Origin of the sequence: Bifidobacterium pluvialisilvae, assembly GCF_019331695.1 — a bacterium.
Lineage (GTDB): Bacteria > Actinomycetota > Actinomycetes > Actinomycetales > Bifidobacteriaceae > Galliscardovia > Galliscardovia pluvialisilvae.
Window position 1 is genome coordinate 115,344 of sequence record NZ_JAHBBI010000004.1, and the last position, 57,671, is coordinate 173,014.

Annotated in this window: 37 protein-coding genes (2 of these 37 cut by a window edge); 21 read left to right on the forward strand and 16 right to left on the reverse strand. The window is 65.6% G+C overall.

Annotation, left to right across the window (positions count from 1 at the left end; all coding sequences use genetic code 11):
* From KIH77_RS04655 to KIH77_RS04710, 12 genes are all read left to right on the forward strand, one after another.
* Positions 1–1,426, forward strand: the 3' portion of a protein-coding gene (locus KIH77_RS04655; protein WP_219099944.1) for an aminopeptidase P family protein. The gene continues 116 nt to the left of window position 1, outside the view; 1,426 of the gene's 1,542 nt are visible here — the last part of the coding sequence; its start codon lies off the left edge, out of view; the stop codon is at positions 1,424–1,426.
* Positions 1,427–1,668: 242 nt separating this feature from the next.
* Positions 1,669–2,313 (forward strand): amino acid ABC transporter permease, encoded by a 645-nt coding sequence (locus KIH77_RS04660; RefSeq protein WP_219099945.1) that lies wholly within the window; start codon positions 1,669–1,671, stop codon positions 2,311–2,313.
* Between the two features lies 1 nt (position 2,314).
* A complete protein-coding gene (locus tag KIH77_RS04665) occupies positions 2,315–2,980 on the forward strand; it encodes an amino acid ABC transporter permease (protein ID WP_219099946.1) in 666 nt (221 codons plus the stop codon).
* 147 nt (positions 2,981–3,127) lie between these two features.
* Positions 3,128–4,027 carry a substrate-binding periplasmic protein gene (locus tag KIH77_RS04670; protein ID WP_219099947.1) on the forward strand — a complete coding sequence of 300 codons (900 nt, stop codon included), beginning with the start codon at positions 3,128–3,130 and terminating at the stop codon, positions 4,025–4,027.
* 136 nt (positions 4,028–4,163) lie between these two features.
* Entirely contained in the window at positions 4,164–4,973 is an 810-nt protein-coding gene (locus KIH77_RS04675) for an amino acid ABC transporter ATP-binding protein (protein ID WP_274607436.1), read from the forward strand.
* A 211-nt stretch (positions 4,974–5,184) separates the two neighbouring features.
* Entirely contained in the window at positions 5,185–6,390 is a 1,206-nt protein-coding gene (locus KIH77_RS04680; RefSeq protein ID WP_219099948.1) for a proline reductase-associated electron transfer protein PrdC, read from the forward strand.
* Positions 6,391–6,441: 51 nt separating this feature from the next.
* Positions 6,442–8,226, forward strand: coding sequence for a D-proline reductase (dithiol) proprotein PrdA (gene prdA, locus KIH77_RS04685; protein ID WP_219099949.1), 1,785 nt, complete (start codon positions 6,442–6,444; stop codon positions 8,224–8,226).
* A gap of 90 nt (positions 8,227–8,316) precedes the next feature.
* Complete coding sequence (locus KIH77_RS04690) at positions 8,317–8,505, forward strand: CBO2463/CBO2479 domain-containing protein (protein ID WP_219099950.1); 189 nt, start codon at positions 8,317–8,319, stop codon at positions 8,503–8,505.
* 55 nt (positions 8,506–8,560) lie between these two features.
* Positions 8,561–9,298 (forward strand): D-proline reductase (dithiol) protein PrdB, encoded by a 738-nt coding sequence (prdB, locus tag KIH77_RS04695; protein WP_219099951.1) that lies wholly within the window; start codon positions 8,561–8,563, stop codon positions 9,296–9,298.
* A gap of 208 nt (positions 9,299–9,506) precedes the next feature.
* Positions 9,507–10,085, forward strand: a complete 579-nt coding sequence (locus tag KIH77_RS04700) for a TetR/AcrR family transcriptional regulator (protein ID WP_219099952.1) — start codon at positions 9,507–9,509, stop codon at positions 10,083–10,085.
* Positions 10,086–10,191: 106 nt separating this feature from the next.
* Positions 10,192–11,325: a proline racemase family protein gene (locus tag KIH77_RS04705; RefSeq protein WP_219099953.1), complete on the forward strand. Its 1,134-nt coding sequence runs from the start codon at positions 10,192–10,194 to the stop codon at positions 11,323–11,325.
* Positions 11,326–11,466: 141 nt separating this feature from the next.
* On the forward strand, positions 11,467–12,300 hold the full coding sequence (locus KIH77_RS04710; protein ID WP_219099954.1) for a DUF559 domain-containing protein: 834 nt from the start codon (positions 11,467–11,469) through the stop codon (positions 12,298–12,300).
* A 310-nt stretch (positions 12,301–12,610) separates the two neighbouring features.
* On the opposite strand, the gene hypD is transcribed toward KIH77_RS04710, so the two are convergent.
* The 8 genes from hypD to KIH77_RS04750 form a co-directional block, all read right to left on the reverse strand.
* Entirely contained in the window at positions 12,611–15,037 is a 2,427-nt protein-coding gene (gene hypD, locus KIH77_RS04715; protein ID WP_219099955.1) for a trans-4-hydroxy-L-proline dehydratase, read from the reverse strand.
* Positions 15,038–15,174: 137 nt separating this feature from the next.
* On the reverse strand, positions 15,175–15,324 hold the full coding sequence (locus tag KIH77_RS04720; RefSeq protein ID WP_219099956.1) for a hypothetical protein: 150 nt from the start codon (positions 15,322–15,324) through the stop codon (positions 15,175–15,177).
* Positions 15,325–15,518: 194 nt separating this feature from the next.
* On the reverse strand, positions 15,519–16,301 hold the full coding sequence (locus tag KIH77_RS04725) for a glycyl-radical enzyme activating protein (RefSeq protein ID WP_219099957.1): 783 nt from the start codon (positions 16,299–16,301) through the stop codon (positions 15,519–15,521).
* Positions 16,302–16,477: 176 nt separating this feature from the next.
* Complete coding sequence (locus KIH77_RS04730; RefSeq protein ID WP_219099958.1) at positions 16,478–19,003, reverse strand: metallopeptidase domain-containing protein; 2,526 nt, start codon at positions 19,001–19,003, stop codon at positions 16,478–16,480.
* Between the two features lie 230 nt (positions 19,004–19,233).
* Positions 19,234–20,172, reverse strand: a complete 939-nt coding sequence (locus KIH77_RS04735; protein WP_219100011.1) for an AEC family transporter — start codon at positions 20,170–20,172, stop codon at positions 19,234–19,236.
* Between the two features lie 197 nt (positions 20,173–20,369).
* Positions 20,370–20,927, reverse strand: coding sequence for a cupin domain-containing protein (locus KIH77_RS04740; protein WP_219100012.1), 558 nt, complete (start codon positions 20,925–20,927; stop codon positions 20,370–20,372).
* 278 nt (positions 20,928–21,205) lie between these two features.
* Positions 21,206–22,570: an MFS transporter gene (locus KIH77_RS04745; RefSeq protein ID WP_219099959.1), complete on the reverse strand. Its 1,365-nt coding sequence runs from the start codon at positions 22,568–22,570 to the stop codon at positions 21,206–21,208.
* A 143-nt stretch (positions 22,571–22,713) separates the two neighbouring features.
* On the reverse strand, positions 22,714–23,739 hold the full coding sequence (locus KIH77_RS04750) for an exonuclease domain-containing protein (protein WP_219099960.1): 1,026 nt from the start codon (positions 23,737–23,739) through the stop codon (positions 22,714–22,716).
* A gap of 47 nt (positions 23,740–23,786) precedes the next feature.
* On the opposite strand from KIH77_RS04750, the gene KIH77_RS04755 reads away from it, so the two are divergent.
* The 3 genes from KIH77_RS04755 to KIH77_RS04765 all read left to right on the forward strand — a co-directional run bounded on the left by KIH77_RS04755 (position 23,787) and on the right by KIH77_RS04765 (position 32,149).
* Complete coding sequence (locus KIH77_RS04755) at positions 23,787–24,008, forward strand: hypothetical protein (protein ID WP_219099961.1); 222 nt, start codon at positions 23,787–23,789, stop codon at positions 24,006–24,008.
* 273 nt (positions 24,009–24,281) lie between these two features.
* Positions 24,282–27,908 carry a DNA-directed RNA polymerase subunit beta gene (rpoB, locus tag KIH77_RS04760; RefSeq protein WP_219099962.1) on the forward strand — a complete coding sequence of 1,209 codons (3,627 nt, stop codon included), beginning with the start codon at positions 24,282–24,284 and terminating at the stop codon, positions 27,906–27,908.
* A gap of 110 nt (positions 27,909–28,018) precedes the next feature.
* A complete protein-coding gene (locus KIH77_RS04765; RefSeq protein ID WP_219099963.1) occupies positions 28,019–32,149 on the forward strand; it encodes a DNA-directed RNA polymerase subunit beta' in 4,131 nt (1,376 codons plus the stop codon).
* A gap of 341 nt (positions 32,150–32,490) precedes the next feature.
* Here KIH77_RS04765 and KIH77_RS04770 read toward each other — a convergent pair whose 3' ends face one another.
* Entirely contained in the window at positions 32,491–33,768 is a 1,278-nt protein-coding gene (locus KIH77_RS04770; RefSeq protein WP_236024472.1) for a putative ABC transporter permease, read from the reverse strand.
* A 117-nt stretch (positions 33,769–33,885) separates the two neighbouring features.
* Between KIH77_RS04770 and KIH77_RS04775 the strand changes: the two genes are divergently transcribed.
* The gene (locus KIH77_RS04775; RefSeq protein WP_219099964.1) at positions 33,886–34,566 is read left to right on the forward strand and encodes an FHA domain-containing protein; all 681 of its coding nucleotides are present in this window, start codon (positions 33,886–33,888) and stop codon (positions 34,564–34,566) included.
* 172 nt (positions 34,567–34,738) lie between these two features.
* Here KIH77_RS04775 and KIH77_RS04780 read toward each other — a convergent pair whose 3' ends face one another.
* The 7 genes from KIH77_RS04780 to KIH77_RS04810 form a co-directional block, all read right to left on the reverse strand.
* Positions 34,739–35,326, reverse strand: coding sequence for a variant leucine-rich repeat-containing protein (locus KIH77_RS04780; protein ID WP_219099965.1), 588 nt, complete (start codon positions 35,324–35,326; stop codon positions 34,739–34,741).
* Positions 35,327–35,328: 2 nt separating this feature from the next.
* The gene (locus tag KIH77_RS04785; RefSeq protein WP_219099966.1) at positions 35,329–36,288 is read right to left on the reverse strand and encodes a PP2C family protein-serine/threonine phosphatase; all 960 of its coding nucleotides are present in this window, start codon (positions 36,286–36,288) and stop codon (positions 35,329–35,331) included.
* 1 nt (position 36,289) lies between these two features.
* Complete coding sequence (locus KIH77_RS04790; RefSeq protein ID WP_219099967.1) at positions 36,290–38,890, reverse strand: transglutaminase-like domain-containing protein; 2,601 nt, start codon at positions 38,888–38,890, stop codon at positions 36,290–36,292.
* The gene (locus KIH77_RS04795) at positions 38,887–40,116 is read right to left on the reverse strand and encodes a DUF58 domain-containing protein (RefSeq protein WP_219100014.1); all 1,230 of its coding nucleotides are present in this window, start codon (positions 40,114–40,116) and stop codon (positions 38,887–38,889) included. Before KIH77_RS04795 ends, KIH77_RS04790 begins: the two co-directional genes overlap by 4 nt.
* Before the next feature lie 85 nt (positions 40,117–40,201).
* Positions 40,202–41,647, reverse strand: coding sequence for an AAA family ATPase (locus tag KIH77_RS04800; RefSeq protein ID WP_219099968.1), 1,446 nt, complete (start codon positions 41,645–41,647; stop codon positions 40,202–40,204).
* Positions 41,648–41,688: 41 nt separating this feature from the next.
* Positions 41,689–47,676 carry an Ig-like domain-containing protein gene (locus KIH77_RS04805; RefSeq protein ID WP_236024482.1) on the reverse strand — a complete coding sequence of 1,996 codons (5,988 nt, stop codon included), beginning with the start codon at positions 47,674–47,676 and terminating at the stop codon, positions 41,689–41,691.
* A gap of 81 nt (positions 47,677–47,757) precedes the next feature.
* Positions 47,758–49,170, reverse strand: a complete 1,413-nt coding sequence (locus KIH77_RS04810) for a serine/threonine-protein kinase (RefSeq protein ID WP_219099969.1) — start codon at positions 49,168–49,170, stop codon at positions 47,758–47,760.
* Positions 49,171–49,410: 240 nt separating this feature from the next.
* Here KIH77_RS04810 and KIH77_RS04815 point away from each other — a divergent pair, with 240 nt between their 5' ends.
* From KIH77_RS04815 to KIH77_RS04835, 5 genes are all read left to right on the forward strand, one after another.
* Positions 49,411–50,352, forward strand: coding sequence for a zinc ribbon domain-containing protein (locus tag KIH77_RS04815; protein ID WP_219099970.1), 942 nt, complete (start codon positions 49,411–49,413; stop codon positions 50,350–50,352).
* A gap of 39 nt (positions 50,353–50,391) precedes the next feature.
* Positions 50,392–51,699: a zinc ribbon domain-containing protein gene (locus tag KIH77_RS04820; protein ID WP_219099971.1), complete on the forward strand. Its 1,308-nt coding sequence runs from the start codon at positions 50,392–50,394 to the stop codon at positions 51,697–51,699.
* A 166-nt stretch (positions 51,700–51,865) separates the two neighbouring features.
* A complete protein-coding gene (locus KIH77_RS04825) occupies positions 51,866–53,086 on the forward strand; it encodes a zinc ribbon domain-containing protein (RefSeq protein ID WP_219099972.1) in 1,221 nt (406 codons plus the stop codon).
* Positions 53,087–53,110: 24 nt separating this feature from the next.
* The gene (locus KIH77_RS04830) at positions 53,111–54,160 is read left to right on the forward strand and encodes a serine hydrolase (protein WP_219099973.1); all 1,050 of its coding nucleotides are present in this window, start codon (positions 53,111–53,113) and stop codon (positions 54,158–54,160) included.
* A 91-nt stretch (positions 54,161–54,251) separates the two neighbouring features.
* Positions 54,252–57,671, forward strand: the 5' portion of a protein-coding gene (locus tag KIH77_RS04835; RefSeq protein ID WP_219099974.1) for a PD-(D/E)XK nuclease family protein. It continues 1,062 nt past the right edge of the window; only the first 3,420 of its 4,482 coding nucleotides appear in the window; it begins with the start codon at positions 54,252–54,254; its stop codon lies off the right edge, out of view.

The following is a 57,671-nucleotide window of genomic DNA, read 5'->3' on the forward strand; positions in this document are numbered from 1 at the left end:
GGACGAGAACGCCATCGACGCCGAGCCGTTGCCGTCCAGCGAATACACGCCGGCCCGATGGGAGGCCATCGGACGGCTGTTCCCCGGCGAGCGCCTCGTCTTCCCCGCGGGCGCGCACAAGCAGCGCAGCAACGACCTCGACTACGCGTTCCGTCCGAACACGTCCTTCGCCTATCTGACCGGCCTCGGACAGGACTACGACCCCGACGCCGTGCTCGTGCTCGAACCGGTGGCGCCCGGTTCGCCCGAAGCCAAGGCAGGGCGCACACACACGCCGGTGCTGTACCTTCACCAGCCGGCCGACCACAGCACCTCAGACTTCTACATGTCGGCCGAATACGGCGAATACTGGATCGGGCCGCGCCCGGGCCTCAAAGACTTCGAGACGATGACCGGCATCGAGACCCGCGACCTCGGCCAGTTCCCCGACGCCGTGGCCAAGGACGTCGGCCAGGGCGCGGTGCGCGTGCGTGTCATCCGCGAGGCCGACCCGCAGGCCACCGCCGCCGTGGACGCCGCCCGCGCGGCCGGCGGCCTCACCGACCCCGGTGACACCGACCTCGCCGACGCCAGGCTGCATGAGGCCAGCGCCGAATGCCGCATCGTCAAGGACGACTACGAGATCGGGCAGATGAACAAGGCCATCCGCGCCACATACAACGGCTTCAACACGGTGCTCTCGGGACTCGGCGACGTCATCGGCAAACCCCGCAGCGAACGCATGGTGGAAAGCCTGTTCAACGGCAACGCCCGCGTGGAGGGCAACACCGTGGGATACGACACCATCGTCGCATCCGGGGACCATGCGCCACGGCTCCACTGGATGCGCAACACCGGAACCATCCACGACGGCGATTTGCTGCTCATGGACGCCGGCGTGGAGGTGGACGACCTCTATACCGCGGACATCACCCGCACCTTCCCCGTCAACGGAAGGTTCACGCCATTGCAGCGGCGCGTCTACGACGCCGTGTTCGCGGCGCAGCAGGCGGCGTTCGACGCCTGCCGCCCCGGCGTGCCGTTCTCGGTGATCCACGACACCGTGATGCGCGTGACCGCCGAACAATTGCACGAACTCGGCATCCTGCCGGTGAGTGTGGAGGAGTCGCTCAGCCCCGAAGGGCAGCAGCACCGCCGCTGGCTCGCCTGCGGCGTCGGCCACCATCTCGGCCTCGACTGCCACGACTGCGCCCAGGCGCGCAACTCCGAATACTTCGACCGTCCGTTCGAGCCCGGCATGATCTTCACCATCGAACCGGGCCTCTACTTCCAGTCCGACGACCTGCTGGTGCCTCCCGAATTCCGCGGCATCGGCGTCCGCATCGAGGACGACGTGCTCATGACCGAGCACGGCCCCGAATGGCTGTCCGGCTACATCCCGCGCACCGCCGACGGTGTGGAGCGGTGGATGGCCGAACAGCGCTAGCCGCCGGCCCGACCGCCCTTTGTATCCGACGGCGGTCGGGCATGTTACGAATGCACTACGAACTAGACCGTGGTTCATAGCCGCTTTACGTAGAGGCAAACAAAGAGGACTTTTCCTTCGCTGTAATAATGAGCAACGCAGGGAGGAAGCAAATACCAACAGGCTGAAATGCCTGACATTCCAACGCTTCCCAACGTTTTCCCTGCAGGGGTTTCATTGTGTTGCAAATGAAGGGAGCTCGTATGGAGCCGCTTCTCGTAGTGCTCTCCGGACTTCCGATGACACTGCTCATCACCGTCGCGGCCTTCGCGATCGGCGCGGTGCTCGGAATTCCCATGGCGCTCGGACTACGGACCAGGGTCGCGCCGGTCCGATGGATAGTCCGCCTCGCCGTCGACCTGTTGCGCGGCATCCCCATGATCGTATGGCTGTTCCTGCTCAAATTCGGCCTGTCCACGCCGGCGTTCCGCATCACCGCGCTTGAGGCGGCCATCGTCGGACTCGGGCTGATCTCCGCCGGATACCTCGCCGACATCTACCGCGGCGGACTGCAGGCCGTGCCCAAAGGCCAGTACGAGGCCGCCGCCGCGCTCGGCATCCCCGGCACCGTATCGTTCTTCGGAGTCATCGTGCCGCAGGCCGCGCGCATCGTCAGCCCGTCCATCGCCACGTATGCGATCGGTCTGCTGAAGAACTCGTCCATCGCATCCACCATCGCCGTGGCCGAAATGGTCTTCATGGCCCAGGGATACGCCAAGCAGAACATCAACTCCGTGGCCGGCGTCATGCCCTACGCCATCGCCGGCGTGCTGTACATCCTGCTCAGCATCCCCATCGCCATGCTTTCGCGCCGACTCGACGCCAACCTCCGCAAGGCGGTGATCTGACATGGTACCCAAGGAACCGCTCCTGCAATTCTGGACCGACGGTCTGCCGAACATGCTCCACGGCCTGCAGATCAGCGCCGCGCTCGCCGGCGTCTCCATGATCATCGGTCTGCCGCTCGGACTGCTCTTCTGCATGATGGTGATGAGCCACAACCGCGTCGTCAGCACCATCGGCCTCGTCATCGTCGAGATCGGACGAGGCATGCCCGCCCTCATCATCCTCTACCTCGTCTACTTCGGACTGCCCAGCTTCGGCATCCTGCTCGAAAGCTTCCCCTCGGCCATCATCGCCCTCGCATGGAACTACTCCTGCTACTGCTCCGAGATCTTCCGAGCCGGCATCCAGGCCGTGCCCGGCGGGCAGAACGAGGCCGGCGACGCGCTCGGACTCGACGACCGCGTCACCTTCTTCTACGTGATCCTGCCCCAGGCGTTCCGCTCCATCATCCCCGCACTGCTCGGCCAGACCATCCTCCTGTTCCAGGATACGTCGCTGGCCTACACCGTGGCCGTGCCGGAACTCATGAAGGAGGCCTACACCTACGGCTCCACCACATTCCAGTACCTGCGCGTCTTCGTGCTCGCCGGACTGTGCTACGCCGTCGTCACCCTGCCCGCCTCCTGGATCACCCGCTGGCTCGAACGCCGGCTCGCGCTCAGCTACTGAACCCCACAACCGGTACCTGACCGCACACCAGACGCGCCTGCGACGGCCCGACCACCCGACACAGGCCACAATCCCACAACACCAGGTCGCAGCCGTCCGGCCGCCAACCCACAACACGACCGGACATCACAGAGAGGAACCACAATCATGCGCATCTCGCGAATCAACCGGGGAACGAAGCTGATCGCGGCGGCCTGCGCCGCGCTGATGAGTGTCACCGCGCTCGCCGCCTGCGGCGGCTCGAGCTCGTCGGGCGCCAAGGCGAACTGTACGCCGCTGGTGTCGAACATCACCACCATCAAGTCCGGCACGCTCACCGTCGGCGTCATCGACCAGCCGCCGTACTCCAGCTACAACAACGGCAACCCCACCGGCATGGACATCGACTTCATCAAGCAGATCGCCGACGCCAACTGCCTGAACGTCGAATACCAGCAGGCGTCGTTCGCGAACGCCATGCAGGCCATCGCCTCCGGCCAGATCGACACCGCCACCGGCGACATCAACGTGACCGAGAAGCGTGAGCAGGTCGTCGACTTCCCGCGCTCCATCTACCTCGAAGGCGTCGGCTACGCCTCCAAGAAGGGCGTGGACATCAAGTCCATCGCCGACATCGAATCCAAGGGCATCAAGTCCATCGGCATCGGCGACGGCTACGGCTGGCTCGCCGACATGCAGAAGGTCTTCGGCGACAAGGTGAAGACCTATCCGAGCTCCGTCGAGATGAAACAGGACCTCGAGGCCGGCCGCGTCGACATGATCATGGAGGCGTACGGCACCGCCGTCGACGAATTCAAGGGCAACGACAACATCGTCGTCGAATACGCCAACAAGAACCCCGACAAGCGCATCAACTCCCTCGTCGAGCCGCCCGAGGTCAGCTATCCGTACACCAAGGGCGACACCTCGCTCGGCCAGGCGTTCGACAAGGGCATCGAGAAGATCATCAAGGAGGACAAGGTCAAGCCCACGCTCAAGAAGTACGGTCTGGACGAAGGCCTCGCCAAGATCCGTGACAAGCAGTACGTCGTGCCCGCCACCAACTGACGGACGATGATATCGGACGATGCCCGTCCACGGTAGCCGCCGACCGAACGTCGCGTGACGCGCGTTCGGCGGCCTCCGCGGGCATGTATCAAACGGACGGATGCGACGCAAGGTCGCAGACAAAGGAGAAACCATCATGACATTGGCAACGCTCGTCTCGCAATCCGTGGCCTCCAACACCACCGACGACGTCGACCACAGCAAATACATGATCGAACTCGGCGGCGTGGTGAAGTCGTACGGCGGCAACACCATCCTGCACGAGGTGTCGCTGCGTGTGGAACGCGGCGAGGTGTGCTCGATCATCGGGCCGTCCGGCGCCGGAAAATCCACGCTGCTGCGCTGCATCAACCTGCTCGAGCAGCCCGACGACGGCAACATGGTGATCGACGGGCAGTTCGTGGACTTCACCGAGAACCTCGGCAAGGCCGACCTCATGGCGCTGCGCCGCAAATGCGGCATGGTGTTCCAGCAGTTCAACCTGTTCCCGCACATGAGCGCGTTGAAGAACGTGGTGTTCCCGCAGATGCACGTGCTCGGCCGCGGCAAGGAGGAGGCCGAGGAGCGGGCCATGGAACTGCTCAAGCGCGTGGGTCTGGAGGACCGTGCCGACCACAAGCCGTCGCAGCTTTCCGGCGGCCAGCAGCAGCGCGTGGCCATCGCCCGCGCCCTGGCGCTCGACCCGGCCGTGATGCTGTTCGACGAGCCGACGTCGGCCCTCGACCCCGAGGTGAGCGTGGACGTGCTCAACGTGATGCGCGAGCTGGCCGAAGGCGGCATGACCATGTGCGTGGTGACGCACGAGATGAGCTTCGCGCGCGAGGTCGGCGACCATCTCGTCGTCATGGCCGACGGGCGGATCATCGACGAGGGCGACCCCAAGGAGATCATGGCGCATCCGGTCAACGAGCGCACGAGGCAGTTCCTCAGCGCCGTGGGGCACTGATGGTATTGCCATGACGGGCTCCCCTCATGATGAGGGGAGCTTTTTTATACTGTGTTCTAGATGTTTCGACGGTAACTTGGCGGTAACACAAGAAAATATGGTGTGTAACACGCTTGCCTATACTTAATAAATAGAACACGTTCTAGAACAACGAATATAGATGACGTTGGGTTCTGGACCGTGGACGGCAGACAAGAAAGGGGTGGATCTCATGACAGCACGTCAGCATCACGTCATTCGATCCGCGGAACTGTTCGCCGAGGTGCCGGTCAGGAAACTCGCCGACACCGACGCGACGCCGCTCGCCAAGATCGAGGAATCCGGACTCGTCGGCATGGGCGGCGCCGGCTTCCCCACGTTCAAGAAGCTCAAGTTCGGCAAGGGCTGCGAGACGGTCATCGCCAACGCGGCCGAATGCGAGCCGCTGCTCGAACACAACACCGCCCGGCTCGAGACCGACGCGGCCAAGGTGCTCTCCGGGCTGACCATCGCCATGAAGGAGGTCGGCGCCAAGCGCGGCATCGTGGCCATCAAGCCCAAGAACATCAAGGCCGTCCGGTCGTTGCAGGCGGCACTGGACGCCGCCGCGGCCGGCGAATACGCCTTCGACGTCGACCCGGACATCGAGATCGCGTTCCTCAAGGACCGCTACCCGGCCGGCGACGAACGCGCCATCGTACGCGACGTGCTCGGCACGCTGCTGCCGCCCGACGCCATCCCCAGCGCCGCAAGCGCCGTCGTCATGAACGTCGAATCGCTGATGCGCGTGCACGACGCCGTCATCGAGAACCTGGCCGTCACCACCAAGGACCTCACCGTCGCCGGACACATCGAAGGCAGCGGATTCGACGACGACGTCAGCATCGTCGTCTACGACGTGCCGATCGGCGTCACCGTGCGCGAGGTGCTTGACGCACTGCACGTGCACGAACCGACCGCCGACGAGCAGATCATGATCGGCGGACCGTACATGGGCCACCTCGGCACGCTCGACACCACCGTGTCGGAGACCTGCGGCGGCATCATCATCGCCGGGCCGGAGATCCCCGACCCCGGCCCCATGGGCATCATCGTATGCGCCTGCGGCGCCAGCGAGGAGAGGCTCCGGGCCATCGTGGCTGCCAAAGGCGCGCCGCTCGTGGACGTCCGCCTGTGCAAGAACGCCTGCCGGTTGCCCAACGGGCGGCTCAAATGCCGCAACCCCGGCATCTGCCCCGGCCAGGCGCAGAACATCATCGCCCTCAAAAAGGAAGGCGCGGCCAGCGTGCTCATCTCGCACTGCACCGACTGCTCCAACACGGTGATGCAGGTGGCCCCCAAGCTCGGCATGCGCGTGCACCACGCCACCGACGCGTTCATGCGGGCCGGCGACGAGCCCATCATCCGCGCCTTCCGCAAGACCGTGAAGGCCGCATAACCAGACTTCCACAACGTAACACATCAACAACCACAGGGAAAGGAACCAGAAATGTCGCTCTCCAAGGAAACGCTCGAAGCGCATCTCAACGATCCGGCGGTGCTGTGCTGCCGCCGCCCCGCAGGCACCGTGCTGAGCGCCGCCGACTTCGAGGACCCCACGATCTTCCCCGATCTCGTCGACTCCAACCTCATGACCCTCAAGGAGGGCGGGCTGACCATCCAGCAGGCCCTCGGCGCCACGCTCATCAACGACGGCGAGGCCCTCACCCAGCTCACCCCCGACCTGCTCGACGGCGTGAAGGAGGCGCCGGCCGAGGAGCCGGAGGAGGCCGACGAGGAAGCCGCTCCGGCCGACGAGGAGCCCTGCTCCTGCTACGCGGCCCCGGCCCCCGCGCCGGCCGCCCCCGCATCCGACGGCTACGTGCACCTGCACCTCGACAAGGCCGAAGGCCTCGACCTGGTCTTCCCGGCCGGGGGAGCGCCCGTCGCCGGCGCCCCGGTGCCGCCGGCCTGCGCCGCCGCGCCGGCCCCGGCCCCCGAGGAGCCCGCGCCCGCCGACAAGGTCATGCGCACCCTCGTCAAGAAGGACTATCCGGTCACCAAGGTCGAGCTCGGCGACGCCACGTCATACGCGGACGGCGTGCTCACCATCGATGAATCCCTCGTCGAGGCCGCCAAGAAGGCCGACCCGCTGGTCAAGGACGTCGAACTGAAGATCATCGAGCCGTCCGAACGCCACGTCTACTCCAACACCATCATGGACGTCATCCCGATCGCCGCCAAGGCCGAAGGCAAGCTCGGCGAAGGCGTGACCAACGTGCTCTCCGGCGCGGTCTTCGTGCTCACCGGCATGGACGAGGCCGGCGTGCAGGTGCACGAGTTCGGCTCCTGCGAAGGCTACATGGACGAGAAGATCCGCTACGGCCGTCCCGGCTGCCCCGACGCGGACGACATCATGATCCGCGTGGACGTGAAGATTCAGGAAGGCACCGGCATGGAGCGCCGCGGACCGTTCGCCGCCCACAGCGCCGCCGACGTGATCGTGCACTCCTGCCGCGAGGCCATCAAGGACCTCGACGGCGTCAAGCCCGTCAAGGAGGAGACGTTCAAGGACGTCCGCCGCGCCGGACGGCCGCGCGTAGTGCTCGTCAAGGAGATTATGGGCCAGGGCGCCATGCACGACAACCTGTTGGTGCCCACCGAGCCCTGCGGCGTCAAGGGCGGCCAGAAGAACGTCGACCTCGGCAACGTGCCGGTGGTGCTCAGCCCCAACGAGGTGCTCGACGGCGGCATCCACGCGCTCGCCTGCATCGGACCCGCCACCAAGGAGATCACGAGGCACTTCTTCCGCGAGCCCATGGTCGAGGCCCTGCAGACCGACGAGGAGCTCGACCTCACCGGCGTGGTGTTCATCGGCTCCCCGCAGGTCAACGACGAGAAGACCTTCGTCTCCGAACGACTCGGCGCACTCATCGAGGCCATGGAGGTCGACGGCGCGATCGTCACCACCGAAGGCTTCGGCAACAACCACATCGACTTCTCCGAGAACATCGCGGCCATCGGCTCGCGCGGCGTGCCGGTCGTGGGCGTCACCTTCGCCGCCTACCAGGGCCAGCTGGTCGTCGGCAACAAGTACATGGACGCCATGATCGAGCTCAACAAGGACCCGGAGGGCTTCGAGAACGAGATCCTCGCCGACAACACCACCACCCCGGAGGACGCGGCCCGCGCCATCCTCATGCTCAAGACCAAGATGGCCGGCATCCCGATCGAGCCGCCGGAGCACAAGTGGGACGAGGCGGTCATCGAGGCCAACAAGAAGCTCGTCAAGTAGTCCATCCACGGTCCCGCGAACCCGCCGGGCATCCCGCGGAAGGGACGCCCGGCCCCATCCACAAGCCGCACACACGATGAAGGAGACGTCATGCAGGTGGAACTCAAGCCGCTCCTGCTCAAGGGAGTCATCAAGGAAGTCACCGAGGTCGGCGTACGCATCGGCGTCAACGGACGCATGGGCGTGCTCTCGCTGCCGCTGCGCCTGATCTACACCGACAAGCCGCTCGCAGTAGGCGAGGAATGCGAGTTCTACCTCAGCTACGTCAACGTCATCTGATCCTCGCCAACCACACAGCCAACACAACGTCATTCACGAATCAAAGGAGCACATCATGCCTACCGCATTCAAGCTGACGACCGCCAAGGGACTCAAGTCCGAAATCTACGTGCCGTGGACCCCGAAGCCGGTCTGGACCCCGCTCACCAAGCCGCTGAGCGAGTGCAAGGTCGCGTTCATCACCTCCGGCGGCATCCACAAGAAGGACCAGACGCCGTTCAACACCGCCGGCGACTGGAGCTACCGCGAGATCCCGAGCGACACCCCGTCCGACCAGCTCATGGTCACCCACGGCGGCTTCGACAACTCCGACATCAACAAGGACGTCAACGCCATGCTGCCCATCGACCGCCTGCGCGAACTCGTCAAGGAAGGCTTCATCGGCTCGCTCGTGCCCACCTTCTTCGGCTTCATGGGCGGCGGCGGCAACGTCGACAAGTTCGAGCACGTCACCGGCCCCGAGATTGCCAAGAAGCTCAAGGCCGAAGGCGCCGACATCGTGCTCGCCACCGGCGGCTGCGGCACCTGCCACCGCTCCTGCACACTGGTGCTGCGCTGCTGCGAGGCCGCGGGCATGAGCACCTGCATCATCGCCGCCCTCCCGCCGATCGCCCGCCAGCAGGGCGCGCCGCGCATCACCGCGCCGCTCGTGCCGATCGGGTCCAACGCCGGCGAGCCGAACAACCCGACCATGCAGATGGGCATCCTCAAGGACACCCTCAACGCCATGGAGGAGTTCGACCACTTCGGCCAGATGAAGGCGCTGCCGTACGAATACCGTCACAACGTCTGATCCGGCGATTCGATGAACGTCGGGGCGTCCGCCGCATGGCAGGCGCCCCGATACCAACGCAACACGACAATCACAATCACACGAACAATCGATCCGGTCGCATCCGTGCAAGGCGGCGGGACACGTCCAAACGATACGGTTCTATGATGGAGTCACATCTACGTAACGGCTTCATGACGGAACATGGGGTGAAAGGCGGGACCTGTCCATGGCACGAGACGCACGAGGCAGCATCATCGACGCTTCCTGGGACCTTTTCAAGGAAAAAGGCTACGAGAAGACCACGATTGATGACATCATCGCCAAGGCGGGCATCGCCAAAGGCACGTTCTACCATCATTTCCAAGGCAAATCGGCGCTTCTGGGAACGCTGAGCGACGTGTTCGACGAAAAATACCGCGAGATGGACGCCGAACTCGACCCCGACGGGTCGGTGGTCGAGCAGATTCCCTATCTCAACGTGCAGATGTTCGGCTGGATCGAACAGCATGTGCCGGTCGAGCTGCTCAGCGCCCAGCTGGCGTCGCAGCTCAACGCGCGTGGAGACCGGTCACTGGTGAATCAGGACCGCTTCTACTTCGCCATCCATCGCAGGCTCTTCGCCCGCGGACAGGACCAGGGCGAAATCACACGGGACTATTCCACGCATGACATTGTCCGCCTGTATGCGATGGCGGAACGATCGATGCTGTACGACTGGTGCCTGCATCAGGGGTCGCAGCCGCTGGTGGGGGAGCCCACCAGAATCGTCGCCGAGGTGCTCAACCGCTTCGTGCGGCACCTGTAGACGGCGAGAACGCGAGGCTGTCCTTCTATTCGGGGGCGAGTCCTCGTCCGGCCGACGGCATCGACCTTCCGCGAGGCGCGTCCAAGGCGCCGAACCGAGGAGATGCATGATGAACGTTGCCGGCATGATACAGGTTCCGTCCAATTTCCACACCAAAACGCTGGCGGCGGCGAAGGCCGTGCTCGACGACGCGATGTTCGCCTCCAGCCCGCGGCTGACCACCGTGGAATCACACACGCAGGGCGAGCCCACGCGCATCCTCGTCGGCGGGCTCTCCGCGCTCGACGCCGAGCCGAGCGCCATCGCCGTGCGCGACAAGCTCATCAACGAATACGACGGCATCCGCAAGATCCTCATGCTGGAGCCGCGCGGCCACCGCGACATGTTCGGCGCCATCCTCTTCAAACCCACCCGTTCCGACGCCGACCTCGGCGCCGTGTTCACCGACTCGGGCGGCTATCTCAACATGTGCGGCCACGGTTCCATCGGCGTCTCCACGTTCGCCGTCGAATCCGGCCTCGTGACCGGGAAGTATCCGTCGTTCGCCGCCATCGCCGACGACGACATCGACGTGCGTCTCGACACCCCGGCAGGACTCATCACCGTCACCGTCCACGTGCGCGGCCACCAGGTCGAGAACGCCACGCTCACCAACGTGCCCGCGTTCGTCGCCATGGACGACGTGACCATCCACGTGGACGAGCCGGGCATCCCCGTACGGGACGTCAAAGCCACCATTTCGTTCGGCGGCAGCTTCTTCGCGCTGGTGGACTTCGATTCGCTCGGCCTCGGCTACGACATCGAATCCTCGCACTCGCAGGAGATCGCCGACATTGGCATGGCCGTCCTGCGTGCCGCACGCGAACAGCTCGACGTACGCCATCCGCTCGTGGACATCAAGGGCGTCGATCTGGTGGAATTCGGCCAGTACGACGAATCCACCGGGCACTACCGCAACGGCGTCGTCTTCGGCGGCAGGCAGGTCGACCGCTCCCCATGCGGCACCGGCACCAGCGCCAAGCTCGCCGCGCTCGTGGCACATGGGAAGATGGACATCGGCGAGACCCGCGTGTTCGAGTCGATCACCGGGTCGAAGTTCCTCGGGTGCCCGGCCTCGCGCACCACGGTCGCCGGCCATGACGCCATCATCCCGCAGATCACCGGCAAGGCGTTCATCACTGGCGTCAGCACCTTCGAACTCGACTCCACCGACATCTATCCCGAGGGATTCCTCGTGTGACCCCGGATTGCCGGGCGAGGGTGGTCCATCCGTCCACATTGTCCGCCGGGCTTGTGCCGCATCGGCTGGACCCCCTAGCGTGAAGGCATGAATGATGGGTCTTTGGCGCTGCGGCATCTGACGGAGGCGAAGCATCGGAGCATGGGCCTTTGCCTGGAGGCGATGGCCCGTACGAGGAACGATCTGGTCTTCGACCTCTGCACCGCCCTGGAACTGCAATCGGTGGAACTGCCTTGGGACGAGAGGCTGAACAAGGACGTCTGCCATGTGGCGGTGAACGACGACCGTGCCAAAACCGATATTCGCGGCGTACGGTTCCACCGCTATGCGGGTGCGTTCGACACGGTGCTGGTGGACGGCCGGATCCGTTGCGTCTCGCTGCCCGACGTGTGGATGCATTATGCCGCAGTGCTGTCGCTGGAGGAACTTGTCGTGCTGACCGACGGCCTTATGCGAAGGGACAGGCGTCTGCGGCGGCTGACGCTTGAACGGCTGTCCAACGATCTCGCGCAGGCCACGGGCTTCAGGGGAATACGACGATGCCGTCAGGCTCTGCGGCTGGCCCGGGAGGGGACGGACTCCTCCTATGAGACCAGGGTCCGTCTTGTGCCCATGCGATACGGGCTGCCATGCCCGGAGGTGAACCATCCGGTGCCCAAAGAGAACGGGAAGGGCTGCTATTACCTCGACATGGCCTACCCGCAGTGGAAGATCGCGCTCGAGTATGACGGCGGGCATCATCGCATGCAGTGGAAGGAAGACAACCGGCGGCGTGAGGAGCTGGAACGTCTCGGATGGATAATCATCAAGGTTTTCTACGAGGATGTGAGGGACGTCGAGTCCCAGGAGAAGCTGGCATGGCGGATAGCCGTCCGAATCGAACAGGTCACGGGGAAGCCCGTGCCCCTGACGCCCCGGAGGACGTTGGAATGGCTGGCGGACGGGCGTCGGTGGCGATATGCGGCGTCACGGTAGCTTGCATGGCGGGTGTCCCACTGGCAAACTGCGACTTCTGGGGCTGTTGAGGCAAAGACCTGAGACCTATCTCCGACTTCTGGGGCCGGCATCCCCGCTTTTCCATGTATGTGCGTTGAAATCATGCGGACCGTACTCGGCATAGCGGCTTGCGCCACCCCAGAAGATTGGGATAGAAGGCCGAGCGCTTCGGAATCGCCCCGGAAGTCGTGTTTTGGTGCCCTACATCGGTGCCGGGATTCCAGCGAAGCGAAAAAGGCCCCGAACCCAGGCACGGGTTCGGGGCCGTTCGGTCGCTATGCGAAGAGCGTCACAGGGTCTGCTCGGTGCGGGCGATGATCTCGTCCTGCAGGGCCTTGTCCAGGTTGTTGAAGTAGTCGGAGTAGCCGGCCACGCGGACGATGAGGTCCTTGTACTGGTCCGGGTGCTTCTGCGCGTCGATCAGCGTGGCGCGGTCGATCACGTTGAACTGGATGTGGTGGCCGTCCATCGCGAAGTAGCTGCGGATCAGGGCGCTCATGCCGAGGATGCCCTTCTTGCCGGCCACGACCTGCGGCGTGAACTTCTGGTTGAGCAGCGCGCCGCCGGTCTTGAGCTGGTCCATCTTCGCGGCGGAACGGATTACGGCGGTCGGGCCGTTGATGTCCGCGCCCTTCTCTGGGGCGATGCCGTCGGGCAGCGCGATGTGCTCGTGGCGGCCGTTCGGGGAGGCGATCATCGTCTGGCCGAAGTACACGTGGCAGGTGGTCGGCAGGAACTCCACGATGGTCTTGGAGCCCTTCGGGGTCGGGCGGCCGGCCACGATCTTCTGCAGGGACTCGGAGACCTCGCGCAGCACGTCGTCGGCGTAGTCGTCGTCGTTGCCGTACTTCGGGGTGTGGTTGAACACCTGGTCGAACATGTCGTCGTAGCCCTTGAAGTCGGCCTCGCAGGCGGCGAGCACGTCGTCCATCGAGAAGCGCTTGTCCTCGAAGACCTGCTTCTTGAACACGGTGAGCGAGTCGGTGACGGTGCCCATGCCCACGCACTGGATGTAGCTCGTGTTGTAGCGGGCGCCGCCGCAGTTGTAGTCCTTGGCACGGGCGATGCAGTCGTCGGTGATCACCGAGAGCAGCGGCACGGGCAGCGTGTCCATGAACAGACGCTCGATGAGATTGTTGCCGGCCACCTTGACGTCGGTGACGTACTTGAGCTCCTTCTCGAACGCGGCGTACAGCTCATCGAAGCTCTTGAAGTCGCGCGGGTCTCCGCAGTCGATGCCGATCTTCTTGTTCGTGTAGTGGTCGTAGCCTCGGTACATCACCAGCTCGAGCACCTTCGGCACGTTGAGGTAGCCGGTGAGCACGTAGGCCTCCTTGCCGGCGGTGCCGGTCTCCACGCATCCGGAGGCGATGCCGGACTCGCGGGCGTCGTCAAGGGACTTGCCCATGTTCAGCAGCTCCTGGATGATGGCGTCGGAGTTGTAGAACGCCGGCTGGCCCCAGCCCTTGCGGCTGATCTTCACGGCCTCGTGCAGGAAGTGCTCCGGGGTCTTGCGGCTGATCTGCACGTTCGAGCTCGGCTGCAGCAGCTTCATCTCGTCCATGACCTCGAGGATCAGGTAGCTCACGTCGCTCACGCCGCAGGTGCCGTCCGGACGCAGCGCACCGGTGTTGAAGTTGCAGAAGTCGGTGTAGGTGGCGGATTCCTTCAGCGTGATGCCCACCTTCGGCGGGGCCGGCTGGTTGTTGAACTTCACCCACAGGCACTCGAGGTATTCGCGGGCCTGCTCGCGGGTGAGTGTGCCGGCGGCCACCTCGCGGTTGTAGAAGGGCTCGAGGTGCTGGTCGAACTTGCCGGGGGAGTAGGCGTCCCAGTTGTTCATTTCCGAGGTGACGCCGATGTGGGTGAACCAGTACATCTGAATCGCCTCGCGGAACGTGCGCGGCGCGTGGGCCGGCACCCGATCGCACACTTCGGCGAGCTGCTCAAGCTCCTCACGGCGCACCGGGTCGTCACACTGCTCGGCCTTTTCACGGGCCAGGGCGGCGTAGCGCTGGCCGAGGATGATCATGCCCTCGCACACCAGATGCATGGCCTGAAGCTCGGCCTCCTTGTGCTCGGCCTCCATGTCGTTGTTGTAGTCGATCGCGGCGAGTTCGTCGTCGATGCGCTTCATGAAGTCCGCGTAGCCGGACTTGTAGATTTTGCCGTCGGCCACGGTGTGGCCCGGGCCGCGCTGGGCCATGAACTCGGTGTACATGCCGCCTTCGAACAGCAGGTGCCACTCCTCGGGTAGCATATTCATCATCTTGGTCATGGAGGCACGCTCCTGCCAGAACGGGATGATGACGTCGCGCTGAATCTCCTTCTGCTTCTCGGTCACGGAGAAGGAGACGTGCGCGCGGTTGTTCATGTTGTCGAAATCCTCAAGGCTGTGGCAGCACAGCTCCGGGAACGTCGGCGCGGACTGCGGGCCCACGCCCTTCTCGCCGACGATCAGCTCGTCGTCGCCCAGGTACAGCGTGCGCTTCTCCATGAGCGTCTTGAAGAAGATGCCGCGCAGCACCGGCGTGGGCACCTTGCCCTCGTACTGTTTGTAGACCTCGGTCTCGATGAGCGCACGCTCGAGCGAGATGCTCGGATGCGTGGTCTCGCTCAGCTCGCGCAGACGCTTGGTGCGCATGGTGGAGCCGCGCTTCTCGTCCCAGTTGATGCCGGTGTCGACGCCGGTCGGCGTGATGGTTGCGGTGGTCATGATGAATGATCCTTTGAATGTAGGTATGACGAAACGAATGAATGATGGATATAGGTGCAGGTGGGGAAAATACCCCCGTCTGATAGGGTGTGAAGAAGATAAGGGACATGCGCTTCCACGCGCTGTGCGCCCCGATGTTATTTGAGAATGGTTTCCGCGCCGCTTCGTGCGCCGGGATGCCCTTGGCTGCGTTTGCGTGAACGCATGCAGCCGTCCATAAGGCCGAGAACGCGGGCGGACGCGGAGATCGGCGAATCGAATACGATATCGGTTGCGAGATCGTTCATCGCCTTGGCCTCCCTCCGATTGCGTTGTATTGCGGCTTATCGTAGCGCCGTCGTGTGTTATGCGTGTCGCGGCCGACGTAACAGACGTAACAGGCCCGCAACATGACACGAGCGGCTTCGCTGTCGATTATGGCACGGACGCAGGCCAAAAACGCCTCGGCCGTGTTCTCCTGACTGCATTTGGCCGCCCGGCGTCAGCCGCCGATGGTCACGTTGTCGTAGAACTTCTCGATTTCGGTCTTGACCTCGTTCATCTGCTCGTCCGAAGGCACCTCGAAGTAGATGGCCTTGCGGCCGAGCTTGGCGTACTTGTCCATGCCGTACTTGTGGTAGGGGAGGATGTCCACCTGCTCGACGGGGATGTGGTTGGCGCGCAGCCACAGCATGGTGCGTTCGATCATGTCCTTGTCGGTGTTGATGCCGGGCAGCATGATGAGGCGGAGGAAGATGCGGGCGTTGTTCTCGGCGAGGATCTTGAGGTTCTTCAATACGAGATGGTTCGAGCCGCCGGTGTAACGCTTGTGCAGCTCGTCGTCGATGAATTTGAGGTCATAGAGGAAGAAGTCGGCGTAGTCGCACATCTCCTCGACGGTCTTCGACGCGGCGACGCCGCATGTGTCGATGCCGATGCTGATCTCCTGCTCGTCGAGGCGGCGCACGAGCTCCATGATGTAGTCGTGGTCCATGGCCAGCACCTCGCCGCCGGAGAGCGTGACGCCGCCGCCGGACTGGTCGTAGATCATATGGTCCTTGAGCACGTCCTTGACGAGTTCGTCGATGGTGTACTGCTGGCCGACGTGCTGGACCTTGCCGTCCTTGTCGGTCATGATCTCGGGCGTGAACAGCTGGCTTTCGGGGTTGTGACACCATTCGCAGCGCAGCGGGCATCCCTTGAAGAAGATGGTGGTGCGCACGCCAGGCCCGTCGTGTGTGGAGAAGTGCTGGATGTTGAATACGTATGGTGTCCTGCCTGACATATCGTCCTTCCCCTTCCGTCGTCTGGCCTGCCGTGGTCGGCGATTGGACCGCGGTGCATACGACGTTCTTATCTGGCTGCCGTCATCATACGTCCGCCGTATGTTACCGGTTTCTAACGTGGATACATGCGGTCGTAACAATACGAAAACGGCCGATTCAGTCCGCCGTGGATTCGTCAGCCTCGTCCGCGGGCGCGTTTGGCGGCGAGTATGGCGAGCGCACCGCCCGCCATGAGCAGGGAGACGACGGCGATGGAGGCCACCGTGGCGCCGGTCCGTGCCATATGCGAAGGCTGTTCGGATGCGTTGGCGTTGGCGTCAGTGGTCTTGCCGGTGCCGGTGGTCTTGCCGGACTGGTTGCCGGAGGCGGTGTTGCCGCTGCCGGAACCATTGGCGTTCGTCGTTCCGCCGGTGCCGGGCTTCGGGGTGGTCGTGCCCGAGCCGGGCTGCTGCCCGTTGGTGCCTTCATTGCCGTTGTTGGTGTCGACGGTGTAGGAGACGGCCTGCTTGGCGGCCGTCGGAGCGCTTTCGGAAGCGACCGTGACCGTCACCTTGGGTGCGCCCTTCGCCGCGGCGGAGGCGTTCTGACGGTAGGCGTACACGGGCACGTCGATGGTCTGGCCGGCCTTGGCCGTGACGATGGCGCTCGGCGTCTGCGCCTTCCAGCTGCCGTCGGCGGATTCCACCGTGGTGGTCACGCGGTAGATGTCGCTGTCGAACCGCGGGTCGGATGCGCTTGCGCCGGTGTTGGTGATCTTGACCGTCTGGCCGTAGATGCCGTCGGAAACCTTGGAAGGCTCGCCGGCGGCCGTGACCTTCACGCCGCGCCGTTGCGTGCCCGCGCCGTCGGTCGAGCGTACGGCGACGGTGTAGTGCAGCACGCCGCGGCTGTCGCGATGCTGGTTGGCGATGTAGAAGTGCAGGCCGTTGTCCTTGTCCTCGTACTCGTACTGGGATCCGGAGTTGATGCCCGCGTGGAAGAGCGCGTCGTTGAGCTGACGCTGGTCGCCGCGGGTGACCATCACCTTGTTGCCGTTCGGGTCGACGTAGTCCACCATGTTGATGTCCTGCGGGTTCGCGTCGATGGTCCAGATGAACGGGCTGTTGTCCGCTTTCTTCGCCTTGCCGATCATCACGCCGTGGTCGGGCTGCGACGAGTCTGTGCCCATGCGGTCGATGACCTCCATGGTGTAGCTGTCGTAGCCTCCGCCGTCGCACTTCCAGCCGTTGGTCTTGTCCTCGGTGCTGCACGACTGCCGGTCGCCGCCGTCGAGCTGCACGTTGACGCCGAGGTTCTCGTTCTTCTCCTGCATCTCACGGGCCTGCAGGTCGGTCACCAGCACGCCCTTCGACTTGAGGTCGGAGCGGGAGACTTCGACGTAGCTCGAGGAGTCGAGCACTCCGAGCTTGCTGCGGTTGCGGAACGCCATGCCCGCGGGCAGCACGTCGCCCTTGAGCGAGGGGATGTCCCAGCGGGTGTGGGGTCCTCCGGGGCCGTTGAACGAGCCTCGGGAGAGGATGTCGAACGGGCCTGCGGTATCTCGTAGCGGCCCGCCGTCGGAGGCGTCGGTGCCAAACGGGTTGCGGTAGTTGTCGGCCACGTTGAGCACGTGGCTGAACTCATGGGCGAACGTTCCCGCGCCGGAATCCTCGGCGAGCACCACCGTGCCGGCGGAAGCCACGCTGCCGTCCGCATTGAACTTGGCGTATTCGGCGTTCGGCCAGAATCGGGCGGTGGCCTTCCATGACGTCCATCCCACATAGCGGGTCGGCGCCCAGTTCGGAATCGGCTGGCCCTTCGCGTTGTACAGGCGTTTGCCGTTGGCGTCGGTCGCGCCCAGCGAGTCGGGGATGTCCTCCTTGTTCTTGTATTTCATCTCGCCGAACTCCTGCCATGTGCCGGATTCGTCCTCGCCGGCAAGTACGAAGAAGATCTCGTCAAAGGCCTTGTACGGGTCGGTGTCGCCGTATTTCGCCTTGTATTGCTGGCTGTTCTTCAGCAGGGCCATGGCGTCGGTGCGCGGGTCGCGGCCGCAGGTGGAGCCGGCGGGGCAGTAGTCCGCCATGGACTCCTTGCCGTTCATCCAGTATTCCAGACCGTACTCATAGGATTTGCCGGGCATACGCAACGGTCCGTACGCCTCGAGGTTCACGCCGATCTTGCCGCCGGTCTGCTCCTTCCAGTACTGGTCGATGGTCTCGCCCTTGTTGAGCTTGTTGTTCGGGTCGTTGAGCAGGCTCCGGTAGTATTCGGGCACCTCGTCGCGGCTGATCGGACTGCTGCCCGCGGGCAGTTGCGGGTTGCCGAACGCGTCGGGCGTCTTCTGCGTGATGCGGAACGTCTCATCCGGGAAGTCGAGCATGACGATGGCGCCGTGGAAGTCCCGCTCGGCCTTGACCTTCGTGTAGTCGGTCGGCGTGGGCTTGTAGTCGTCCCATGTCATGTCGTCCTGGTTCTCCCAATGCTGCGGGTCGACCGGGGCGAGCACCGAACTGCCGGTGCCGGTGGCGTCGCTCGCCTGCGCCGTGGTCGTGCCGACCATCGTGAACGCCATCGTGGAGATCACGGCGACGCCCATCGCGGCGATGCGGCGGATCATGGGCATGGGCCGGCGTCGGCCTGACGATGCGCTCGGTACGTGGGTGTCCCGGACGCCGGAATGCGGCCGTTCGGGTGGATTGGGCGTGAATGGATTGGTCAAGGTTCCCCTCCTCATATTGATTTCCCCTTGAACAAGCCTTTTCGCAGGACGCCCATGCGCGGCATCGGCCGGTGCCGTTCCAACCTGCACCGGGCAAAGGGCTCTCGAAAAAACTTGCCTCACATCATGTCGCGCGTTCGTTGCGCGCAATCATAAAACCCATTTCGCGCATGTTAACGTGCGCAATATGCAATCGGCAGGAAGGACGGCGGATCTCCGCTGCCGTATCGTCAACCGAGCAGGGCGGCGATGACGAAGATGAAGATTGGGGAGGAGAGCGTGCTCAGCAGGATGCCATCGCGCGCAAGCGTGGTGCCGGCATCGTATCGGGCGGCGTAGTTGTACACGTTCTGCGCGGTGGGAAGCGCGGCAAGTACCACGCACGAGTACAGTTCGTGCTCACGGAAGCCCATCGCATAGGCAAGGGCGAACGCCACCGCCGGCATGACCGCGTTCTTCAGCAATGCCGCCGTGATGGTGGCCGCGCGATGGGAGCCGTCGCCCAACGGTTTCGACCCATGCAACGACATGCCGAACGCCATGAGAATCAGCGGGACGGCGGAATTGCCGACGATGTTGACGGGATCGTAGACATAACTCGGCACGATGAACCAGCCGGCCGCATCGCTGACCGCCGACGTGACGATGCCGATGAGCACGCCGATGAGTATGGGCTGGTGCAGCGGCTGGGAGACGATGGCCTTCACGCTCACCTTGCCTCGGGACGACAGATCCAGCGACGTGAGCGCGGCCGGCGTGAACAGCACCTGCTGGATGAGCACGATCGGCGTGACGGCCGCCGGATTGCCGAGAATATACGTCGCGATGGGCAGGCCGATGTTGTTCGCGTTCATATACATGGAGTCAAGCACGCCGATGGTGGTGTCCGCCGGCTTGAGATGGAAGACGGCGGCGTTGAACGCGAGGAATATCGTGCCGGTGATTGTGGCGCACAGGATGGCCACGCCGATCGACGGCTTGAACACGTCGGAGAGATGCTCCTTCGACAGGATGGCGAACATCAGGCAGGGCGTGGAGACGAAGTAGCTGAACCGGTTCAGCACCATCTGCGCGGTCGGGCCGCCGATGTGGAACCGTGCCGCCACATAGCCGATGAGGATGATGATGCCGATGACGCAGAATCCCTGCATCGCCGAGATGAGCCCCATATTCATATTCGCCTCGATTCCGTGTCCCTGATGCCGTGCCGGACGAACGGCCGTCCCGTCATGATGTGCCATGCGCGCGTTCGACCTTCAAATGCCGACTATCGATTATCGGCTGGATGGCATGGGAAGACCGTGCGGCGTCCGTACTACGGGACGGCGAGATGCCACGGGACGACGGGCGATGACGCGGCGCATGACTATCGCCGCGCGAGAGTGAAGCCCGCGAACGTGAAACCGGGACTGACCACGCAGGAGACCAACGCATCCCCGTCGCCGGGAATGGTGCGTTGCCACACGCCGGCCGGCACGACCACGTGGCCGATTACCGGGGCGTTCACCGGTTCATCTCCCGGCGCGGTCGACGACTCGGCGTCCGCATCCGTTCGCAGGCCGGCGCCGAGCGTGATGCGGTGGGCGGCTTCGGGGTTCGGGGTGTCGCCGTCGCCGGCGAGCTCAAGCGTCACCTGGGCCGGGCCATGCCACAGCCATAGCTCGTCGGCATCCACCTGATGCCAGGCGCTGAAATCGCCCTTGGGCAGCAGGAAATAGATCAATGATGCCAGCGGGCGGTCTCCGGTGGTCGTGGCGGTGGCGGGCTGTGTCGCGCTCGCACAATCGGCGGGCGCCAGCGATGCCGACTGCCAGTCGCGCACGTACCATCCGCCCTCCGGATGCGCCTCCAATCCGAGCCTGTCGATGACTGAGCGGGCGTAATCGCTCAGCGGCGGAATATCGTGCACCGGCTGGTTGGTCATGGTCGTCGGGGTCGTATTCGTATTCGGACTCTTCTTTCTGGTCATATCAAGTATTCATAGTCGCATCGTGCGCCGAAGACGAAGCCGGCCTGTCGGCGAAGGATTCGGACGCGTTTTCGCATTTTGGCGTCGTAATCCTTCGGGAATCGTCATGACGATTTTCATGAACGTTGGAATCATGCGGTTTTTGAAAATCCGGATATGAAAATGCCACGGATTGGATCGCATTGCGACGAATATGCAATCCAATCCATGACGGGGAGGATTGCGGCTGTGTTCTACAGGGATTCGAGCTGCCGGCCCTTGGTCTCCCGGGCGAACAGGTAGACGACCGCGCCGATGACGAGGCAGACGCCGAAGAAGGTGAACGCGGTGGTGATCACGGCGATGTCGATATTCTGGGAGACGAAGTCGCCGCCGACAAGCACACCCATGAACGCGGGGCCGATGATCTTGGCGGTGGCGCCGATGCCATAGCCGAGGCCGAGGCCGGTGGAACGCACGTCGTTCGGGAACTGTTCGCCGCCGAACGCGTTGAGGATGCCGAACACGCCGTCCGCGAACGTCATGATGATGATCACGGCAATGTAGAACTGCCAGCCGGAGTCGTGGAAGAACGCGGCGTAGAAGCAGCCGCATGCGCCGACGATGCCGAAGATGAACATGGTCCAACGGCGGCCTATGACGTCGGCGAGCCATGCCGAGCCGAAACGGCCGATGCAGTCGGCGACGGAGACGCCCATGAACAGGACGGCGACCATCCGCGTGGAGAAGCCGAACGCGTCCTTCATGAGGGTCTGCCCCCACGACTGGATGGCGAAGCCGCCCATGATGAAGCAGAACGAGCCGACGCCGACGATGAGCAGGGACTTCAGATGCCTGCTGAACAGCGCGGAATAGCTGGCCTTCCGCCGATGTCCGACGACGGGCAGGTCGCCGACCTCGTCGACGGGGATCTCCATGGCCCAGGCCAGTGCCTCGCGTGCCTTGTCGTCCCGACCCTTGGTCTGGTGGAAGCGGGGGGATTCCGGCACGGCGCGAAGCCAGAAGAGCAGCAGCACCGGTGTGGCGCCAAGCGCGAGCAGGACGCGCCAATGGTCGCCGACGATGCTCTGCGCGACCGATCCGAGCAGCAGCCCGAGCGGGATGAACACGGAGGCGAGACCGGAAAGCATGCCGCGATGCCGTGCGGGCACGAACTCCTGCACGTACGGTATGGAGGTGATGTTGAGGCCGCCGACGCCGATGCCGACGCCGATGCGCAGCAGGGCGAGCGGCACCCATGCGCGGTCGGGAAGGAATACGGAGAGGATGGTGAACGCCACGAAGCAGACCACGCACCATTGGAACGCGTGCCTGCGGCCGAACCCGTCGGCGAGACGGCCCCACATGATCGACCCGATCACGGTGCCGAGGCCGGAGCAGGCCAGGATGACGCCCGCCTCCACACCGGTCAGATGCCATGCCCCGGTGAGCAGGGAGACGACGAACCCCACCAGGAACATGTCGAAGAACTCGGCGATGTTGCCGACGACGACCAGTCCGATGATGCTTTTCTGGTGACCGGTCAGCGGACGGGCGTCCATCTGCGCGTATGCGGTCATCCGCCGCGGGGGCGTTGCCGCCTCGTTGATGGATGGCATCTGTTCCCCGGTATGCGCCGGGCCGCCGTGTGACGTACCGCCGTCGGCCATGACCATGTTTTCCCCTCCCCGGCCGTCCCCTCATGCGCCGCGGCTCCTCCCGCCGCCGCGCGTGGGACGCGTGACCACCTCACCGATTGTATTCAGGCGGCGTCGACGCCGTTGGCGACGGCGGTTCTGAGCCAGCCCTCGTCGACGATGGGGATGTTGTAGGCGCGGGCCTTGCGGGCCTTGGTGGATTCCGTGTCCACGTCGGCGGCGACCACGAGCCGCACCTTTCTGGTGACCGACGGCCAGACCGTGACGCCCACCGCGGCGAGGTCGTCGACCCAGTCCGCACGACGCTGCGACATCGTGCCGGTGAGCACGATGCGGTCGCCCTCGCGCAGACGCGCCGGGGGAGCGGGGGTATGTGAATCGCGGTCGCGGATATCTGTGGCGCCGTCGTATTCGCCGTTGAATGCGCGTTCGTGCTCGTCCCTATGGGAAGGGCGTGGCATCCAACGGGCGATATTGCCGTCGATGTAAGGCCAGGGTGCGTGTTCGGCGGCGTCCAGATGAGCGGCCCATCCCGGCCAGTCGGGAATCATGCGCAGGTATTCGCGTAGGAGCAGTGCCGTGGCGTGCGCGTCGCTCAATGCGTTGTGCGCGTCCGGATTGCCGATGCCGAACCGTCGACAGCAGTCGGCGAGGGAGCGGGTACCGAGCAGTCTGCCGCCAAGTCTCATGGTGCACAGCATCGTGGCGTCGTTGTGGACGGCGTCGTTGTGGACGAAGCGCCGGTCCCGCGCGGCGTCATGAACGGGGACGTCATAGCCGAGGCGGGCGTATTCGCAGCGTAATACACGCGAATCGAAGGCCGCGTTATGCGCCACGAACACGCGTCCGGCCAGATATCCGCGCAACTGCCGGGCGATGCCGTCGAACTCGGGGGCGTGCCGCAGATCGGCGGCGCGGATGCGGTGCAGGTCCTGCATGCCCAGGTCGCGACGCACGTGGATCAGCGTCTCGTCCTCATGCTCGATGACGCCATCCGGGTCGAGCAGCACCACGCCTATTTCGATGGCCCGGTCGCCGCGTTCCGGCACCAGACCCGTGGTCTCGAAGTCCACCACCGCGAATCCGCGGGTTCCCGTCGCACGTTTCGACGGATATGCCGACGGTGTCATTGACGGCTCCTTTCTTCCGATTCCGGTGGTCAGGCCATACTGATGGTATGACAACGAACGGAACGGACGGAAACCACGGCGGCGTGAATAACGCAGGGGCTTCGGAATCCGGCTGGAACGCCATAGGCCGGAAAAAATCCGGCTGGCATGGCGGCTGGAATGGCAGCGGCAGGATTCATGGAAAGGGGCACGGCTTCACCGCAGGTCGTCGCGGGGGAGCGCCGTTCAAGGCGACGGGCCATAAAGGCGGCATCAGCAGGCAGGGATGAACGACTGGATGGTGTTTCCACTCTGCGGCGTTTCTTTTCCTCCCCTCAGTCGGCGTTCGCCGACAGCTCCCCTCCCGAGGGGAGCTTATGGGATGGGGGCAACCACGCTTGGTTGCGCGACACGCGCGAATATGGTATCCTTTTGTCGATTAGTGACGTGTGTCATATAGCGGGCATGCATCAAACTGGGGGAACTGCCCGCGAAGGTTGTAGTTCTGCGGCCGCTGTTCCCTGGCGTATGGAATAACAGCGAACGAGAAGGACCATCCCATCTTGGCTGCCGAAAACACACAAGCAAGCACCACTAAAACCTATGCTCGCGCGGATGAGCATGACATCAAGCTGCACAAGGCTTCGAACCGCGTGAACTTCGGTTCCATCAAGGAGCCCATCGACGTCCCGTACCTGCTGGGCGTGCAGACCGATAGCTTCGACTGGCTCATCGGCAACGAGCGCTGGAAGAAGCGCGTCGAGGAGGACGAGGCCAACGGCACCAACACCGTTCCCCACACCTCCGGCCTCGACGAGGTCTTCAGCGAGATCTCCCCGATCGAGAACTTCGCCCAGACCATGAGCCTGACGTTCTCCAACCCGTACTTCGAAGAGCCGCGCCACACCGTGCAGGAATGCAAGGAGAAGGACTACACCTACTCCGCGCCGCTGTACGTGAACGCCGAGTTCTGCAACAACGACACCGGCGAGATCAAGTCGCAGACCGTGTTCATGGGTGACTTCCCGCTGCAGACCCCGCACGGCACGTTCGTCATCGGCGGCACCGAGCGAGTCATCGTCTCCCAGCTCGTGCGCTCCCCGGGCGTGTACTTCGACCGCAGCCGCGACCGTTCCAGCGACAAGGAGGTCTTCGGCGCGAAGATCATCCCGAGCCGTGGCGCGTGGCTGGAGTTCGAGATCGACAAGCGTGACGTGCTCGGCGTGCGCGTCGACCGCAAGCGCAAGCAGTCCGCCGTCATCTTCCTCGAGGCCATCGGCATGACCGAGCGCGAGATCAACGAGGCCTTCGAAGGCTACCCGCTGATGCGCGACGCCCTCGCCAAGGAGATGGACGCCATCACCCCGAAGGACTCCAACGGCAAGCCGCTGATCGACCAGCGTCCGAACGACGAGGAGATCCGCAACCACGCCCTCACCGAGCTGTACCGTCGCATCCGCCCGGGCGACACCGCCACCCCGGAGGCCGGCAAGAACCTGCTCGAATCCTTCTACTTCAACAACAAGCGCTACGACCTCGCCCGCGTCGGCCGCTACAAGATCAACCGCAAGCTCGGCCTCGAAGGCGATGTGAACGACCGCAGCCTCAAGCTCGAGGACATCGTCGCCACGCTGAAGTACCTGATGACGCTCCACGAGGGCAAGGACAAGTTCCTCGGCAAGCGCAACGGCGAGGACGTCGAGCTGCGCGTGGACGTCGACGACATCGACCACTTCGGCAACCGCCGCATCCGTCAGGTCGGCGAGCTGATCCAGAACCAGCTGCGCACCGGCCTGAGCCGCATGGAGCGCGTGGTGCGCGAGCGCATGACCACGCAGGACGCCGAGGCCATCACGCCGCAGTCCCTGCTCAACATCCGCCCCGTGGCCGCGACCATCAAGGAGTTCTTCGGCACCTCCCAGCTGTCGCAGTTCATGGACCAGAACAACCCGCTGGCCGGCATCACCAACAAGCGCCGTCTCTCCGCGCTGGGCCCCGGTGGCCTGTCCCGCGACCGCGCCTCCATGGAGGTGCGAGACGTGCACCCGTCCCACTTCGGACGCATGTGCCCGATCGAGTCCCCTGAAGGCCCGAACATCGGTCTGATCGGCTCGCTCGCCACCTTCGGCCGCGTGAACCCGTTCGGCTTCATCGAGACGCCGTACCGCAAGGTCGTCGACGGCCAGGTGACCAACGACGTCGTCTACATGACGGCCGACCAGGAAAGCGACCACGTGATCGCCCAGGCCAACCAGGAGCTCGACGACAACGGCCGCTTCGTGCACGAGGACGCCCTTGCCCGAGCCAACGAGGAAGAGGCGGTCGATGTCCCGGTGAGCTCCGTCGACTACATGGACGTCTCGCCTCGCCAGATGGTCTCCGTCGGCGCCTCGCTGATCCCGTTCCTTGAGCACGACGAGGGCCACCGAGCCCTGATGGGTGCCAACATGCAGCGTCAGGCCGTGCCGCTCATCAAGTCCGAGCGCCCGCTCGTGGGCACCGGCGGCGAATGGCGCGCCGCGGTCGATTCCGGCGACGTCGTGCTCGCCGAGAAGGACGGCGTGGTGACCTACTGCTCCGCCGACATGATCCGCGTGATGAACGACGACGGCACCACCAGCTCCTACAAGCTGGCCAAGTTCCAGCGCTCCAACCAGACCACCTGCTACAACCAGGTGCCGCTCATCCACGAGGGCGAGCGCGTGGAGAAGGGTTCCGTGCTGGCCGACGGCCCCGCCACCGAAAAGGGCGAGATGGCCCTGGGCAAGAACCTGCTCGTGGCCTTCATGCCGTGGAACGGCTACAACTACGAGGACGCCGTCATCATCTCCCAGCGTCTCGTGCAGGACGACACCCTCAGCTCCATCCACATCGAGGAGTATGAGATCGACGCCCGCGAGACCAAGCTGGGCGCCGAGGAGATTACCCGCGACCTGCCGAATGTGAGCGAGGACGCGGTGAGCAACCTCGACGAGCGCGGCATCGTCCGCATCGGCGCCGAGGTCGAGGCCGGCGACATCCTCGTCGGCAAGGTCACGCCGAAGGGCGAGACCGAGCTGACCCCGGAGGAGCGCCTGCTGCGCGCCATCTTCGGCGAGAAGTCCCGCGAGGTGCGCGACACCTCCCTGCGCGTGCCCCACGGCGAGACCGGCACGGTCATCGCCGTCAAGGAGATTACCAAGGAGGACGCCGAGGAGGACGGCGACGAGCTGCCCACCGGCGTGAACCACATGATCCGCGTGTACATCGCTCAGCACCGCAAGATCACCGTGGGCGACAAGATGGCCGGCCGTCACGGCAACAAGGGCTGCATCTCCCGCATCCTGCCGGAGGAGGACATGCCGTTCCTCGCCGACGGCACGCCGGTCGACATCATGCTCAACCCGCTGGGTGTGCCTTCGCGAATGAACCTCGGCCAGGTGCTCGAGCTGCACCTCGGCTGGATCGCGCACTCCGGCTGGGACATCAACATCGACCCGGACCTCGAGGCCGAGTGGAAGAAGCACATCCCCGCCGGCGCCGAGAAGGCCGACCCGAACACCCCGGTCGCCACCCCGGTGTTCGACGGCGTGCATCAGGACGCCCTCAACGGATTGCTGAAGACCACGCTGCCGAACCGCGACGGCGACAAGCTCGTCGGCGACGACGGCAAGGCCGTGCTGTTCGACGGCCGTACCGGCGAACCGTTCGGCAAGCCGATCTCCGTGGGCTACATGTACATGCTGAAGCTGCACCACCTCGTGGACGACAAGATCCACGCCCGCTCCACCGGTCCGTACTCGATGATCACGCAGCAGCCGCTGGGCGGCAAGGCCCAGTTCGGCGGCCAGCGCTTCGGCGAGATGGAGGTGTGGGCCCTCGAGGCCTACGGCGCCGCCTACACGCTGCACGAGATGATGACCATCAAGTCCGATGACGTCGACGGCCGCGTGCGCGTCTACGGCGCCATCGTGAAGGGCGACAACCTGCCGTCCGCCGGCATCCCGGAATCCTTCAAGGTGCTGCTTAAGGAAATGCAGTCCCTGTCCCTGAACGTCGAGGTGCTCAACGCCGAGGGCGTGGCCATCGACATGAAGGAGGAGGACGACGACCCGGTCTCCGCCGCGGACGACCTGGGCTTCAACATCGGCGCCCGCCCCGAGGCCGGCGCCAGCGCCCCCGCCGACTCCGAGGAGCCGCAGTACCGCTGACGGCCTCGCAGCCACTAGCACGCGTCCGACGGCATGACGGCGAAGACACGTCATGCCATCGGACGCCAACCCACGTGAAGCAGTAAATTTTTCGACAGACAGGACATAGAGTGCTGGACGTTAATGCATTTGACAAACTGAGGATCGGCCTGGCCACCGCCGAGGACATCCGCAACTGGAGCTACGGCGAGGTCAAGAAGCCCGAGACCATCAACTACCGTACCCTCAAGCCCGAGAAGGACGGCCTGTTCGGCGAGCAGATCTTCGGACCGACCCGTGACTGGGAGTGCGCCTGCGGCAAGTACAAGCGCGTGCGCTTCAAGGGCATCGTGTGCGAGCGGTGCGGCGTCGAGGTGACCAAGTCCCGCGTGCGCCGCGAGCGCATGGGCCACATCGAGCTGGCGGCCCCCGTCACCCACATCTGGTTCTTCAAGGGCGTGCCGAGCCGTCTCGGCTACCTGCTCGACATCCCGCCGAAGTACCTCGAGAAGGTCATCTACTTCGCCGCCTACATGGTGACGAGCGTGGACGAGGAGCAGCGTCACAAGGACATGCCCGACCTGCAGGACGAGTTCGACCTGCGCATCCAGAACCTGGAGAAGGCCCGCGACAACGCCATCCACGAGCGCGCCGTCAAGCTCGAGGAGGATCTTTCCGACCTCGAGGCCAGCGGCGAGGCCTCCTCCACGGCCAAGACCAAGCTCAAGAACGGCGCCGAGCGCGACCTCAAGGCCATCCGCAAGCGCTACAATGACGAGATCGCCCGCCACACCGCCGTCTGGGACCGTTTCCAGAGCCTCAAGCCCGGTGACATGGAAGGCGACGTGGACCTGTGGCGTGAGATGGTCGACGACTACGGCGACTACTTCGAAGGCTGCATGGGCGCCGAGGCCATCAAGAAGCGCCTGCACGACTTCGACCTGAAGGCCGAGGCCGAGAACCTGCGCAACGTGATCGCCACGACCAAGCAGGGCCAGCGCAAGGCCCGCGCCCTCAAGCGCCTGAAGGTCATCAACGCCTTCATCTCCACCGGCAACAGCCCCGAGGCCATGGTGCTCGACGTGATCCCGGTCATCCCGCCGGACCTGCGCCCGATGGTGCAGCTCGACGGCGGTCGTTTCGCGACCTCCGACCTCAACGACCTGTACCGCCGCGTGATCAACCGCAACAACCGACTCCAGCGCCTGCTGGACCTCGGCGCCCCGGAGATCATGCTCAACAACGAGAAGCGCATGCTGCAGGAGGCCGTCGACTCCCTGTTCGACAACGGTCGCCGCGGTCGCCCCGTCACCGGCGCCTCCAACCGCCCGCTGAAGTCCCTGTCCGACATGCTCAAGGGCAAGCAGGGCCGCTTCCGCCAGAACCTGCTCGGTAAGCGAGTCGACTACTCCGGCCGTTCCGTGATCGTCGTCGGCCCGTCCCTGCGCATGCACCAGTGCGGCCTGCCGAAGCCGATGGCGCTCGAGCTGTTCAAGCCGTTCGTCATCAAGCGTCTCGTCGACCTCAACTACGCGCAGAACATGAAGAGCGCCAAGCGTCTCGTCGACCGCGGCGACTCCGAGGTGTGGGGCGTGCTCGAGGAGGTCATCTCCGAGCATCCCGTGCTGCTCAACCGTGCGCCTACGCTGCACCGTCTGGGCATCCAGGCCTTCGAGCCGATCCTCGTGGAGGGCAAGGCCATCCACCTGCCGCCGCTCGCCTGCGCCGCCTTCAACGCCGACTTCGACGGCGACCAGATGGCAGTCCATCTGCCGCTGAGCGCCGAAGCCCAGGCCGAGGCCCGCTCGCTGATGATGGCGTCCGACAACATCCTCAAGCCCGCCGACGGCCACACCGTGACCATGCCGTCCCAGGACATGATCCTCGGCCTCTACTACCTGTCCACGGTGCTTGAAGGCGCCAAGGGCCAGGGCCGCGTGTTCTCCTCGCTGGACGAATGCCGCATGGCGCTCGACCTGCACGAGATCGACCTGCAGGCCGAGGTGCTGATTCGCATGCCCGCCGACTTCGTGCTGCCGAAGGACTGGGAGCCGCGTGAGGTCAAGGTCGCCGACCCCCGCGAGGGTGAGGACGCCGTGGCCAAGGAGGAGCGCTTCTCCGACGGTTCCGTGCTGTTCGCCACCAGCTACGGCCGCATCCAGTTCAACAGCACCCTGCCGGTGGACTACCCGTTCGTCAACTACCAGGTGGGCAAGAAGCAGCTGGGCAAGATCGTCGACGACATCGCGTCCCGCTACTCCACCCAGCAGGTGGCCGCCTCGCTGGACGCCCTGAAGGACATGGGCTTCACCCGCGCGCCGTGGTCCGGCGTCACCTTCGCGTTCTCCGACGTCATCGAGCCCCCGGAGCTCAACGACCTCGTCGACAACGCCGAGGAGAAAGCCCACAAGATCAACGGCAAGTACAGCATGGGTCTGCTCACCGAGGAGGAGCGCCGCCAGGAGCTCATCGACCTGTGGAACGAGTGCACCGACAGCGTGTCCAAGGCCGTGGAGCAGAGCTTCGACCCGCAGAACAACCTCTCCATCATCGTGCGTTCCGGCGCACGAGGCAACATGATGCAGATCAACCAGATCGCCGGCATCCGTGGCCTCGTGGCCAACCCGAAGGGCGAGATCATCCCCCGACCCGTGAAGTCCAACTACCGCGACGGACTGACCGTGCTGGAGTACTTCATCTCCCAGCACGGCGCGCGTAAGGGTCTGGCCGATACCGCACTGAAGACCGCCGAGTCGGGCTACCTGACCCGTCGTCTCGTCGACGTCTCCCAGGACGTCATCGTGCGCGAGGAGGACTGCGGCACCAAGCTCGGTCTGACCATCAAGGTGGCCGAACGCGACGACGACGGCAACCTCGTGCTCGTCTCCGCTGCCGACGGCGGCCCGTACTCCCGTCTGCTCGCCGCCGACGTCATCGACCCGGCCGACGGCAAGACCGTGCTGTACAAGCGTGACGACGCCCTGTCCATGGACGTGCTCAACGACCTCGTCGCCCACGGCGTGGAGGAGGTCAAGGCCCGCTCCGTGCTCACCTGCGAATCCAAGCGCGGCGTGTGCGCCAAGTGCTACGGATGGTCCATGGCCACCAACCAGCTCGTGGACGTCGGCGAGGCCGTCGGCATCGTCGCGGCCCAGTCCATCGGCGAGCCCGGCACCCAGCTGACGCTGCGTTCCTTCCACTCCGGTGGCGTGGCCGCCGCATCCGACATCACCCAGGGTCTTCCCCGTGTGACCGAGCTTTTCGAAGCCCGCAAGCCGAAGGGTGAGGCCATGATCGCCGAGTACGACGGCACCGTGAAGGTGGAGGACAACGAGACCGGCCACCAGGTCATCCTGACCCCGGACGATCCCGAGGCCCGCGACCAGGACGGCAACAAGGTGGACCAGTTCACCTACAAGGTGACCAAGCGCGTGCCGCTGCTCGTCAAGGACGGCGAACACATCAAGCGCGGCACCAAGCTGTACGAAGGCTCCGTGGACCCGAAGCAGATCCTGCGCATCATGGGCGCCCGCGCCGCGCAGATCAACATCGTGGAGGAAGTGCACACCGTGTACCGCTCCCAGGGTGTGGACATCCACGACAAGCACATCGAGGTCATCGTCCACCAGATGCTGCGCCGCTACACCGTGCTCGACTCCGGCGACACCGAACTGCTGCCGGGCGAGCTCGTGGACAAGGCCCGCTTCAAGGAGATCAACAAGGCCGCCGTCAAGGCCGGCAAGAAGCCCGCGACCGGCCGCCCGGAGCTCATGGGCATCACGAAGGCCTCGCTGGCCACCGACTCGTGGCTGTCCGCCGCCTCCTTCCAGGAGACCACGCGCGTGCTCACCGAAGCCGCCCTGAACCAGAAGGTCGACGACCTCAAGGGCCTCAAGGAGAACGTGATCATCGGTAAGCTGATCCCCGCCGGCACGGGCCTCGCCCGCTACCGCAACGCCAAGGTGGAGCCCGACAAGGCCATCCGCGACACCATCTACCCGAGCTTCGGCCTGAGTGATGACGACGGGACCAACCTCAACGACCTCACCGACGCCGACCTGAACGATGTGGACTTCTCCAACATCGACTTCGGCGACCTGAGCCTCGGAGACGACTTCAACCCCGACGACTTCCTCAACGACCTCGGCGGCGACTCCGATCTCGGCGGCGACCACAAGGACGCCGGCGACCACGGCATCGACCTCGGCAACGTGCCGACCGACGATACCGACAACACCGACGACGACGGCAGCATCAAGTAGCCGATAACGCCGATACGGCATAGAAAGGCCGGTCATCCCGTTGCATTCGGGATGACCGGCCTTTTTCGTCATCCTAAGCGTTTTTCATGTCATCCTGAGCGAGCATACTTTCTGTCTTTCTGTCATCCTGAGCGAGCGTCTCCCTGTCATCCTGAGCGAAGGCCATCGGCCGGAGTCGAAGGAATCTCACCACCGAACCCACGGGATCCTTCGACTCGCTCCGCTCGCTCAGGATGACAGGAAAAAATGGGGCCGCCTTCGCTCAGGATGACAGAAGGTGAGACCACTCCCGTTTAGGATGACGGAAAGTGGGGACCGTTCTCGCTTGGAATGACGGGGTGTTACACACGCCCTGAGACGTTCGGATCGATGGTCATCGTCTGGAAACGATGCTGCATGTAGGCGTCGTCGTAATGCCGCTGGAAGAACAGCTCCACCGGCGACCCGGGCTGCAAGCCGGAGACACGCGAATACCAGCAGTCCAACGCCATCAGCGTCATCACGCCGTCGACGAACAACAGCACGAACATGGCGACCGTCAACGAATACCGCCACTTCCACGGAATCCGGTTGATGAGCTTCAGCAGCCTCGGCAGCACCAATCTGATCCACACCAGACCAAGCAGGCCCCACATCAGCATGTACTTGCCGCTTGTACGGCCGCCCACCGACAGCCACTGCCCGGTGTAGTCCCATGCGGTGATGCCGAACGCCGTCTCCATGAACCAGCTGACCGCGAACTCGAACGAGCCGCCGATGACGGCGCTGGCGATGAAAATCAGCAGCGGATTGCTGTCCCACAGACGGTTGAGAAACACCGTCAGCAATACGGCGCCGAAGCCGTAGATGGGGGAGAAGGGACCATACAGCAGTCCGGCGCGGTCCTGCCATTCGCCGCCGTACATGACGAAATGATAGATGGTCTCGATACCCAGGCCCACGACGCAGGCCACGACGAACACCCAGAACAGGTTGAAGAAATCCAGTGCGATGTAGCCTCGGCCGGTCAGGTCACGTCCCACCATGTCGATTTTCGCCTCGGCGGCAAGACGATCCTGCTCGTTCATACGACGCAACGCACGTTGGATCCGCCGTTCGTCACGCAATGTCGGATCGGCGACGACCGAAATCACCACCAACAGCACCAACTGCGCGAACGGCACCAGCAGCGATGGCCCCAGACCATACAGTTCAAGGTTCGACAGCCCCTCCAGCAGCGTCAGCGGAATCAGCGCGTACGCCCACCGCGCCGCATACCGGCGGCGGTTGCGCACCAGCAGGATGCCGAACACGATGAGCGCGGCGCTGTTGGCGACCAACAGCAGCGCATGCACGCAGGAAAGCAGGAACGTCAGCGTCGGCTGGATGTGCGCCATGTCGAGCCCGTCGACGGTGTCGACGATCAGCATGATCAGCATCGGCAACGTCACTAGGCCGACGATCAGGCACAATGCGCCGTATATCCTCGCCATGAGGGGAAGACGGCGTCCGTCTATGGACGGCGTGGATTCCAGCGACGCCTCGGTCGCGGCGATGGCCGTCGCGTCGGCGACCCGACGGGCCAGATCGTCGGCGGAATGCATGGTACCGTCGTCAGCGGGTTTCATATCGTTCGTCATAATGATTTCGAGCCTACCCGGCATGGAAGAACACGGCGAGGAATACGGTCGGCGACCGTCGCATGAATACGCAAGAAAGAAACCACGATTTTTCGCCTCATGTGGTAGGAATGAACTATGACTTCTCATATTCCATATCCGCCCCCGCCGGAGTTCGGCTGGTACGACGATGACAACACCGTCATGCCGGGTGTGTCCGCGTCCGCGGACGCCGCCGGCGTCGCGCAGGCGGCCGGGAACCAGCAGACCGTCGCGGACCACAACGACGTTCCCGACGCGATCGCCGACGATGCCGCGGCGCAGGGAACCGCGGCTCAGAAGGCCACGGCACTGTCCGCCAACGCCGCTTCCGACTCCGCACCCGCGGCGGCCGGTCGGGACGAAGGGCATTCCGGGCAATCGGACGGGGACGACGAGGACTGGGACAGCACCGTGCTTTCCTCGTCCTTCACCAGGAAGCCGGACCACCGCTACGAACTGCACAACGAAGCCACCGGACAGACCGTGATTCTCGAGAAGAGCACGTTGCTCGGCCGCAAACCCAGCCGGAACCTGCCCGAAGGCGCCACCTCCATCAGACTCGCCGATCCGACGCGCACCATATCGCGCAACCATGCCGCCGTGAGCTTCGACAAGGAAGGCAACCTGTGGCTGGAGGACTACGGTTCGCTCAACGGCACGTTCCTCATCGTCAACGGCGAGGAGTCACAGGTCGTGAAGGGCACGCCCGTGCAGGTGAGCGTGCCATGCACCGTGCGCATCGGCGACCAGTTCTTCTCTCTCGACAAGGCGCAGTGACCGCGGTAATCAAGGCGTGGTAATCGCTGGCGGGCATGTGGCCCGTTCCCGGTTATCAGGGCATGAGAACGACGAATGGTGTGGCACCCCCGGACGGGGGACCACACCATTCGTCGTTGTACGTCGTTATGCGGCGCCATGCCATATGCGCCGTCGCGCCGTCCTGCCGCGTTCAGCCGCGCTGGGCGAGGGCGGCGTTGATCTGCGGGTCGTTGAGCTGGGCCAACCAGTTGAGCAGCTCCGGGTAGGTGCTCGGGTTCTGTGCCAGGTAGACGCGCAGCTCCGGCGCATACTGGGCGATCTGCGCGATGGTGATCTGATCGGTGTTCGGGTCGAGCGCCTGCGCCACCGTGAAGCCGTACTGATTGGTCGCCACCGGCTGCTGTGCCGCCATGGGCTGAGCCGCCGTCTGCTGCCGGGGCTGCTGTTGTGCCGCCGTTGCCTGTTGGCCGGCGTAGTCCGCCGCCGGCTGCGCCTCCGCGAAGGCCGACTGCTGTTCGGGCTGTGCCGCCGTTGCCTGCTCCGCGTCCTCGTCGTGGCCGGTCGGCGTGCCGTCGGCCACGTAGCCGCGGATGCGGGCCTGCTCCTTGGCACGGTCGTCGCCGAATTCGGCGATCCATCGCAGCAGGCCGGGGTATGCGCGGTCGTTCGCCGCTACGTTGGCGCCGAATTCCGGATTCTCATAGGCGATCTTCGCGAGCAGCACCGGATCCGCGTTCGGATCCTGGACGGCCGCCACCGCGGCGTCATAATCAACCATAATTACTCACTTTCCTTCGGCCCGGCGATATTCCGAGCGGTTACAGTTCTCAGGGTGTCCAACGTCGATTCGCCGATGTCGGCGATATCCTCGTCGCGGGCGATCTTCACATACGACCATTGCGGCAGTCCGGCGAAATCCTCGTCGTCCACGGTCACGTCCACCACGATGACGGTGACGTTGTCGCGTCCACCGCTGGCCAGCGCGGCGTCCACCAGCGCCATGACGGCGTCCTGCGGGTTCTCATGGGCGGCGGCGATCATGGCGATGGTCTCGTCGTCGACTTCGGAATGCAGGCCGTCCGAGCAGACGATGAACCGTCCGTTCAGGTCGGCGCGGAAATAATCGGGTTCTATACCGTCCGGCGAACCCACACATTGGGTGATGATGTTGCGCGGCACCATCTGTTCGGCGAGTTCGGGCAGCATGGCGCCGACGTCGATGATCTCCTGGCGGCGGGAATGGTCGCGTGTGATCTGCACCAGCGAGCCGGCCTCCCAGCCGCGGTTGTCGCCGCGGCGGTCGAGATGATACGTGCGGGAATCACCTACGTTGACCACGTACCAGGCGTTGCCGTCGTCGTCGGTGTGCCAGAGCGTCTGCGACTGGTCCTCGTCGTCGGCCAGATCGTCGTAGTGGGGGAGCAGCGACGTCGTATCGGCCAGAATCAGGCCGGTCGCGGTGGTGCCGGCGATGCCCCCGTATTCCTCGCCGAGGGCGAGTGAGTCCTGCTGGGCCGTGTCGAACGTGGCCTCGATGGTTTTTTTGGTACGGCTCTCCCGGTCGGCGAGCGTGGCGAAACGGTTGACCGTGCGGCGGCTGGCCTCCTGGCCGGCCACGCCGCCTCCCATGCCGTCGCATACGAGGAACAGGCCATGACCGGCCAGACCGCAGTCCTGGTTGATGCGGCGTTTGCGCCCTATGTCGGTGCGTAGGGCGGCACTGATATGCATGTCGGTCATGTCATCCTTTCGTGCTGCGATCGGTGGCCTGTGATGACGTACGGGATGATGCCGTACGGGGGTGCAGTCGGTCCTTGACCGCATTCAACCATAGCAATATTCGATTATCGGGAGCGTTCACAACGGTGCCGCCGGCCGTCGTCCCGGATGACGACGACGGCGATGCCGGCCTGGCGCCCACCGGATCGGCGAACACACCCCGCAATGAAAGTCTAGTGCGGATCGCGCGATTTCGCGGTAATCCCCGCATGATCGCCTGACGGACCTGATCGACCGTGCCCCAGTACGCGGCCGCCGACGCCTCGTCGACCTTCGCCCCCGAGAACGCCGCGTAATCGGCCTGCTTGCCCAGGGCCTCCAACGTGGACTGCGGCAGGGCGAGTTGTCTGGCCATCATACGGCTCTGGTCGCGGCGCGTGCCCGAGACGGTGGCGCCGCTCTGCCGGGCCAGAAGGCAGATCTGCCGCCAGCCCTGGGCGATGCGCATGCTCGGGCTGCCGTTCCTCCGCGCACGGGAGAGCATGACCGACTTGATGGCGAGAATCGTACCGACGACGAGGAGCAGCACCCACACGGGGCTGCCGTACAACGCCACCTTGCCGACGATGCCCAGCACCCTGCCCAGCCACTGCGACGACGACGAATCGTCCGCGTCGCTGCCGTCCAGGTTCGACTGGCCCTTGGTCTGGTTCTCGTCACGCAACGGGTCCTGGAGGGGCACCGGGGGCTGACGGACCAGCTTCTGCGGATTCGGCGGCGTGAGGTTCTGATTCTCGTTGGGGACCTTCGTCTCCTTCGGCGTCGGATAGAACGCCACCCATCCGTATCCGTCGAGCTTGACCTCCACCCAGGCCTCGATGTCGTTGCCGGTGAAGTCGATGGTCGTCGTGCCGTCCTTCGCCGTTTTCGTACGGCTGTCGGTGATTTCGCCGTCCTTGTTCTTGGGGACGAATCCGAGCACCACCCGGGACGGCAGGCCGAGGTCGCGGGCCATCAGGGCCATCGCCGAGGCATACTGCTCGCTGTCGCCCACCATGGACTTGCCGGCGAGCAGCTTGTCCACGCGATACGACCCGTGGCCGGGAAGGGACGGGTAGTCGCCCTTGAGACCATGCGAGAACCAGCCGTTGTCCTTGAGCTTGTCGGCGAGCCGCCGGGCCGCGGCGCCGCCATCGGTGCTGCCGCCGGCGAACGACGTGGCGAGCTTGCTCACCGAATCGGGCACATCCTCCGTCTGCGGCTGCTCCACGACGGCCGCCTGGGAGTCGTCGATCTGTTTGGTCGACGGCACGCGTGGCACGATGCCATGCTCCGTGTACGTCATGCCGGAGCGCAGGCGCGTCGTCAGCATGCCCGAATTCGTGTCGGTGTTGTAGTAGAACGACTGCGCGTCCTCGCCGGTCAGGCCCACGGACGTGGCCACGCCGGCCGTGGGGAACCACACGTCGGCAAGCCCCCTGCGCACGGTGAACGTGGCCGTGAACCGGTCGCCGACGGTCTTCGCGCGGGCCTCGTCGCCGATGTTCCGCCCCACGCGGCGGTAGTCGGAGGAGCCTGCCGCCTGCGACGAGTCGGAAAGGTTCCACACCGCCCCGTCGAACCGGTCCATGACGGCCAGCCGCACCGGCGTGCCGGCCGGAAGGTTCCTCACACTCAGCAGCGTGTCCTTCTTATGGTCCTTCACATAGGCGCGCAGGCCGCTCAGCGGGCTCGAATAGTCATAGGGGCTCAGCGGCGGCTCGTACTTGTCGCGCAGCACCTCGCGATGCTGGGCCACGACCAGCGAGGAACCGAACGCCAACGCCGCCGCCAGCACGATGATGATGCCCACGGAGACGAAGCGGTTCAGTTCCAGCAGGCCCATGCGCCAGCTCAGCCAGACGACCAGCAGCAGCGCCAGCATGATGCCCACGGCCACCGGCCATACGCCGGCATGCGTGCCGAGCGCCGCGCAGACGGCGAAGTTCACGCCCACCGCCACCGCCGAGAGCACGGACGCCAACGGCTTGCGCGCGATGGCGAACACGCCGGAGAGGAAGCCCATCCACAGCACGACCGTCCACAGCGCCATCAGATCGCCCCCGCCCGTGCCCACGGCCGGGTCGATGGAGATCAGGTACTTGAACGAGCCGAACGTGGCCGAAACGCCTCCGGACAGGGTGTCGAGACCGGGGATGACATGGCCGATCGTGGTCTCGGGCAGGGCGATGACCGGCCCCACGATGAACTGCGCGACCAGCAGGAACACCAGCTGCCACCACAGACGCAGCACCGTGCGGATGCCTGCGAACGCGATGAACAGGCCCAACACGGCCGCCGGCACCGCCGCCGCGGCCCAGGAGACGGGGGAGCCATAGACGTCGATGAGGTTCGCCGCCGCCAGCAGGTTCGCCAGCAGCATGACCGCCAGGCTCACCGCGTATGACGCCAGCGACTGCGCGTCGAGCAGGGCCCGGCGCTCGCCGCCCCTGAGACCTCGGGTGATCCAGATGGCCGAATGCGTGGACTTGGCCCACGTGCCGGTGCCTGTACCCGTACCCGTGCCGGTAAGGTCGGCGATGTCGGATGCCGTATGCAACGATTGATACTGCGGTGTCGTCATGCCAAAGCCCCCATCACCAGAGGAAGATCGTCGAGTTCGCCGATTGTGGCCATGGTGAAGTCCTCGAACCGCTGGATGGCGCGCTGCGCGCCCAGATCGGCGACCAGCACCAGGCAGGTCGCGCTTTTCGGCAGCGGCAGCACCATGCGTTTGATGACCTCCAGGTTCTTCATGCTGCCCACGGTGAAGCAGTAGAGCGAGGCGTCGGGGCAGTGGGTGAGCGCCGTCACGGAAAGGTTCGGGTTCTCGTCCTCGTCGGGCAGGATGCCGCTGCATTCATCAAGGAACTCCATGGACTGCGACGGGTCGGTGGAGCCTTCGCCCACGAGCACGCGCATCCGCCGTCCCTGCAGGGTGCATTGCACGCCGATCGACGCATGGATGGAGACGGCGAGCTCGAACTCCTCGGCGTTGATGTAGTCGTTGGGGTTGATGCCGAGGCTCAGCGCCGTGGTGGTCTTGCGGGTGGCCTCGTACTGGCGGATCATGAGTGTGCCGGACTTTGCCGTCGACAGCCAGTGCACGTTGCGCATGTCGTCGCCGGGCTGGTATTCACGCAGGCCGTAGAAGTCGAGGTCGTCGTCGACGATGTCGCCGCTCGGCTGGCCCTCGAGGTCGCGTTGGATGCCGGCGTTCAGCGGCTTGAGCCGCGTGATCCGTGGATGGATGAACACGTTGATGCGGCTCGCCAGCGTCTTCTCATGGCGGATCAGGCCGAAGGGGTCGCCCTTGCGGATGCGCAGGGGGCCAACGGGCAGCACGGCACGGGATATCGTGGTGAACTCCACGCTGGTGTGCTTCTCCTGCTTCGGAGCCAGCGACGGGATGGCGAACGTCTCATGCATGGATCCCAGCGACAGGTCGCCGCGCGCGTGCACAGTCGGCGTCCTGCCGGGGTTCCTGACGGACACGTCCACCGGCACGACGTCGCCGACGGTCAGATGGCGGCTGGGCACCGACAACGCCGCCGAGAACCCGGTGTTGCCCAACGACATCGTGACGGCGGCGATGAGCATGACCGTCCCCACCACCGCCATGACCAGCAGCTCGTGCCAGCGCACGAACGCGAAGGCCACCGCGCAGACGACGCTGAATCCCAGCACCGTCCACCCCAGCGGGGAGACGTAAGACCGGAGGAAACGCAGGGGACGGCGTGCGGCGCTGCTCCAAAGGCGCCTTGCGCCTCCGGAACGTCCGCCGCCGCGGTTCCGGGGACGCTGGCGCATGTGACGACGTCCCCGGACGCCGCTTCGTTGATGCAATGCCGTTTGTCGAGCCATGGATCCATGTTCCTTGGAGTTGCGGGTACAATCAGGCGCCGATGGTGGGCGCCACCACCTCGGCGAGGATGTCGGCGACGACGCTGCCCGCGGTCGCCCCGGCGAACGTGGCCTCGGGGGTGAGGATGATGCGGTGCGCCAGCACGACGGCGGCCAGGTCCTTCACATCGTCGGGCACCACATAGCCGCGGCCGTCCGCGGCGGCCCACACGCGTGCGAGACGGATCAGCGCCAGTGCGCCACGCATCGACGCGCCCACCAGGACCTTGTCGTTGTGGCGGGTGGCCTCCACCAGACGCACGACATACTCCTCGATGGCTTCATCCACGTGCACGCCCTCGGCGATGCCGCGCAGTTCGAGAATCTCCTCGGCGCCGGCCACGGGCTCCACCGTCTCGGCGCGGTCGCGCACATTGGCCTCGCGCAGGATGCGCAGGCTGGCCTCATGACCCGGGTCGCCCAGCGACGTCTTGATGAGGAAGCGGTCGAGCTGCGCCTCCGGCAGCTTATAGGTGCCGAGCTGTTCGATGGGGTTCTGCGTGGCGATGACGATGAACGGCTGCGGCACCGGGTAGGTGACGCCGTCCACCGTGACCTTCTGCTCCTCCATGACCTCCAGCAGCGCGGACTGCGTCTTCGGCGAGGCGCGGTTGATTTCATCGGCCAGCACGGTGGATGCGAAGATCGGGCCGTTGCGGAACGTGAACTCGCCGGTCTTCTGGTCGTAGAACGTCACTCCGACCACGTCGCTCGGCAGCAGGTCGGGCGTGAACTGGATGCGCTTGAACGGCGCGTCGATGGAATTGGCGAGACCTCGCGCCAGCTGGGTCTTGCCGGTGCCGGGATTGTCCTCCAGCAGTACGTGGCCTCCGGCCATCAGCGCCGCCACGCACTGGCGTATCGTGGTCTCCTTGCCGAGGATGACCTGGGCGATGTTGTCGACGATGGCGACGAACACCGTGTTGAACCGGACGATATCGGGTTCGGGCTGCGGCAGCATCGAGTTGTCGGAGCGGGCCGGTTTCGGCTGCGGCCTGAGACGCGGTTCCCGGCTTGGTCCGGGACCGGGGTTCGGCGCAGCGGGTTGCGCGGCGGTCTTCTTCGGAAGCCCGGTGGAGCCTGCCGCGGGGGTCTGCGCGTCGGACCGTGTGACGGCAGGTGCCGTCTTGCCCGTGGTGCCGCGCGACGGTTCCGGACGCTTGGGGAGCGCCGGCTTGGACGAAGATTTCGCGGCCGTTGCGCCGGAACCGTCGCCGTCGTCTTTTTTCGGCTGCACATGGGGCGTGGCGCTCAGCTGTGTGGCGTCGGAGAGGACGGTCCTGTCGGACAGGACCGTGCCGTCGGACAGGACCGTCCTGTCGGAGAGCACCGTGCTGTCGGAGAGGACGGTGCCGTCGTCGATGCCCTCCGTTCCCTTGCCGTCGTTCGTCCGGCCGGTGTCCGGCGTCTGGCGCTTGCCGTTGGTGTTCTGGCTCATATCTCTCCTTGTGATTTGTCCGTGTCGGTGCATCCGTGCGTTTAGTACAGGCGCCGCCAACCGGCCTGCATGATGACGGCCGGCGACGACTGGTTGCGCTCCATATATGCCGACTGCATCGATTTCGTCTTCGTCGGCAGGGCGCGGCCACTGCCCGACAGGGTGCCGTGGGCCTCGTCCCTGTAGGTGCTGTCGTTGTTCAACGTGACCTCCAGCGACCAGCTGACGTCCGGCGTCGTCTCGGCCCCGCCGGACGAGGATCCCTCGGATGTATCGCCCGTGTCGCCGCCCGATCCGGACGTCGACTCCAGTCCGACGTCGGAGGCCCTGATGGACCTCATATCGGGGGTCCAGCCGTTGACGACATGGTCATTGACCGTCAGCACGTAGGTGGCGTTCTGTCCCCATCGCTGGATGTCGCTTGCGCGGTTCACGTCGATGGTGTTGCGGTCCTTGGCGTTCCATGACAGCGAGAACGAGTCTCCGATCCGGGGAGGCACCTTGTAGACGTAGTTCCTGTCCTGGGCGGTGACGGACGGGCCGTTGGCGCCATTCAGCGTCTGATACGCCGTTGCCGACGGACAGCGCTGCCATTCCCCGATGCGCTTCGTGGCCGAACCGCCGGTCACGCGTTCGCCGCCGAACGTGACGATGATGTCGTCGTATTTGTCGTTGCCGGACCATCTGGCCGTGCAGACGCCGTCGCTTCCGGAGACGGTCAGATCGGGCTTGCGAATCTCGTAGCTGGGTCTGATCTCGTTCGATGTGGCCTTGGCGGGTCCTCCGCCGGGCTTCTCCGGTTCGACGGTGGCGGTCACGCTCATCGGCTTGAAGTAGTCGCTCTGGCCGATGGTGACGGAGAAGGTGCCGTCGGAAGAGCACGGCACGCTGCCGCCCGTGCTCAGCGTGATGCCGGAGCATCCGGCGCCATGCAGGTCGCCCAGCGTGACGGTGCCGGCGACGGTCGTGGAATCCGTCTGTCTGATGGAGACCGTCGGCGCGTCGATATCACCCCAGGGGGCGTCGTTGTTGATGCTGGTGCCCTCGATGCCGTCCCCGGCGCGGTTATGGGCGCGTACCCGGGCGGTGAACGCCTTGCCGCCGGCGGAGTTGTCGACGGTGAACGTGGCCGTCCGGCCGGTGACGGTCTGGGTCTGCGACCCCCCGGCGCCGGTGATGGTCACGGTGTATTTGTCCGGTGCGGAGCCGACGTATTCGGGCGGGGTCCAGCCCACCTTCACGCTCTTGTAGCCTCCCAGCACGCCGATTTCGGCGGGGGCGTCGGGGACCTTGTCGGGCATGCCCTTGACGGTGTTCGAAGGGGAGGACCAGCCGACCTCGTTCATGGCGCGCACGGTGAACGCGTACTCCTGGCCGTTGGTCAGTCCGGTGATCTGGCAGGTGGTGTTGGCCCCGCAGCTGACCTTCCGGTCGTTGTAGTCCACCTCGTATTCGGTGATCGGGGCGCCGTTGGACGCGCCGGGGGTCCATGCCAGGTTCACCGACCCATCGGCGGGCGTGCCCGCCACGGGGGAGAGCAGCGGCGGGTTCGGACGGTCGACGATCGAGACCGTGACGATGGCGGTGACGTTGCGCGAGGCATCCTTCGTGCCGTCCTGCACGGTGACGACCACCTTGTTCGTGGATGCGCCGATGTTGGAGGCCGGGGTGATGGTCAGGTCGCCGCCCGCGGTATAGCTCACGCTGATGCGCGACGCGTCGTCCGTGGTCGCGCCGACCACCGTCAGCGGTGTATCGGGGAACGGGTTGTATGCGCCGGTGAGGATGTTCAGGTGTTCGGGCGTGCCGGCCTTTGCGCGGATCGTCTGCCCGGCCACGCGGGCGAGCGGCTGGTTCGTCTGGGTGACGCGCAGCGTCACGCCCGCGTTCACCGTGCCGTTCGCGTATTTGATGGCGATGGGCAGGGTCACGCTGGTGCCCGGACGGGCGTCCTTCGGCGCGCTGACGGTGAGGTTGCCGTCGGACGACAGCGTCGCCTCGATGGGGCTCGCGCTGCCGCCGGTCGAATACGTGTACGCTTTCTCGTCCTCGTATGCGCCGTCGGGTGCGTGGGTGAGCTCGCGCAGCGAGATGGTCTTCTTCGCATCTCCGGGCACCACGTCGATGGTCGGCGCGGAGAACGTCGGCGGGGGCACCTGGCGGCCAATCACCGTGATGGGCAGCGTGAGCACCGCCGAATTGATGATGGCGTTCTTGTCCTTGCCTTTCTTGCCGTCCACCGCGGTGAACGTTATCGATGCCGGCCCCGCGTAGTCCTTGGCGGCGGTGAACTTCAGCTTCGTGTCGCTCACGTACAGGTCGCCGCCGTCGGATTTCGTGGCGCTCACCGATTCCTTGGACTCCACGCTCGCGGTCTTGCCGGCGCCGACGCGCACGTAGTCGGCGATGTTGATTTCGATGGTCTCGCGCGCATGCACCTGCAGCTTCGGCGCCTTGGGGCGCAGCGTCGGGGGGAACACGCCGTAGGCGGGCACCTGGATGAACGCCGTGGAGGTGATGTTGTACTTCGTGTTCGTCACCGTGTACGGCACGGCGCGCGCCTCGCCGGTCAGGTCCACGGCGATGACGGTGGAGTTCTCCCCGCCCTTGCGGTGCGCGTGGTCCCTGGCGCTGGGATGCACGTCCACCTTCAGCTCGTCGGCGGTGCCGGACGGGTTGGCGATCCAGTCCTTCACGTCGACGTCGACGGTCTTCTTGTCGATGGTCGCGGCGGCGGGCACCTTGTAGTCGTATGCGGTGGGCGGGGAGATGGGCGCCTTGTCGGAGACGTTCACCGTCAGCGTGCCGGTGTCGGTCAGGCCGGCCTTCGTCCTCACCGTGTACATCACGTAGGCCGTGCCCGCGTTCGACGGCGAGGTGAGCTCGATCATGTTGTTGCGCACCTTGGCGTCCCTGACGCCTTGCATGTCGAGCTTCCGATCGAGCGTCAGCGTTTCGGAGTCTCCGGAGATGTCGTTGATGAGCACCGGCACGTCGACCTTGGTGTTCGGCCGGATGGACAGGGTGTCGTCGCGCGCGTACACGCCTGAGTCGGAGCTTGACTTGAACACGCCTACACGGATCTGCGCCTGTGCGCGCTGGCCGGTCCAGTCCTCCACGGCGTAGCTGAACGTGTCGGTGCCGGAGGAGTCCGCGTATGCCTCGTAGACCAGATAGTCGGCGCCGGTCTCGGTGATGCGGCCCAGCTTCGGCACCGTGTTGCCCAGGCCGTTCAGCGTGTCGCCGTCGCCGTCCACGTCGATGCCGGTGAGCGTGATGGGGATCTTCACCTTCTGGCCGGCCGCCACCTGGGCCTCCACGTCGGCCGGTGTGGGCGCGGGCTTGCTGGCCGCGTCCTTCTTGTGCACGGTGATGGTGATGGTGCCGGACGCGGTGTTGCCGAGGTTGTCCTGCACGGTGTACGTCACCGGGTAGACGCCCTGCGCGTCGGCGGCCTGGTATCGCACGTTGTCCTCGGAGACGAACGCCAGGCCCTTGAACGTCTTCTTGTCGTACTGCAGGGCGGTCTTGAGCTTCACGGTCGTGCCGTCGGCGTAGGTGACGTGGTCGAGCACGGGGATGGTGACGATGCCGCCGGCGCGCACCTGGACGTTGATGTTGCCGGCTTTCGGCGCGTTGTTCTGCGTGGACAACGCCGGCGGCTGCAGTACGATGCGCCCTTGGCTCTGCCCCTGCGCGTTGGCCACCGTGTAGCTTACGGCAACGGGTTTGGTCGGCACCTGGCGGGCGGTGAGGTACACGCGCTTGTGGCCCACGATGCCGGTCTTGATGCCCGATTCGCCGGGGACGCTCACGGAGCTGATGGCGAGCACGCCGCCGAGCGGGTCGACGTCGTTGGCCAGGGGCTCCACGATGGCGGTGTTGTCGGCGCCGAGCAGCGCCACGTCGTTGGCGGCGACGGGTTTGGCGGCCTTGCCGTCCACGTTCTTGACCTCGATGCGCGCGAGTCCGGTGGTGGGCTGCGTGCCCTGCGTGATGGTGTACGGCACGTAGTAGGTGCCGGGATTGGCCGCCTTGAACGTGAACGACATGTCCTCGTTGTTGGCGGCGGTGGAGGCGTTGGCGGGCTGGGTGACGGCGGAGAGCTGCGCCGGCTGCACCGACGTGCCGTGCACGTATTGTCTGAGCGCCACGGTGATGCTTTTGCCCGGCTGCGCCTGCCTGACTATGGGGTCGATGACGGCGGTGAGCGTGTTCGCCGGCCTCACCGAGAAGTACACCATGCCCTTGCCGGTCTTCTCGCCATCGGAGACCAGCACCTGCACACCCACGCGCCCGGACGCCTGCGAACCGGTGTTGAACACCAGCTGCCCGTCGGCGCGTGTGGAGACCATGACCTGATCCGAATTGGTGGGTGTGGCCGAGACCAGCGTCATCGGATCGCCGTCGCCGTCGGTGAAGCTCGCCAGCGCGTTCGCGGTGTAGGATGCTCCCTGCTCCACCTGGTACTCGGGAGGGGTGTCGGTCTGCCGGGGGGCCTTGTCGTCGTCGCCGTCGGTGACGTTCAGCGTCACCGTGGCCGACGACGTCTGCTCGCGGCCGTCGGAGATGGAGTACGAGAACTTCACCGTGCCGGCGTGGGCGTTCGTCGCGTCGAGCTGCAGATACCGGCCGTCGTAGACGGACGCCACGGTGGCGTCGTCGCCGGGGGACTCCACCTTCTCGATGTGCAGCACCGAACAGTCGGTCTGCTCGTCGTTGCGCAGCACGTCGAGGATCTCCTCGCTGCCGGCGCGCACGCCGAACGTGTCGTCCACCGCCTTGATGGTGCCGGACGTGGCCGAGCATTTCTCGGCGAAGTTCTGGTGGTTGTTGGCGGTGTCCTGGCTTTCCTGGGTGGTCGTCGTCTTTTCGGTCTGGATCTGGTTCCACTGCAGCTTGATGACGTCGGTGGAGTCGTCCGGATTCCAGACGTTGCCGTTCGTCACGTCGTTGAGCACGACCAGACGGTGGTTCGTGCGGAACGTGAGCTGCGATGTCTCGGAGACATCCTTGAGCGTCCTGAACTGCGGTTCGTCGGCGAGACGGCCGTCCTTCGGCGCGCCGCACGCCTTGATGAAGTTGTTGGCCCGCTGGCTCCACGCCGCGTAGACGCATCCCGATGACGACACCGGCTGCGCGGCCTCGCCGTTGCCGCCGGACGTGAGCGTCACCGGCTTGGCGTTCGGATGGTCGAGGTCGGCGACGACCAGTCCGGCGGTGGTGGACGCCGCGACCCAGGAGGCGTCCTGGCGTCCGTCGACCGGAGGCTGTTGCAGCGTGACGCGGCCGGTGGCCGGCAGCCGGATGGAACCGCCGTTGAATGTGAGCGTGCCGCCGGAGACGACCACCGGGCGTCCGCCGACCACGGTGAAGTCGTCGGCCACGAGCTCCTTGCCGCCGTTGAGCGAACCGTATTCGCGGGGATTCGACCCCTGGGGGTTGTCCAGCGTGAGCACCATGGCGTCCGACGGCCGGTACCCGTAGACGACACCGTCCTTGTCCACGGCGACCTTGCCGCCCTGCCCGAGGCTCATGACCGGCTTGGCCGTGGTGGGGGAGACGCCGTCCACCGAGTCCGCCTCGCCGACCCAGACATCGCCGCTCTTCGTATTGAGGAACGCGATGGAGTCCCCGCCGATCGCCGACGTGGTCTCGCCCTTGAGGTCGGTCTGCCCGTTCACGCCCACGGTGGACGCCTTGATGCCGAGGGCCCGGCCGCCCTCGTTGAGCACGGTGTTGTCCCCGGACTGGCTGACGTCGAACCGCTGCGCCGACGACGACACCGCCGCGTCCGCCTCCTGCAGCCTGACGTTGAACCGGGCGGCCTTCTGGTTCTTCAGCGACGTGATCCACACGGTGCCGTTGTCCAGCTGCACGTGCTGGCGGGTGATGGAGCTGATGATGATGGCGCCGACGACCACGCCGAGCAGTAGCACGAGGGCGACCACCGGCATGATCCAATGATTGCGTCTGGTGGGCATGACGCCGCGCAGACGTGCCAGACGGGCGCGCATGCCGGGGCGCATCTCTTCGCTGCCGTTCACGGTTCCCCCTACCTGTGCTCTCCTATGGGTATGCCATCCATGGTACGACGCGCGTCGTAAAAGCTACTTACGCACCGCGCATGCGGTGGCGGGGGTGGTGGACATCTGCCGGTCGGCGCGCACGATGCTCACCTGGATGCACACCTGGTCGTCGGTGACGCCGTCGATGCTCACCGTGGGCCTGTCGACAAACGACGACGTGGCGTCGGACTGCGCGGAATCGGAGCCGACCCGGTTCCATGCGTACCTGTCGCCGTTCTGCGGGTCGGGATTCGTCCAGGTGAACGTGGCGGTGCCGTCCTGCAGCGTGCCGGCCAGCCCGGTCGGCGACGGCACGTCGCTGTCGGCGGTGGCGCCCAATCCCGGTGATGGGTCGTCATGCGAGTCCAATCCCTTCGCGTCGTCCCCCACCACCTGCGTGCCGTCGGCGCCGCGTGCGGAATCCAGACGCGGCATGACCACGAACACCAGCAGCGCGGCGATGACCGCCACCGCGGCCACGATGGACGCGCCGATCGCCAACGGCCTCACCCACGTGCGGGGCTGCGGGGCCGCGGGACCGGCGGCGTCCGTGGCCTGCCTGCCGCGTCTCCTCTGCTGCGGCAGGTACGGCGGCACGTCCTCCACCGTCACCGGGGTCTGATGCCCATAGCATTGCTGCTGCACCCGCTGCATGTCGCGCGCGAACTCGAGCATGGAATAGTACCGGGCGTCGGGGTTCTTGTTCATGGCCCGACGCAGCACCTTCTCGAACTCCTTGGGGACGTCGGCCCTGCGGATGCGGGGAAGGTCCTCGTCCACGATCACCTGGGCGAGCTCGCGGGTGTCCTTCACCTTGTACCCGTATTCGAACGGGGAACGGCCGACCAGCATCGCGAACAGCGTCGCGCCCAGCGAATAGATGTCGGTGGCTTCGGATCCGCCCGAACGTCCGGTGAGCACCTCCGGCGGCGCCCAGGGGATCGAGAACCCCTTCGCGCCGCGCGTCGTGTAGATCGTGGACGAGATGCCGAAGTCGGCGATCACCGGCAGCCCCTGCGTGGAGATCAGCACGTTGCTCGGCTTGATGTCGCGGTGGATGATGCCCCGCTTGTGCGCGGTGAACAGGGCGCTCGCCAGGTCGATGCCCACGGTCAGCACCTGGTCCACCGGCAGCTGGTTCGAGCGGGAAAGGTCCTTGTAGCTGCCGCCCCGCGCATATTCGAGCACCATGTAGCCGCGACCCCCGGGCGTGATGCCGGCGTCGTAGATCGACAGGATGTACGGATGCTCGGAGAGCTGGGCCATGAAGTTGGCCTCGGACCGGAACCGGTTGCGGCTGTTGCGGTCGGCGAGCGGCGTCTCGTTGATCTTGACGGCGACCAGGCGGTTCGGCACCCGCTGGTGGTAGAGGAACACGGCGGCCGTGCCTCCCGCTCCCAGCGTGCGGATGAAGTCATACCCTTCCAGCACCGGTGGTTCCACGTTCACGCTCATGACCGACCCCCTTAATACATGTTGGCAGCGTGCGTATCGGCGGCGTTTCGTCCCGACCATGAGGCGATCGACCGCGAATCGTCCGGCTCCCTTCCCAGCATCCTAGCGGCCGGGCGGAACACGGTCCGTTCCGTCCAAGGCGCTGACACGGTGCCGGTGGCCGGCGGTTCGTGGGGGCATGCCCGGACATTTCGGGCCACGGACCTTACAATGGCTGTGTACCAGAGAAGGAGAATATCCATGAAGATTTGCGATCAGTGCGGACAGCAGAACCCCACGGGGGCCAGGTTCTGCCGCGGTTGCGGCCACCGGTTCCCGGACAACGTGCCCGTCGATGCGGCTCAGCAGCCCACGGCTCAGCAGCCCGCGGCGCCGTCCCCCTCCGTCCCCCTTCCCGGCCCGGTTCCGACCCCGGCGTCCCAGGCCGGACAGCCGGCCCAGCCCCACTTCCAGGTTCCCCCGCAGGCGGCTCCCGCGCCTCAGCCCCAGCCCCAGCCCCAGCAGCAGCCCGTCCCGGCGTCGGCGCAGCCGGGTTCGTCCGGTGCGTTCTTCACTTGGCTGTGGGAGTCGTTCAAGCACCCGTCCCGGCGGTACGCCACCCAGACCTGGTGGGCCATCATCCCCTTGGTGTGCAACGCGTTCCTCATGGCGCTGACCGTCTACATGTGGCAGAGCAAGGCCGTCAGCGCCGCGGCCAACGTGGGCAACGGCCTGCTGAGCAGCCTGACCGGCGGTTCGTCGTACACCCCGCAGATCGCCTCCCCGGGCGTCTCCCTCGCCGAGCTGTTCAAGTCGTGGATCCTGTTCGCCGCGTTGCTGTACCTCGTCGTGCTCATCTGCTTCATGGGGCGCAGGATGTTCGGCGAGCGCATCCCGTTCGCCGCGCTGCACACCGAGATCGCGCAGAAGACCATGCCCATGATGGCGCTGAACCTCGTCACGTTCCTGTTCGCGCTCATCGGGTCGGGACTGGTCTTCCTCTCTGCCGCGCTGTTCATGCTCGGCGTTTCGTTCCTGATGACGATGCCGGCCGCCATCATCGCCCAGGGCGTCAACGCGCGCAAGATCGACAAGACGTGGATGTGGATCTTCGCGATGCTGCTCAGCGGACTGATCCTCGGCATCTTCTTCGCGATCTTCGCGGTGGCCGGGGTCGTCGGCGCGGTCTCGTCCGCGCTCTGACGCCCGGCACGCCATGAGCGGCCCGTACACTGGAGACGTATGCCCTCGACGGCGGGGCGCATGGAAGAGGCGACGATGATATTCTGCACCGGCTGCGGCGAGCGCAACGACGACGGCACCCAATACTGCATCAACTGCGGCAGCCGGCTTCCCCTCCCGCAGCCGCAGAACCCCGTCGCCGTCCCGTCCGCGGTGCCGATGCCGGGCGTCCGTTCCATCGTCGACGTCTCCGACCCGGCCGACGACACCACCCGTGACGGGAAGGCTTCCGTCCCCTCCATGCCGGATGTGCAGGAGGCCGGACGGGGTCGGACGATCATGCTGCTCACCGTGGCCGCGGTGGCCGTCATCTTCGGCGCGGTGCTCTTCACCCTCGCCGCCACCGTGTTCTCCGCGCGCCATGCGGTGAACGAATACATGGCCGTCCTGGCCGACGGCGACTTCGACCAGGCCAACGGCATGGCCATGCCCGACGTCAAGGACGACGCCCGTGCGCTCCTCGTCAGCCAGGTGGCATCCAACGTGAACAACCGCATCACCGACGTGCAGGTCTCCGCCGCACGGAAGGACGATTCCACCGGACGATACGAGGCCGACGTCACGTATTCGGCCGGCGGCGTGCGCCGCACCGGCCGCGTGGCGGTCGTGCCGGACGGCCGCCGCCTGCTGCTGTTCCGCTCATGGAGGGTCGTCTCGCCGCTGACCGTCACGCTGAAGATCGCCGTGCCGAAGACCATGTCGAACGTCTCGGTCAACGGCGTCGACATCGACCTGTCGAAGGCCTCGACGGCCAAGGACAACGCCGCCACGCCGTCCGACGCCGATCCGAACGTCGATTATGGCGAGATGGCCCAGTACTCCGTCCCCGCATATCCGGCCGTATACCACGTCGACATCGCCGACTCGGCGTACGTGACCTCCGACGAGGCGACCATCGCCGACCCGTCCAGGACCGTCTACCTCATCCCCAAGGCCAGCGACAAACTCAAGAAAGCCATCCTCGACAAGGTCAGGCAGCGCGTGGACGAATGCACGTCGTCGAACGCGCTGGCGGTCAGCGGCTGCGGGTTCTCCAATGGCGACTTCACCGGCTCGTCCACCGCGTACACCGGCATCACACGCACCGTCTCGGGCACGCCGGAGCTCGCCGACGTGGACATCATGACCGGCACGTTCACCACCGCCACCATCAGGACGACCATCACCTACCAGCGGCGGGACTACGCCGACCGGCCATGGGAGAACGGATCGTCCACCGATTCGGGCACGCTGCGGGGGACGTTCTCCCTGGAGAACGAGAACCTCACCGTCACCATCCCCAACGACGACAGCGCCGACGGGGAATGAGCGGGCATGGGCCGTCGTGGACGGATGCCGACTACCGCAGTTTTCATCGGGGGACTACGATGAAGTCAGTGCGTGGCGGACGGTGCGCGCCGCCGTGGGGCGGGACACACCGGAACGCCTGTATGCGCCCATATAGAGGACACAGAGGAACGTAAGGAAGAGAACAATGATCTATTGCTCCAACTGCGGCGAGCAATTGCCCGATGACGCCGACTTCTGCACCCAGTGCGGCACCCCGACGAACGGCCCCGCCGACATCGGCTCCGAAGACACCATCATCCGCGACGGCGGCCAGCAGCAGGTGCTGCCCTCGATCCAGATGCCGGTCCAGCCGGTGCCGGCCCCCTCGCCCATGCAGGCGTCCTCCTCGCAGCAGCCCACCCAGTCGATTCCGACGGTCCCGACGAACGCGGCGCAGCCGGCGGGCGGGCAGACGGCCGCCGCCGCATTGCCCCCGAACGGCGGCCGGGGAGGCGGGTTCAAGGCCTGGTTCTCCGACAAACGCAACCTGCCGATCATCGTCATCGGCGCGGCGCTCATCGTGGCATTGATGGTCTGCGGCGGTGTGGTCTACGCCTATTCGGGAGGCCCGAGGAGCGAGGCCTCGTCAAGCGCATCACAGTCGTCGTCCGCCCCCACGAAGACGGAGACGACGACCGCCAGCCCGGCCCCCACGGAGACCAAGACCGTCACGACGTCGCCGTCATCCACGCCCACGGTGACGCAGCAGGCGCCGGCGAAGACCGGTCTGAACTCCAGCAAGCTCGACGCCATCGTCAACAAATACTCGTCATCCGCCGTCTCGGTGGTGCCGTCCAGCGGCGACTCCTACAACTCGGCCCAGGCCAACAGCCGCTTCGTGGCCTCCGGCCTGTACCTGCCGGTGTACCTCGCGGCGCACAACGGCGGCGGTTCAAGCGCCATCAGCTATGCGGACGCCATGATGCGCGGCATGAACAACAGCTACGGCAACTCGGCCATCAGCGCCATGGGCGGCCGGTCGGCGCTGAACTCGTGGCTGTCGAGCGCCGGATACTCCAGCACCGACTTCGAGCGCGCCTTCGGCGACGTGACCTCGTCGTCCTACGGCGCCGAGAACTACACGTCCCCGTCCGACGCCGCGAGGATGCTCATCGCCGTCGACCAGACCGGCGGCACCGGCCTGATGACCTACAGCCTCGCGTCCGAAGGCGTGTACGCGCCGTCCGGAGCCACCATCTACGGCCACCGCGGCCGCGGCATCAAGAACGCGTACAACTACTTCATCACCATGAAGACGTCGTCCGGCGCCACGGTCGGCATCGCGGTGATGACGCAGAGCCAGGGCCAGGGCGTGGCCGCACAGCTCGCCAACGAGATCATGGCCGAAGTGAACTCCGAGCTGTGACCGGCGTCGGCGTGTGAACATCGCATGAACATGAAGAACGACAACCCGCGTCATGCCGGCAGCTATGCCGAAGACGCCCTCGGACGCACGCGCGGATGGCTGCCCATCGTCGTCGTGGTCGTCGTCGTGATGGCGCTGCTCGCCGCGGTGTCCGTCACGGTCGTGCGGCACCGCCGGTCCGCGGCCCTCGAGGCCGCCGCATCGTCGTCGGTCTCCTCCGCGCAGGCCTCGCTGAACCGCGAGGCCGCGTCGCCGACGTCATCCGATTCGACGTCATCGTCATCCCCGTCCGCGTCGAAGTCCGCGCAGACCGCCGCCTCGGCGGCCAAACAGGCCAAGCAGCGCCAGCTCGACGCGCTCAGGACCACCATCGAACGACAGACGGCAGGATACGGCGGCACATGGTCGGTCTACGTGGAGGACATGACCACCGGCGCCGCAGTCTCGGTCAACAATCACCGGCAGCCGTCGGCCTCGGTCATCAAACTGTACGTCATGCTCGCTGTCTACACGCGAATCGCGCAGGGGACGCTCAAGGAGGACATGGGCATCGACTCGCTGCTCACCGAAATGATCACCGTCAGCTCCAACGACGCCACCAACACGCTCGTGACCACACTCGGCGACGGCGATGCCACAAAGGGCTTCGACATCGTCAACCGGACGGCCAAAGCCAACGGATTCGACGAGACCGCCATGAACGACCTCCTCTACGATTCGGGAACCCACGACTCCAGCCTCAAGCACACGTCGGCCGAAGACGCCGGACGGTTCATGGCCAAGGTGTACCGTGGCCAGCTGGTCTCACGGGAATACAGCCGGAAGATGCTGGCGCTGCTGCTCGGACAGCAGCGGAGACTGAAAATCCCCGCCGGGCTTCCCAGCGGCACCAAGGTGGCCAACAAGACCGGCGAGATTCCCGGCACGGAGAACGACGCCGCCATCGTCTACGGCACGGCCGCCGACCACAGCGGCGACTACGTCATGACCGTCATGACGCAGAACGTCGACAACGGCACCGCCCAGTCCCAGATCCGCGAGCTCTCCGGCACCGTGTGGGCGACGCTGCGATAACCGGGCCCGTCGGACACGCGTGTCGTGGCCCGCGGCCGTCCCATGGCACGGCACGATACAGTGGGGAACACACGACACGGAAGGCATCCTGATGGAATACGGACACGACGAGGCGCTGCGTCTGGCAAGACGACTGTATACCGGACTGCTCACCCGCGACGATGGGCAGATCACGCATGCGTTGCTCGTGGGAGGCGCGCCCCGGGCCGGCAAGACCACGTTCGCGCTCGACGCGCTTATGACGGCGCTCGACGAATTCGGCGAATCCGCGGCGGTCATGACCGTATCCGGCCGCGTGGCCGCCGACCGTCTCGGCAACGAGGCGATCGCGCGCATGGGCGTCACCTCGCAGGCGAGGCCGGTCACCACACTGTCGGCGCTCGCGTTCCGCATCATCACCGCCGTGCGGTCGAAACAGGGGCTGACCTGTCCGAAACTGCTCAACGGCGCCGAACAGGATTCGCTCCTGCGTGAAGTGCTCGCCGACCACATCGGCCATGTGCGCGCAGGGGACCCCTGCGACACATGCCGTCTGCTCGCCGCCTATTTCGCCGCCTCGAACTGGACCGGCCTGGTCTCCGGCGGGGAAGGGGAGTCCACGACCGGAAACGGTGCCGCCGCCAACGACGACGCGGCCGCCGCAACCTCGGACGCCCTGCTGACGCGTGGCATCAGCGACGCCTTCATCAACCAGCTGCGCGACATCATCGCCCGAATGAACGAGCTTGGGGCCACTCCGGACAGGGAAGACGCCATCATCGGGACCCTGGCCGATGCCGACGGCGTCGCCGGAGCGCGCGCCGAACGCCTCGCGGCCCAATGGAGGCTCGCCTTCGCGCTGCGTGGCGAATACGAGGACGCGATCCGCGGGGCATACCCCGGGGAATACCGTCTGGACGCCTCCCGGTTGCTCGTCGCGGGCACGGCCGCCGTCCGCGACGCCGACGGACGCGACATCCCCCGCGCCGTCGTCGTCGACGACGCGCAGGACATGACGCTCGCCGGCATGGCGTTCCTCCAGGAGCTCGGACGTCGAGGCTGCGCATTGGTGCTCGTCGGCAATCCCGACGAGGCCGTGCAGGGCTTCCGCGGCTCCTACCCGGAGATGCTGTTCCAACGCGTCACGCAGTCCCCGTCCGTCGAGAACCCCCTCGACGGCGAGAATCCCGTATCCGATGCCGGCGCCACGGCAACGGTGAACGATCTTGCCCTGGGACGTTTGGGAGCGCTCGCCATAACGCTGCGGCCATACACGCCGAACGATACGGCGGACGACACGCCTGGTGACGAACCGGACACGAAGGCCACCTACCGCGACATCGTGACGGCACGCGTATCCCTCGGCATCCTTTCGGTGGAGCCGAATCCGCTGCCCGTGCAGCAGCGGCCCGGCAAGATGCCAAGGCTCGCCGGCTCGCTGCCGATCGCAAGGACACCCGAAACGGAGACGGCCGCAGCCGACGGCAGCGTCGCCTGCGCGCTGTACCGCAGCGCCGGCGAGGAACTCGACGACGTGGTCTGGCACATCATGCACGCCCACATGGCCGAATCGCGGTCGTGGAACGACATGGCCGTCATCGCCCACGACAACGCCACCGTGCGCGTCTACGGCGAACGGCTGCGGCGTGAAGGCGTACCGGTACGGTATTCGACCGTCACCCGGCCGCTGAAGGAGGAGCCGTTCGTCCAGGGCCTGTTCGCCATGGTCGAACTGGCCGAACTGCGGCTGCGGGGACTCGCGTCACAGCCGATGGGGGAACGGGCGCTCGCGGGCATGGTGCGCTCGCGGCTGCGCACGCTGCTCTCCGGGCCGCTGGTCACGGTGCGGCGCGGTCCGGACGCCGCGGAGCGTCCGGTGCGTGTGGGGGCGTTGACCGCGGCGTTGCGCGCGTTGGAATCCCTCGCGCGGGTCACGGCGGTGAACGTACGGGACGAGGAGGCGTTGACGGACGGAGCCGTCCCGCAGGATGGGGATGATGCCGCGCTACGCACCATGATGCGGCGATGGGATGAACTATCCGCGACGCTTGAGACGCGGCGCCACGGCCATGACGACGGCGTCACCGTCGACGATTCGCTGTTCGGGAATGCGCCGTCCGACGCCGATCCCGCCGCGGCCGACGATCCGTCGGAGCCCATGGCGTTCAACGCCGATGCCATGCTCCTGCTGCTCGCCCAAGGCGGGGATGGCGCCGAACGGGTGATACGGTCCGTCCACGCCGTGCTCGGCACGCGCGGATCGTTCGTCTCGCCCGAGGCCGAGGCCTTCGAGCGGGTATGGGCCATGGTCGGAGAGCTCGCCGAATCGATGCGCACGCTGCCGCGGCAGGAGGCCCGCTACGTGCTGTGGCAGGCCTGGCAGACCGCTGGCGTCGCCGAACGATGGCAGCGCGCCGCCTTGGAGAACACCGAACGCGGACGCGCGGCGAACGACCGGCTCGACGCGGCCATGCGGCTGTTCCAGTTCAGTGAATCCGGTGGCGCCCGCCGCGACGTCGACTCGTTCATCGACCAGGTGCGCGACCTCGAGATCGAGGCCGATTCCCTGGCGCAGGTGAAGCCGGTCGAACAGGCGGTGACCCTGACCACGCCCGCCGGCTCGGTGGGCCGCTCCTGGCCGTTGGTGTGGCTTCCCGCGCTCCAGCAGGGCGTATGGCCGAACCTCGCCGCCCGCAACACCATGTTCGGCACGGAGGATCTCGCCGACGTCATGCTGCACGGCCGAATCGGCGCGACGGACCATGCCGACCTCGCGCCCGGCCGTTCCGAACGCATGGCGGCGGTGCTGTACGGCGAGAAGAAGAGCCTTCTCGTTGCGCTTACCCGTGCCACGGTCCGTGTGCAGGTGAGCGCGGTCCTCGACGACGACCATATGCCGTCGGACTTCCTGTACGGGTTCATGCCGGAACGGTTCTCCCGCCTCGACGAGCCCGAATACACCGACGTCGGCCGGGACGGCGACCATGCGGGACTGGAATACAACGTGCGCGGCATCGTCGCCGCGGCACGGGGCATCCTCGCGCGTCGATACCGCGACGACGATGTCATGGACGGCGACGCTGTGGTTGACGGCACTGTGGACAACGACATTGTGGATGCCGCGGCGGCGGATGACGCCGCGAGGACGCTCGCCTACCTCGCCGGGCACGGCGTGGACGAGGCCGATCCCGCGCACTGGCCGTTCCTCCACGACGTTCCTGGAACGGTCGACGATGATGTCGTTGATAATGACGACGTTGATAATGACGACGTTGATGATGACATCGACGACGATGCCGACGACGGCGACGACAAGGCCGCCGTATTCTCCATCGACGCCATACCCACCGGCGTCCCGTCGAAGGAGCGTGCCGCCGCGGACGGGGCCGACGGCGACACCGTCGTCACCCTGTCGCCGTCCGCGGTGGACGGCATCTGGAACTGTCCGGTCTGCTGGCTGATGGACAACCGTTTCGCCGGCCCGCGGTCGTCCGGTGTGGCGTCCGGCTTCGGCACCGTCATCCACGCCGTG

Bases quoted from the DNA above. Each gene is read 5' to 3' on its own strand.
- KIH77_RS04830 (WP_219099973.1), top strand. From the start codon at position 53,111: ATGAACATGAAGAACGACAACCCGCGTCATGCCGGCAGCTATGCCGAA.
- KIH77_RS04785 (WP_219099966.1), bottom strand. From the start codon at position 36,288: ATGACCGACATGCATATCAGTGCCGCCCTACGCACCGACATAGGGCGC.
- KIH77_RS04735 (WP_219100011.1), bottom strand. From the start codon at position 20,172: ATGGGGCTCATCTCGGCGATGCAGGGATTCTGCGTCATCGGCATCATC.
- KIH77_RS04660 (WP_219099945.1), top strand. From the start codon at position 1,669: ATGGAGCCGCTTCTCGTAGTGCTCTCCGGACTTCCGATGACACTGCTC.
- KIH77_RS04720 (WP_219099956.1), bottom strand. From the start codon at position 15,324: ATGAACGATCTCGCAACCGATATCGTATTCGATTCGCCGATCTCCGCG.
- KIH77_RS04815 (WP_219099970.1), top strand. From the start codon at position 49,411: ATGAAGATTTGCGATCAGTGCGGACAGCAGAACCCCACGGGGGCCAGG.
- KIH77_RS04690 (WP_219099950.1), top strand. From the start codon at position 8,317: ATGCAGGTGGAACTCAAGCCGCTCCTGCTCAAGGGAGTCATCAAGGAA.
- KIH77_RS04810 (WP_219099969.1), bottom strand. From the start codon at position 49,170: ATGAGCGTGAACGTGGAACCACCGGTGCTGGAAGGGTATGACTTCATC.
- prdA (WP_219099949.1), top strand. From the start codon at position 6,442: ATGTCGCTCTCCAAGGAAACGCTCGAAGCGCATCTCAACGATCCGGCG.
- KIH77_RS04750 (WP_219099960.1), bottom strand. From the start codon at position 23,739: ATGACACCGTCGGCATATCCGTCGAAACGTGCGACGGGAACCCGCGGA.
- prdB (WP_219099951.1), top strand. From the start codon at position 8,561: ATGCCTACCGCATTCAAGCTGACGACCGCCAAGGGACTCAAGTCCGAA.
- KIH77_RS04800 (WP_219099968.1), bottom strand. From the start codon at position 41,647: ATGAGCCAGAACACCAACGGCAAGCGCCAGACGCCGGACACCGGCCGG.
- KIH77_RS04805 (WP_236024482.1), bottom strand. From the start codon at position 47,676: ATGCGCCCCGGCATGCGCGCCCGTCTGGCACGTCTGCGCGGCGTCATG.
- KIH77_RS04780 (WP_219099965.1), bottom strand. From the start codon at position 35,326: ATGGTTGATTATGACGCCGCGGTGGCGGCCGTCCAGGATCCGAACGCG.
- KIH77_RS04755 (WP_219099961.1), top strand. From the start codon at position 23,787: ATGACAACGAACGGAACGGACGGAAACCACGGCGGCGTGAATAACGCA.
- KIH77_RS04725 (WP_219099957.1), bottom strand. From the start codon at position 16,301: ATGTCAGGCAGGACACCATACGTATTCAACATCCAGCACTTCTCCACA.
- KIH77_RS04665 (WP_219099946.1), top strand. From the start codon at position 2,315: ATGGTACCCAAGGAACCGCTCCTGCAATTCTGGACCGACGGTCTGCCG.
- KIH77_RS04825 (WP_219099972.1), top strand. From the start codon at position 51,866: ATGATCTATTGCTCCAACTGCGGCGAGCAATTGCCCGATGACGCCGAC.
- KIH77_RS04680 (WP_219099948.1), top strand. From the start codon at position 5,185: ATGACAGCACGTCAGCATCACGTCATTCGATCCGCGGAACTGTTCGCC.
- KIH77_RS04670 (WP_219099947.1), top strand. From the start codon at position 3,128: ATGCGCATCTCGCGAATCAACCGGGGAACGAAGCTGATCGCGGCGGCC.
- KIH77_RS04820 (WP_219099971.1), top strand. From the start codon at position 50,392: ATGCCCTCGACGGCGGGGCGCATGGAAGAGGCGACGATGATATTCTGC.
- KIH77_RS04700 (WP_219099952.1), top strand. From the start codon at position 9,507: ATGGCACGAGACGCACGAGGCAGCATCATCGACGCTTCCTGGGACCTT.
- KIH77_RS04745 (WP_219099959.1), bottom strand. From the start codon at position 22,570: ATGCCATCCATCAACGAGGCGGCAACGCCCCCGCGGCGGATGACCGCA.
- KIH77_RS04795 (WP_219100014.1), bottom strand. From the start codon at position 40,116: ATGCGCCAGCGTCCCCGGAACCGCGGCGGCGGACGTTCCGGAGGCGCA.
- KIH77_RS04705 (WP_219099953.1), top strand. From the start codon at position 10,192: ATGATGAACGTTGCCGGCATGATACAGGTTCCGTCCAATTTCCACACC.
- KIH77_RS04740 (WP_219100012.1), bottom strand. From the start codon at position 20,927: ATGACCAACCAGCCGGTGCACGATATTCCGCCGCTGAGCGATTACGCC.
- hypD (WP_219099955.1), bottom strand. From the start codon at position 15,037: ATGACCACCGCAACCATCACGCCGACCGGCGTCGACACCGGCATCAAC.
- KIH77_RS04675 (WP_274607436.1), top strand. From the start codon at position 4,164: ATGACATTGGCAACGCTCGTCTCGCAATCCGTGGCCTCCAACACCACC.
- KIH77_RS04790 (WP_219099967.1), bottom strand. From the start codon at position 38,890: ATGACGACACCGCAGTATCAATCGTTGCATACGGCATCCGACATCGCC.
- KIH77_RS04775 (WP_219099964.1), top strand. From the start codon at position 33,886: ATGACTTCTCATATTCCATATCCGCCCCCGCCGGAGTTCGGCTGGTAC.
- KIH77_RS04710 (WP_219099954.1), top strand. From the start codon at position 11,467: ATGGGCCTTTGCCTGGAGGCGATGGCCCGTACGAGGAACGATCTGGTC.
- KIH77_RS04770 (WP_236024472.1), bottom strand. From the start codon at position 33,768: ATGACGAACGATATGAAACCCGCTGACGACGGTACCATGCATTCCGCC.